Here is a 56,751-nt window from a genome sequence, read left to right as displayed (position 1 = left end):
GCGCACGCGGTTGATCAGCTCGCGCACGTTGCCAGGCCAGCTGTAGTTATGCAGCGCCGCGATCGCATCCGGCGAAAACCCGCGCAGACGGCGGCTCGCATCCTTCCTGAAGCGCTCGAGCATGTGACGCGCGAGCAGTTCGATGTCCTTGCCGCGCGCGCGCAGCGGCGGCTCGTCGATCTGCAGCACGCACAGACGGTGATACAGGTCGGCACGAAACCGCCCTTCGATCATCGCCGTGTGCATGTCGACGTGCGTGGCCGAAATGATCCGGACGTCGACCGACGTCGACGCGTGGCCGCCCAGCCGTTCGACCTTCCCTTCCTGCAGGAAACGCAGCAGGCTCGCCTGGCTTTCCATCGGCAGATCGCCGATTTCATCGAGGAACAGCGTGCCGCCGTTCGCCGCCTCGACGCGGCCGATCTTGCGCTGGTTCGCACCGGTAAAGGCGCCGCGCTCGTAGCCGAACAGTTCGGATTGCAGCAGATGCGGCGGGATCGCGCCGCAGTTGATCGGCACGAACGGCGCCGCGCTACGGCCCGAGCGCTCGTGAATCGCCACGGCCGTCAGTTCCTTGCCCGTGCCGGATTCACCGGAGATGAACACCGGCGCATCGGTCATCGCGACCTTGCGGATCGAGCGGAAGAGCGCGAGCATCGCGTCGCACGAACCGACCATTTCACCTTCGGTACCGGCGGTGGTCGAATCGTTCGACGCGGGTTCGCCGAGCGAGATCATCCCGTAAGCGTGACCGACGGAATCGACAATGCGATCGCCCGCATACGGGACCGTTACGTAGTCGAAACAGTAGTCGCGCACCAGGCGGCGCAGCGCCGCATCCTGCAACTGGCCAGGCGTGGTGGCGGCGACCCAGCCGACATTGGGCATCGTCAGGCACGACTCGAATCCAACGATTTCATGCGGCTGAAAACGGCTCGACAGATCGAGCAGACCGCCGGCTGCCGTACCGGCGCGCACGGCGCGACGAACGTCCCGCGCCGAATTGACCACTTCCACATGCCAGCCGCGTTCGTGAAAGCGCGCATTCAGGTCCGCGCTTGGATCACGAGTCACGTAAATCAACTGCCGTGGTGCGGATTCCATTATTCAGATCCTCTCGTCAACGAACGTTAAGGATGACGGCACGTACCTGAACAGTTGTTTTCAGACACGCCGGCTCACGTCTGGATTTCGCATTGGCAAAAACCGAACGGCCATTCCATTCCGTGCGGACAGCGGATCCCCGAAAAGCGGCGTGTGTGTATTGAGACGTCCCTGGTCCGGACTTTTTTTAAAATGTGCTGCTGTTTTCGAGAGCTTACTATACGCACGCCGCCCGGAAAACATTTATGCAAATTAAATCTCTTTTCCGCCACAGGCAAGGCTGAGCGGGCAATTCTCGTTGTCTGCATCCTGCTAATAAACCGTTTCGTCCGCTCGATTAAACGTTTTCACTCCGTTTCACTTCCCGTCTCCACTTTCCAGAATCTCCGGTATTTTCTGCCGCCCGTTTCAGACCTGAAACATTTTTCGTCGTTTTCTTAATCCATCCGTCACGTCATTTAGAAACTGTCCAGTCTTATCAATGGATTGCGGCAGATGGCACACGTTTCGCTAAATGTCCTGCATCAAGGAGACACGCCATGCGACCCGTTTTCCGCATCGACATGAAGTTGACCACGCTGGGCGCCGCAATCTGCGTCTTGCTGGCCTCGATGACGCTGCCTGTCGACGCCATCGCCCAGGTGGTTGCTCCCGCACCGGACAGCAGCACGCCTTCCATTGCCTCCGTCACGGCCACCAGTCTGGACGACAACGCGGCGGACGCATCGTCTGCCGCCGCACAGACGTTTGCCGATTCCACCGGGACCGCGGACGTCGCCACATCGAACGACATGGTGCTCGACGACCAGATGCTGTCGCGGCAGCGCGGTGGCGCGGCCGGCATGGTGATGGTGGCGGCGACGCCGCAGATGCGGGGCGGGTCGGTGACGCTGTGGGACGAGATTGCACCGCCCACGCCGATGCCGGTTCCGGTGGATGCGGCCCGGGCGGCGCAAAGCAACGTGACGAGCTACACAAGACAGTGACGCGGATGAACAACGGAGACGATCGCCGCTATCCGGCGCCGGCGCTTCGGTTCGCTATCGGGGACCCTGACATGACCGCTTCAACCCAGACCACGCGTACACGCCGCCTGCATGCGCCGCGCCTCGCGGCCCTGCTGCTCGGCGCGCTCGCGGCCGGTGCCGCGACGCTCGCGAGCGCCGAGCAGGTGGTCAATCCCGGCGACATCATCGTCGAGCGCCAGATCACCCCGCGCATCGCCTACGACAACGTGCCGAAGAGCCAGGACCCGGTGCTGGTGCGCGCCACGACGTTCCCGGCCAACAGCTTCAATCCGATGATGGCGACGATGGCGTCCGACGCGGACCTGACGAGCGCGCACGGCTCGACCGGACTCGTCGCCGGCGGCGTCGGCGCAGCCGGCCTGCAGGCCGTCACGCGCATTCTCAGCGGCAACGCCACGGGTAACAACATCGCGCTGGGCAACGGCAACATCGGCTCGCCGGCGGCGGGTATCGGCGGCACGATTTCCTCGTCGGTATCGGGCGCGCTGGCGCCGCTGTCGACCGCCCTCGGCGGTGCGCTGGGAGGCCTGAAATGAGCCACCTTCAGATCAGCAACCCAGGCGTGCGCCGTTCGATCGTCGCGTGCGTGCTGTGCGGCGGCGCGCTGCTCGGCGCACTGCTCGCCCCGGCCGCCCATGCGCAGGCGGTGCCGCGCGTCACCGCCGACGCGACGATCGCGAACGGCGCGGCGACCAGCGTGCATGGTGCGCTCGCGATGAACGAAACCGCCGGCCTCGACAACGCCCAGGCCAACCAGCTGACGATCGCGACGGGCGGCGCGGTGGCGAATGGCAATTTCAGCGCCCAGAGCTCGACGGTCGCCGCGAAGGTCAAGGCCGCGCGCGCTTCGATCGAAGGCAATGCGTTTTCCAGTACGTCCGGAGCGGTGATGTTGAACCAGTCTGCGGGCGCGGGAAATCTCCAGCAAAACAGTGTGCAGCTTGGCACCGCGGCGCTCGGAGTCGAGACCGTCCCGGATGGGGTGCTATCCGCGACGGCCGCGAAAAACGGTGGTTCGGGTCAATCCATCGGGGTTCAGGGCGTCAGGGAGGCCAGCATCTCCAATGAAGCCTTCAAGAACGTCAGCGGGATCGTCCAGATCAACCAGACTGCCGGAGCCGGTAATGCAACGGCGAACAGTTTTGTGCTCCGTCCCCCGGCGGGCACTCTTTTTTAAATAGCCACACTCGTATCGGAGCGAAAAAATGAAACGCACAATTATTGCAGCGGCAGTGTTTGCGGCAGCTACGGGTTCCGCCTTCGCATCGCCGCAGAACCCCTACCTGTTCAACGCCACCATGGTCGGCGAGCAGGTGGGCATCCAGGGCTGGGTCACGCTGTTCGGCTGCGTGGACGTGTCCAGCACTGCCGGCGCCGTCGTGAACAACAACCAGAGCACCAACGTCTACGCTTCGCTCGACCCGCAGGCGCAGAGCTATATCAAGGGCGCCGTCACGACGACCTATAACAACCGTTCGACCAGCGTTGTCGGCACCGGCACGAACAGCACGTACAACAACAGGTCGTTCACCGCGAACGAAGCCGCGTCGCACGGCTACACGACGACGACAACGAACGCCTCGAACTCGACGACCACGAAGAGCTCGTCCAGCAACTACGCGTATGGCAACACGGCGAGCGCCGCGGAAGCCAGCCAGGCACATAGCGCGAACGACAGCGGCTGGGCCAGCAACAGCGCCTCGGCCAGCGACAGATCGACGACGCACACCGACGCCTCGGCGTCGAACCATGCGAACTCCAGCTATTCGAATGGCAGCCATGGCCAGGCGGCGGCAGGCACCGCGACGGCCGGCATCTCGACCTCGAGCGGCGGCAACATCTTCAACGGCCACGCCAGCGTGACGGTTTCGGGTTCGGAAAGCACCGCGTCGAACTACAACAAGAATCACAACGATGGCAGCGCGTCGACGGCCTCGCACGGCTCGAACTCGCATGACACGTCGAACTCGACGGGGAGCGCCGATGCGAACCACGCTTCGTACGCCGATGCATCCCAAAGCTGGGCGGCAACAGCGTCGAACAGCGGCTCGGGCAACAGGTCGCATGGCTCCACGTCGACTTACGCTCATAACGACTCGTCCACGCATACGTCGGGAAGCGCAAGCGCTTCTTCGTACAGCAACTCGTCGCAGGCGTCGCACCAATGGGGCTATAGCGTGAACGACACGCTCGCCACCACGGACGTGACGACGACCGGCCATGTCACGCAGGTCTATGACACGCGCGTCGCCGGCACGCTGAACGCCACGACGGGTGCGGGTGCGGGCTCGGGTGTGTCGGGCAACCTCGGCATCAACATCGCGGAAGGCATCGACAACGCCCAGAGCAACGACACGTCGCTCGCTTCGGTCGACATCGGCAACGTGTTCGGCAATGCGCAGATCTTCAGCAAGCAGTCGTCTTCCGGCCGCGCAAAGATCAACAACTTCAACCTGAACGCTTCGATCGGCGATAACTCGCTGCAAAACGTCTCGGGCAACGTTGGTGTGAACGTCGCGTCCGGCATCGGCAATGCGCAGAACAACAGCCTTGCTGGCGCGGTCACGACAGCGCCGGGTTATGCGGCGACGACGGCCATGGTCGCCACGGACGACAACGCACAAAACGCGACGATGTCGGTGAGAGGCCAGTTCCAGGGTACCGCAATGCTCGGCGCAGGCGCGCTTGCGGGCTCAACCGGCAACATCGGCGTGAACATCGCCGGTGGCGCGGGCAACCTGCAGCACAACGGTCTGGCGATCGCCGCGCTCAACAGCGGTCACTGATCGAATCACAGTGGGGAACGCGCCGGCCGCCACCGAAGCGGCCGGCGTGAATCAGCAGGAGACCAGCATGTCCGGGCTTGTCCCACCTCTCGTGTTGCGGCGTGCCGCCAGGCTCGCCGCCGCTCTGCTGGCAAGTTGCACGATGTGTGCGGCAGGCCACGCACAGGCGGTCATCGATACGTCTACCCTGATGGGCGTCCCGCTTCACAAAACGGTGCGCTCGATGAAGGACATTCGTTACGGCCACATCGTCAGCCAGCAGTTCGATTACAGCTGCGGTGCAGCCGCGCTCGCCACGCTTCTCAAGTACGGCTACGGCATCGACATCCCCGAGACGGAACTCATCCGCCGCATGATGGTGTTCTCAACGCCCGACGTCGTCGTGAAGAACGGTTTTTCGATGCTCGACATGAAGAAGTTCGTCGAGACGATAGGGCTGCGCGGCAGAGGCTATCGGGTCAACATCGACGCGCTGTATCACCTGCAGATCCCCGTCATGGTGCTGATGAACATCGGAGGGTATGAGCATTTCGTGATCGTCAAGCACGCGCAGGACGGCCGCGTTTTCATCGCGGACCCTGCCCTCGGCAATCGCATCGTGCTCGAAGAGGACTTCGCGAAGACCTGGAACGGTCTCGTGTTCGCCGTCCTCGGAAAACCATTTCTGGAGGATTCACCGCTGTTGCAGGACAACGAGTCGCTGGCCCTGAAGCTGCGCACCAACGCGCTGAACAACGGGACGGCGGCGACTCCTTTTGTCGAATTTGGCTTGTCCAAGGCAGACCTGTTCTGACCCGACCATGAAGCTTACATTGACCCGGTTCGGCTTCGCGTTGTGCGCATCGACATGCGTCTTCGCAAGCGGGGCCTTCGCCGCCGACGGACCCGGCACTTCGCCGGTTCCCGGTTTTCTGTCGGCGCATGATGTTGCCCCCCAGCAGCTCAAGTGGCAAATGGTGGACGACGACGTGCTCGAGCATCAGACCGGCAAATTCGCCGGCGCCCCGATGATCTCCGGGTTCGTGCTGAGCGTCCTCTCGCAGTGGCAGTTGCCCAACGGGGCGGCGGCGATCGCCCAGGGCGCCCTCGCCGTCACGAAGGATCTGACTAACCAGATCAACGCGCAGGTGAGCACGATGACGAAAGTCATCGAGCAGAACGCGACCAACGCCGCCAACAGCGGCGCCAGTCCGAACGCAACGACCAGCGGCGGACAGGGCGTCTCGGTCAACGGCGTATCACAGGTCACGCAGGTGGCGGGCGACCGCAACATCGGCGTGAACGCGGCAACCATCGATTTCAGCAACAACGCGGCACAACTCGCGAACGTGCCAGGCGGCACGAATTCGACGACTTCGAACGCATCGAACGCGTCCGGCTCGATCCGGGCTGGCATCGCGTTCGGCACGGGCGGCGTCACCGTCGCGCTGCAGACACCCGCCGGCATCGCGACGCAAACCATCGTGCCGGGCACCGCGCAGCAGGTCAGTTCGATCGCGCAGATGCTGCAGATCGCGGGGAACAACCAGCAGGTCGAGAACCAGTTGATGTTGCATCTGCAGACGCAACAGATGACACCGGCAATGCAGCAACAGATCGGTGTCCTGCAGGCACTGCAGAACTCGAGGAGATAAGGCGGGCCACCACCCGTGACTTGAGACCGCAGTAAAAAGAAACGCACGCAGTACCAGCAGCAACGCGTTGTGACAAGGAGACCCGCGGCGCGCGGCTGTTTTTCCGGGGGAACAAGAATGAAGAACGATTCAGGGACCAGGGCGCCGCGCAGCGCACTGGCGGCCATACCAGTCGCGGTGATGCTGTTCGCGCTTTCACAGGGGGCGGGTGCGCAGGCGCTCGCTGGCCAGTCGGTGGAAGAACGGCTCAACACACTGATGCGCGTCGTCGACGAACAACAACGGCAGATTCACTCGCTGGAGCGGCAGGTCACGAACCTCGAGATGGCGCAGCGCGGCCGCGGCGCTCCGGGTTACGGCGGCCCCGCCGGCTCGGAGGCGGTCGCCGAACAGCCCGGCGCGGACGGCCTGCCCGTGCCGCTTCCGCCGCTCGCCCAGGTGAGCCCGGGGGCGCCGGCGCCGGGCGGCTCGACAGGTACGGCGACCGGCGTGCCGGTCAACCCGCCCTCGCCCGATAACGGCGCGCCCGGCGTTCCAGCGGGGGCGACGCCCGCCACGGCCGGCACGTCGAGACCGGCCGGCTCCGCCGGCACGGACGGCACGGTCGGCCAGACCCAGAAAGCGGCCGAACCCGTCCGCACCCAGGCCGAGGAAGCCGTCGTACAGCGCGAACACGCACCGCTCTTCGACCACAAGCTGACGCTCGACTGGGGTATCAGCGACACCTATTACGACCGCCGCCAGCTGCAGCTGTCCGGGTTCCTCGCGCTCGACGCGATTTTCCTCGGCAACATCAACCTCGGCCAGACGAAGTCGCACCAGGTGATGGCCGACCTCGACACGCGCTACGGTCTCACGGACCGCATGAGCATCGACGTCGACGTGCCGTACATCTATCGCCACAGCGACTTCATCGTGGGCGGCGCGGGCGGCGCGGCCAATTCGCTGTCGGACGCGTCGGTCAATTCCAATGCGATCGGCGACGTCAACTTCGGAATCTATTACCAGTTCCTGAAGGAAACCAACAACCTTCCCGACGTGGTCGGCAGCCTGCGCGTCAAGGCGCCGACCGGCACGTCGCCGTTCGGCATCAAGGTCGTCCAGCTCGCGCCCGACAACACGAATCTCGTCGCGCCGAGCAAGCTGCCCACGGGCACAGGCTTCTGGAACATCACGGCGGGCATGTCGGTATTGAAGACCTATGACCCGGTCGTGCTGTTCGGCAGCGTGTCCTACACGTACAACATCGCCCGTTCGTTTGCGGATATCTCGTCGGTGTCGGGCCAGACACAGCCCGCCACCGTGAAGCTCGGCGACATCGTGCAGTTCGGCGGCGGCGTCGCGCTGGCGTTCTCGGACAAGGATTCCGCAAGCATCTCCTACACGATGGCCATCGAGCCCTCATCGAAGACGAAGTCGCCGGGCGGCAGCTACGTCAACGTGCCGGGCAGCGAAACCACCGCGTCGGTGTTGAATTTTGGCTTGAATCACGTGGTGAACAAGCATCTGACGATCAACGGCGCGGTGTCGGTGGGTTTGACACCCGACGCGCCGAACTTTGTCGTCGGCGTGCGGTTTCCCTACACTTTCTGACGTGCCACCGATACGAGGTCGATCGTGCGCGAATCACCCCATCTGACTACCGTCACTCCGCTCGCGGGCGCGGGCTCGCGGCTTTCGCTCGCCCGCAGCAAGGAAGCCGCCGCGCGACGCGAGCAGGAGACGGGGCAACGCCTGTCGCTCGCCCGCGAGTCGGGTTCAGGGATCGGCGCGCGCGAAGGCGCCGCAGGGCACGTCGACAGCTCCGCCCACCTCGACGCCCACGCCGCGCGCATGCTGCTGTACGTCGCGCGGGTGCCCGACGAAACGCTCACCGCCCACCTGCGAAGCCGCGGCTGGACCGTCGCGGTCGCGCGTTCGGCGCACGAACTCAGCCGGCTCCTGAAGCCGGAGCTGGCGTGTGCCGGCATCGTCGACCTGACGAGCTTCGCGCAGCGCGACCTGGCTGGCTTCGAAGCGAGCCTGCGCCAGCAGCAGGTCGGCTGGATCGCGCTCGCCACGGACGGGCACCTCGCCGATCCGGAAACGCGACGCCTGATCCGCCATTACTGCTTCGACTACGTGAAGACGCCCGTCGCGAGCGCGACGATCGATTACCTCGTGGGCCACGCGTTCGGCATGGTCACGCTGTGCGATCCCGACCTCGCCGCGGGCGCCGCCGTGTCCGGCGACGACGAAATGGTCGGCACGTGCGAAGCGATGCAGCAGCTCTTTCGCACGATCCGCAAGGTCGCCAACACGGACGCGAGCGTGTTCATCTCCGGCGAATCGGGCACCGGCAAGGAACTGACCGCGCTCGCGATTCACGAACGTTCGCCGCGCCGCAAGGCGCCGTTTGTCGCGATCAACTGCGGCTCGATTCCGCACCACCTGCTGCAATCCGAGCTGTTCGGCTATGAGCGCGGCGCCTTCACCGGCGCGAACCAGCGCAAGATCGGCCGCGTCGAGGCGGCGGACGGCGGCACGCTGCTGCTCGACGAAATCGGCGATCTGCCGATGGAAAGCCAGGCGAGCCTGCTGCGTTTCCTGCAGGAAGGCAAGATCGAGCGGCTCGGCGGCCGTGAATCGATCGCGGTCGACGTGCGCATCATTTCCGCGACCCACATCGACCTCGAACTCGCGATGCGCGACGGGCGCTTTCGCTCCGACCTGTTTCACCGCCTGTGCGTGCTGCGCGTCGACGAACCGCCGCTGCGTGCACGCGGCAAGGACATTGAAATCATCGCGCATCACGTGCTGCACAAGTTCAAGACCGACAGCGCGCGCAAGATTCGTGGCTTCACGCCGTCGGCGATCGAGGCGATGTACAACTACAACTGGCCCGGCAACGTGCGCGAGCTGATCAACCGGATCCGGCGCGCGATCGTGATGGCCGAGAACAAGCTGATTTCCGCTGACGACCTCGATCTCGCGCACTTCACCGAGCAGCAGACGATGAGCCTTTCGCAGGCCCGCGAGGCTGCGGAAAAGCGGGCGATCGAATCGGCGCTGCTGCGCCATCGTCATCGTTTGAACGAAGCGGCGGCCGACCTCGGCATTTCGCGCGTCACGCTGTACCGGTTGATGGGCGCGCACGGCCTGCGCGAATGCATCGCGCCGGAGGACAAGGCGGGCCTGCACGGCGACGGCGAGCATCAGGAGTGATGCGCGGCGCGCTCCCGACGCCGCGGACATTGCGCGCAGGCGGCCGGTTCCGCGAAAAGAGGCGATACGCCCGTCAGGTAGAATCAGGACGATTACGTTCACTGACTACTTGATGACGACGCTGACCCTGATCGTCGCTCGCGCCCGCAACGGCGTGATCGGCCGCAACAACCAGCTGCCCTGGCGGCTGCCCGAAGACCTCGCTTTCTTCAAGCGCACGACGATGGGCGCGCCCATCATCATGGGCCGCAAGACCCACGAATCGATCGGTCGCGCGCTGCCGGGACGACGCAATATCGTCGTCACGCGCGATGCCACGCGACGCTTCAACGGCTGCGACACGGTCACGAGTCTCGACGAAGCCCTCGCGCTCGCCCAGCAGGATCAGGCGCCCGAAGCATTCCTGATCGGTGGCGCGCAGCTTTATCACGAAGGGTTTCATCACGCCGACAAGCTCGTGATGACCGAGATTTCCGCCGACTTCGAAGGCGACGCGACGTTTCCCGCGCCGGACCCCGCGCACTGGGACGAAATCGCGCGCGAGACGCATCGTGCGCATGCGCCGAACGAGTTCGACTACGCGTTCGTGACGTACCAGCGCAAGCGCGACTGAGCCTTTGTGACTGGACGTCGCGCCTTTTGACGGGCGCATGAAAAAAACGCCACGGACTCGAGACCTGCCCGTACCACAAAGGTGCTGGTTTTTGAGCTAATTAACGCCGAGACCCGCGTCCCAAATGGGATTGCGGGTCTTTTTCTTGCCGGAGATATTTCCGGGAGATGGCGGGCGCAAGACTTCTCGACGTTGAGTCCGGGCATGGCGGGTAGAAGCCCGGGAGAAAGAGCTTCGAGATCAGCTTCAGAGACCCGCTTCCGAAATACACCGGGACTGAAAGAATTTCGGCGGAAATACAGCGCTACGACCAGGTGCTACATACGCAATGCGTCAATGTTCGGGCGTTCTCTTATCGGACCGGGCGACCGACGTTCGAAGCAAACTGCCTCGCAATCGCTGGCTTGCAGTGCAGCAAATTAGAGGCACTCGCTTCTGCAAAATGCAGCAGTTATGTGAAATCTGATTCCCTATGATGAAGCATCACGGTACTTGGTGCTTTCTTATAATGAAGCGAATGATTCTATTTGCGTCACTATGCTGACGCAAAATAAATTTATTTGCTTCTCGTTAATGAAGCAAAAACTTGATAGTCACTTCCCTACAGGCTATCATTTGTCGTGTTTTTGATAGCCTATAGGCCAGCAAAATGGATTCCAGAATGAGGCAACTCCGGCTTGAGCAGGTCCAGGCGTCGGTCGCAGCGTACTCGGATTTGACCAACCGTCGGCCCCCGACGCGTGGATGGCTGAAGGCCATCCGGGAGTCGTTAGGGCTCACCGAGCGACAGCAAGCCGACAGGTTAGGCATTACCGGTTCGTCCCTGCACAAGTCGGAGTTGGCGGAAGCTGAGGAGCGAATCACGCTCGGACAACTGCGCAAGCTGGCTGAGGCGCTGGACTGCGAGCTGGTCTATGCTCTGGTGCCCCGAAAGCCACTGACTCAAGTGGTCGAAGACCGGGCGCGCTCAATCGCCCTGCAGGAAGTGAGTGACGTTGCGCACACCATGAGTCTGGAAGACCAACGTCCGGCAACTGACCGACTTCGCAAACAGGTTGAACAGAGAGCGGCAGAGCTACTCCGGGGCCGCTGGTCCGACCTGTGGCGATAGATTCAGACGAACAGGACGGCCAGACACCGCTCGACCCTGACGAGCTCGCAGGGCTGATACCGACGCACCTGGCCACCAGGAGCGACCTGAATGACTGGGAGCAGGAGAACATCCTGCAAGCCGTGCAATGGGCTCGCCGTCAACGCAAGGTCGATGTCCTCAGTGAAGCGTTCTGTCGCAACCTTCACAAGAAAATGTTCGACCAGACCTGGTCGTGGGCAGGCACGTTCCGCAAGTCCGACAAGAACATCGGATGCGACTGGGCGCAGGTCAGCGTCAAACTGAGAAACCTGTTCGATAACACGCGGTGGTGGGTCGGCAACGGCACATTCCCGCCCGATGAGATTGCCGCACGATTTCACCGCGAGCTGGTGTGGATTCATCCTTTTCCGAACGGCAATGGTCGACACTCACGAATGATGGCTGATGCGCTCTTGCGCAGCATGAAACAAGCGCCGTTTTCGTGGGGCGGCGGGACATTGGTTAAAGCGGATAACGCCCGGTCGGATTACTTAACCGCCTTGCGTGCGGCGGATAAAGGTGACTACAGTTTGCTCCTGATCTTCATGCGAAGTACTGCCTAGCCGTCGCACGGACAAGAAGGACGTCAAGCCATTTGTGACAGGCCAACGAGCGTTGCGCTGTTGCGCGTGCAGCCCTGCACGACCGGCCTTTCGTCGACACCGCGCAGCTCCGCAATCGCGAGTGCAGCAGCGCTCGACACCGCCTGGTCAAGGCTCGTATGGGCTTTCAATGCCCATAAAAAAGCGAGCCTCCGAAGAGGCTCGCAGTAATCATCAGGCCTGCCCGTCTACCAACACCTTTGTGGTACTGGCAGGCTCGATACCCGTGGCGTTTTTTTGCGCAGGCGGCATGCGCCTCTTTGTGCTGACGAACGCTTACTGCCCGGCGATCGTCATCCGTTCGATCAGCACCGAGCCGGTCTGCTTGGTGCCGCGCACGATCGTATCCGCGCCGATCGCGACGATGTGACGGAACATTTCCTGCAGCGTGCCCGCGACGGTGATTTCCTCGATCGGGTACTGGATCTTGCCGTTTTCCACCCAGAAGCCCGACGCGCCGCGCGAATAGTCGCCCGTCACGTAGTTGACGCCCTGCCCCATCAGCTCCGTCAGCAGGAGACCCGTGCCGAGCTTCTTCAACATCGCCTCGAAGTCGTCCCCTGGCCGCGTGTTCGAGCTGACCAGCGACAGGTTGTGCGAGCCGCCCGCGTTGCCGGTCGTCTTCATGCCGAGCTTGCGCGCCGAATACGTCGACAGGAAGTAGCCTTCGACCACGCCGTCCTTCACCACCGAACGGCGCTGCGTGCGCACGCCTTCCTCGTCGAACGGTGCGCTGCCCATCGCGCGCGGCGTGTGCGGGTCCTCGACCACCTGGACGTGCGGTGCGAACACCGGCTTGCCGAGACTGTCGACGAGAAACGTTGTCTTGCGATACAGCGCGCCGCCGCTCGTGGCCTGCACGAACGCGCCGAGCAGCCCCGCGGCAAGCGGCGCCTCGAACAGCACCGGCACCTTGCGCGTGTCGAGACCGCGGGCGCCCATGCGCGCGAGCGCGCGCTCCGCGGCGTAACGGCCGACGGCTTCCGGATCGGCCAGATCACCGGCACTGCGCTTCGACGTGTACCAGTCGTCGCGCTGCATGTTGCGGCCGCTGCCCGCGATCGGCGCGCACGCCACGTAGTGCCGCGAATACGGGTAGCCGCCGAGAAAACCGCGCGAGGTGGCGAGCACGAACTGCGAATGCTGCGCGGAGACGCTCGCGCCTTCCGAATTGCGGATCTGCGGGCTGACGGCAAACGCGGCGTCTTCCGCGCGACGGGCGATTTCGACCGCTTCGTCGGCCGACAGATTCCACGGGTGATACAGATCGAGATCCTGCGGGCTGGTTTCCAGCAGTTCCTTTTCGGCGAGGCCGGCGCAGTCGTCTTCCGCCGTGAAGCGCGCGATGTTGTACGCGGCCGCGACGGTGTCCTTCAGTGCCTGGGACGAAAAATCCGACGTGCTCGCGTTGCCGCGCTTGTTGCCGATGAAAACCGTCACGCCGACCATCTTGTCGCGGTTGTGCTCGATCGTTTCGACCTCGCCACGCCGCACCGAGACCGACAGGCCGTCGCCCTCGGAGATTTCAGTGGCCGCGTCGCTGCCGCCGATCGCCTTCGCGTGGCGCAGGATGTCTTCGGCGATCTGCTTCAGTTCGTCCTGCGTGTGCGGGAAAAAGCGCTGTTTGACGTCCATGTCGGTGTCTGCTGCCATCGTCGTTACCGTCCGGTTCGGGGCCGGAAACCGGCCCGCGTGTTGTTCGCATCGGTGAAATTCCGCATCCCGCGATCATAGCAAGGTCCGCGCCGCCATACCTGACCTTCAACTGTCTTCAAGCTGGCGCGTTAGCCGTCCGGCCCAGGGGTTGGCGGGGCACGGCACGTTACAATATGGGCATGACACGCAAAACCCGCACTCAACCCATGCAACCCGCTCCGGAAGTCGACGAGAACGGGTACGACCGGCCCAGCAAATCGCAGCTCAAGCGTGACATGCACGCGCTGCAGGAACTGGGCGAGGCGCTGATCGCGCTGCCGAAAGACGCGCTCAAGCGCATGCCCATGCCGGAGGCGCTCAACGACGCGGTCCGCGAGGCACGCCGCATTACCGATCACGAAGGCAAGCGCCGCCAGGTGCAGTACGTCGGCCGCGTGATGCGCGGGCTGCTGGATACGGAAACGGCCGCGCTGCGCACCGCGCTGGACAGCTACAAGGGCATCAACAAGGCCGAAACGGCCCGTCTGCACTGGATCGAGCGCATACGCGAAAAACTGCTCGCCGACGACGCGGCGCTGACCGAATTCATCCGCCAGCACCCCGCCGCCGATCCGCAGGAAGGCCGCACGCTGATCCGCAACGCACGCAAGGAGCAGCAGCAGGCAAAGCCGCCGCGCTACTTCCGCGAACTGTTCCGGTGGATCAAGGACGCGAGCAAAACCGGCGACGATGACGACGAATCCGAAGAAGCCCGCGAAGATGGCGATGACGATGACGAAACCGGCACGTAACCACCCTGACGAGATCCTGATCGGCCTCGTGTCGATCAGCGACCGGGCGAGCAGCGGCGTCTATGAGGACAAGGGCATTCCCGCGCTCGAGGCGTGGCTGGGCACGGCGCTCGCGTCGCCGTGGCGCGTCGAAACCCGGCTGATACAGGACGACGCGGCCACCATTTCAGCCACGCTCGTCGAGCTGGTCGACAACGTGGGCTGCGATCTGGTGCTGACAACCGGCGGCACGGGCCCGTCGCGGCGCGACGTCACGCCGGAAGCGACGCTCGCGGTGGGAACAAAAGAAATGCCGGGCTTCGGCGAACAGATGCGGCAGATCAGCCTGAATTTCGTCCCGACCGCGATTCTCTCGCGGCAGGTGGCGGTCATCCGCGAAACGGCGGAACACGCGGCGCTGATCGTCAATCTGCCGGGTCAGCCGAAGTCGATCAAGGAAACGCTGGAAGGGTTGCGCGACGAAACCGGAGCGGTCGCCGTCGCGGGTATTTTTGCCGCGGTGCCGTATTGCATCGACCTGATCGGCGGCCCGTACGTGGAAACGAACGCGAGCGTGGTCGCGGCGTTTCGCCCGAAGAACGCGCAGCGCGCTCCCCGGTAGCGTTTCAGGCCGCTAACGGGGGCCTGCGATGCCTGCGATGACGGCCCGGAGCACAGCGGCTCAGATGGCGACGGCGGCAGCGCCGGGGGCGCTCGCCTGCGGAATCAGGAAGTGTTCGCGGTAGTACTTGAGCTCGTCGATGGATTCATGGATGTCGGCGAGCGCCGTATGCATCGCGCGCTTCTGGAAGCCCTTGTAGATCGTCGGCTGCCAGCGGCGGCACAGTTCCTTCAGCGTGCTGACATCGAGGTTGCGATAGTGGAAAAAGCGCTCGAGGTCCGGCATCCAGCGCGCCATGAAACGGCGGTCCTGGCAGATCGAGTTGCCGCACATCGGCGACTTGCCCGGCGGTACGTATTCGCCAAGGAACGCGCGGATCTGTTCGGTGGCGTCGGCCTCGCTGACCGTCGATGCGCGCACCCGGTCGATCAGCCCCGAGCGGCCGTGCGTGTTCTGGTTCCACTGATCCATTCTGGCGAGTGTTTCGTCGCTTTGATGAATGGCGAGCACCGGACCTTCGACCAGCCTGTCGAGCGTCGAATTCGTCACGACGACAGCAATCTCGATGATGCGGTCCGTGTCCGGTTCGAGGCCCGTCATTTCCATGTCGAGCCAGATGAGATTCATGTCGCTGCGAACAAGCGGGGTCTGGCCAGCAGCGTCGGGGGTGTCAGTCATGAAGGCAACCTTGGTTGTTATCAGGCAGGGGGCGTTGCATGCGCACGGCGCCGGAACGCCGCTGAAACAGTTCGTATGAGCACAACCCGCCAGCCGGCGGGAAGAAACATATAATTCTCGCATAGATACCACGGACCTCCCGGATGCCTACCCTGTACTTCACCGTTCTGTTCGTGATCGCCGTCGTGGCGATGGTCGGAACCAAACTCTGGCTCGCGTCGCGGCAAACCCGCTTCGTGGCGGCGCACCGCGACCAGGTGCCGCCGCAGTTCTCCACGACCATCCCGTTGCCGGCGCACCAGCGCGCCGCCGATTACACCGTCGAGCGCACGCGCCTCACGATGGTGGAAATCGTCGTCAGCGCCGCGGTGCTGATCGGGCTCACGCTGCTGGGCGGCGTCCAGTCGCTCGATTTCGGCATCACCGGCTGGCTCGGCCGCGGCTACGTCGGCCAGATCGCGCTGGTCGCGGCGGTCATCGCGATCATGAGCGTGATCGATCTGCCGTTCGACTATTACCGCCAGTTCGTGGTCGAAGACCGTTTCGGCTTCAACAGGATGAGCCGGCGTATTTTCTTCGTCGACCGTATCAAGGGTGCGTTGCTCGGCGCCGCGTTCGGTCTGCCGCTGCTCTTCGTCGTGCTGTGGCTGATGAACCAGGCGGGCAGTCTGTGGTGGCTGTGGACGTGGATCGTGTGGGTCGTGTTCCAGATGCTCGTGCTGGTGCTGTATCCGACGTTCATCGCTCCGCTCTTCAACAAGTTCGAACCGCTGAAGGACGAAGCGCTGAAAAGCCGCATCGAGGCGCTGATGAAGCGCTGTGGCTTCGCCGCCAAGGGTCTCTTCGTGATGGACGGCAGCCGTCGCTCGGCGCACGGCAACGCGTATTTCACGGGCTTCGGCGCGGCCAAGCGCATCGTGTTCTTCGACACGCTGCTCGCGCGCCTGTCGGGCAACGAGATCGAAGCGGTGCTGGCGCATGAACTGGGTCACTTCAAGCGCCGTCACGTGATCAAGCGGATGGTGGTCACGTTCGCGATCAGCCTCGCGATGCTGGCGCTGCTCGGCTGGCTGTCGCAGCGCGTGTGGTTCTACGAAGGGCTGGGCGTGCGTGCGTCGCTCACGGGCGGCAACAGCGGGCTTGCGCTCGTGCTGTTCTTCCTCGCCGTGCCCGTGTTCCTGTTCTTCGTGACGCCGCTCGGCAGTCTCAGCTCGCGCAAGCACGAGTTCGAGGCCGACGCCTTCGCCGCCACGCAGACGGATGCCCAGGACCTCGTCAACGCGCTCGTCAAGCTGTACGAGGACAACGCTTCGACGCTCACGCCCGACCCGCTCTACACCGCGTTCTATTACTCGCATCCGCCGGCGTCGCAGCGGATCGACCGCCTGCTGCGGCACGCATGAGCGGCCGCTTGCCCAAGGCGGCCCGCGCCGCGGCCAGCGCGCAAAAGCAGGTACACGGTCTCGTCGTCGCGGCGCATGGCCGCCATTATCTCGTCGTGCCCGACGACGGCGGCGCGCCGCTGCAATGCTTTCCGCGCGGCAAGAAGAGTGAGGTGGCCGTCGGCGATAGCGTGACGTACGAAGCGGCGTCTGCCGACCAGGGCGTGATCGTCGCCATCGACGCGCGGCGCAACCTGCTCTATCGGTCCGACCAGTACAAGTCGAAGCTCTTTGCGGCAAACCTCGACCAGTTGCTGATCGTGCTCGCCACCGAGCCGCATTTCAGCGAGGACCTGCTCGGCCGCGCGCTGGTCGCGGCCGAAGCCAACGAGCTGAAGCCGCTCATCATGCTGAACAAGACCGACGTCGAGGCCGCGCTTCCGGGCGCGCGCACCCGGCTCGCACGCTATCGCGAACTCGGGTATCCGGTCGTGGAAGTGTCGATCAGGACACGTCCCGACGAGGCTCGCGCGGCACTCGGTGAACATCTGACCGGCCATTCGACGCTTCTGCTCGGTCAGTCCGGCATGGGCAAATCGACGCTCGTGAACCTTCTGGTTCCGAACGCCGAAGTCGCGACGCGGGAGATTTCGACCGCGTTGAACAGCGGCCGCCATACGACCACGTACACGCGTCTTTATCCATTGCCAGAAGGCGGCTCGCTCACCGACTCACCCGGTTTCCAGGAATTCGGCCTGCACCATCTCACCGAAGGGCGTCTCGAACGCGCGTTTCCGGAGTTTCGTCCGCTGCTGGCGGATTGCCGCTTCTACAACTGCCATCACCTGCACGAGCCGGGCTGCGCGATCCTCGACGCCGTCGGCAATGGCCGCATCGCGCGCGAACGTCATGCGCTCTATGCGCAACTTGTCCACGAAGCCAGCCAGATCGTGCGCTAGGCGCCGACTGCCGCCCGCCATGATGAAACTGATGCGCGCCCCGAACGTGGTGACCGGACAGCACTGGATCAACGTGCTGTCGGCGGCGGGCGTCGCGTGCGAGTTGCACAACCGTTATCTGAACGGCGCACTGGGCGAGATTCCCGCGGAACAGTGCGCGCCGGAACTGTGGCTCGTCGATGAACGCGACGAAGCGCTTGCGCGCCGGTTGATCGACGCGGCCTCCCGCGGTCCTGCCGAGGGGGCGCCAGCGTGGCGTTGCGCCCAGTGTGGAGAGACGCTGGAAGCGCAGTTCACGGTGTGCTGGCAATGCGGGACCGCGCGGGATCCGCTTGACGGCTGACTGCTGCTGATTCGATTCGCAGGCAAAAAAAGAGGCCGGGGTTCATTCCGGCCTCTTCTGCTTTGCGACTGATGGTTCCGGGCCGCGAGACTCAGGCGAAACTCAGGCAAGCCACACGGCGATCGTCAGCATGAGCAGGATGATCATCCACAGGATAACCGCGCGCCACACCAGCCCGACCGCGGATTGCAGCGTGCGCGGCGTGCAGTCGTCGCCGACCTGCATCGGGCCGCCGTCGCCGGTCGAAAGCGCATCGAGACTCGACGGCTCGGCAAGCGGCCCGCTCAGGCGCGCGCCGAGCGCACCACTGCCCGCGGCGAGCAGGACGCCATCGTTCGCATCGGGCCACTGCCGCGCGTGATTGCGCCACGCATAGATCGCATCCTCGAAATTGCCGACGATCGCGAAACCCAGCGACGTCAAACGCGCCGGAATCCAGTCGATCACGAAAAATGCCCGCTGCGCGAACGTTGAGAACGCCGGCGTGCGATCATCGGCCGGCTTGGACCACGTCCGCGCGAGATATTCGGCGATGCGATACAGCACCGCGCCGGCCGGCCCGACCGGCACGAGAAACCAGAAAAACACGCCGAACACGTGACGATGCGACGCGATCACCGCATAAATCAACGTGTGACGCACGATCTCGCTGACCGGCATATCGACGGTTTCGAGGCCAGTCCACTCGTTGAGAATTTCACGCGCGCGCGGCACGTCGTCGTTGTTGAGCGCGAGATGGATGTCGGTGAAATAGTGACTGAATTGCCGGAAGCCGAGCGTGAAGTACACGATCACGACGTTCCAGAGGAACGCGAGCACGAAGTTGATCTCGTACAACACGTAGTAAACGGCGCCGACGAAGAGCGTCCACGGCAGCACCACAACCAGCCAGGCGAGGATTCCGTGCTTCGGCTTGCCGGCGTCAAAGCCGTGCGCGGCAGACTCCGCATGGTACTGAAGCAGCGCTGACACCGGATTGCTGGGCGACAGCGCGCGCAACTGTTCGATGATGAGAGCCAGTAATACCGAGAAAAATGTCATGCGGTGCGCCGTGCTATTCGGGTTTATGCGATCGTTTTATAACGATAGCACAGGGTCGGATGAGCCTGAGCGTACATGGGGCGCAAACGCTTGAGGCACAAGACGGTCTTTCGGGTCAGGCCGCGAGGAAGCGATAGAAATTGCGCAACATGCCCGCCGTTGCACCCCAAATGAAGTGATGACCGTCCGATTCGCTACGCGGATAAGGCATCGCAAAAAAACGACGCTCCCCGCCTTCCCAGCGAAACACGCGGACTTCGTGACGCGCCGGGTCCATCAGAAAGGCGAGCGGCACTTCGAAGATTTCGGCGACTTCGAGCGTATCGGCTTCGACCGTGAACGGCGGATGCACGAGACCGATCACCGGCGTGATGCGAAAGCCGGTGCCCGTGAGGTAATCGGGCAACGAACCCAGTACTTCGACGCGCGTCGGATCCAGCGCGACCTCTTCTTGCGCTTCGCGCAGCGCGGTCGCGATGGCGCTCGCGTCCCAGGATTCCCGGCGGCCGCCCGGGAAACTGATCTGGCCAGCATGGTCGTTGAGATGGTCGGCGCGCTGCGTCAACAGCACGGTGAGCCCTTCGTCGCGCACGACCAGCGGTACCAGCACAGCGGCGAGCCGCGGATCGCCGTCACGCAGACGCGTTTCCACGAGCGGCTCCGGCGCCCACGCGAGCGTTTTCTCAAACCGCGCGCGCAGGCCGTCGGGCGTCAGGCGTTCGGGCGCAACGACGGGCAGATCGATACCCGTCGATTCGACAGGCAGGGCTTCGGGTTCAAAAACGGGACGGGTCAACGGGTTTCCCGGAATGGGGCGAATGAACTGGACAGGACGCTATTCTGACGTATCAAAGAAAAAAGCACCCGCGAGGGGTGCTTTTCCTTACAGCGCTTACAGGTTTTATGCCTGGGAAGCAGCGCGGTCTTTCGAGACCAGCTTTTCCTTGATCCGGGCCGACTTGCCCGAACGATCGCGCAGGTAGTACAGCTTTGCGCGACGCACGTCACCACGACGCTTCACGACGATGCTTGCCAGCAGCGGCGAGTACGTCTGGAACGTACGCTCGACGCCTTCGCCCGACGAAATCTTGCGGACGATAAACGACGAGTTGAGGCCACGATTGCGCTTTGCAATCACGACGCCTTCATAAGCCTGCACACGCTTGCGCGTGCCTTCAACCACGTTCACGCTGACGATCACCGTATCGCCGGGAGCGAATTCGGGGATGGTCTTCTCGCCGAGGGCGCGCGCGATTTCTTCCTGCTCGAGTTTTGCAATCAGATTCATCACTGACTCCTATGTCCATCTTGTCGGCGTTCGTACCTGCCTTGCGCTGGCGTTGCCTGTTGCGCGCGGCTACGGCCCCGATAGAGGATGGGTTCACATCTGGCGCCGCACACGCATGTGCGACACCGCCTGGTGCTCACTCGGAATCGTGAAGGCCTACGCCTTCGACGCTTCTTTCGCGAGACTTGCAAGCCATGCCTCATCGGCACGGCTCAGCATCTTGTTCTTTCTGGCGCGCTCGATCAGATCGGGGCGCTTGACTACCGTGTTGCGCAGTGCTTCGCGCCGACGCCACAACTCGATTTCCGCATGATGGCCGCCGAGCAGCACATCGGGCACGCGCACGCCGTCATATTCTTCGGGCCGCGTGTAATGCGGACAATCCAGCAACACGTCGACGAAACTGTCCTGCACCGCCGACTGCGAATCGTTCAGCACGCCTGGCAACTGACGTACGACGGCATCCATTAACGCCATCGCCGGCAACTCTCCGCCGGACAGCACGAAATCACCCAGACTGACTTCTTCGTCGACGACCCGGTCGATCAGGCGCTGGTCGATCGCTTCATAGCGACCGCACAGCAGGATCAAACCCGGTTGCTGCGCGAACTGCATCACGCGATCGTGATTGAGCGTTGCGCCCTGCGGCGACATCATGACGACGCGCGCACCGGTCACACCCTGCTCTGCCTGCGCGGCTTTCGCAGCGCCGATCGCATCTTCAAGCGGCTTTGCAAGCATGACCATGCCGGGACCGCCGCCATAAGGGCGATCGTCGATGGTACGGTAGTTGTCGGTCGTAAAATCGCGCGGATTCCACGTACGCAAACCGTATCGCTGCTGCTTCGCTGCCCGGCTGGTGATACCCCAATCGGTCAATGCGCGAAACATGTCAGGAAAGAGCGTGACGACATCGAACTGCATCGCTCTCCCCATTCAGCGAATCGTGCCCGGTACCGTGCTGCCGGCACCGCGATTAATAATCAGCTTCCCAGTCGACGACGATCTGCTTCGCCGCCTGATCCACCGTTTTGACATAGACGCCGACAAACGGAATCAGACGCTCGCCGGTAACCGGCTTGCCGTCTTTCCCCGTGGCCGGGTACTCGATGCGCAGCACCGAATGCGCACCGTTGTCGATCATGTCGGCAACCGTGCCCAGCGCAACGCCAGATTCGTTGACGACATTCAGGCCGAGCAGGTCGACCCAGTAAAATTCGTCGGCCTCGAGTGCCGGGAAGTCACTGCGACACACGTACACGCTGTGACCACGCAGCGACAATGCCACGTCGCGGTCAGCCGTGCCGCCCAGTTGGGCAACGATGCTGTCGCTGTGTATCTTCGACTGCAGAACGGGGGCAGAGCGGCGCTCGCGGCCTTTCAGCAGCCACCAGCGTTTTGCGCTCAGCAAGGCGTCGCCGCCTCGCCCGGCGTCCGCATGCGCGGCCACCTTCACCCAGCCCTTCAGGCCGTACGCGTCGACAATTGCGCCGACTTCGACGGCATCGTCCGGCCAGCTTTCCGCCGATTCAGCGCGCATTTCTGCTGCGACTGGAGCGGCGGCTGCCGGTACAACCCGCGCTGCCGGCTTGCGGACAAAGGCGCCAAATGAAGCTTCGCCACGATTCGCGGTTTTGCTACGGCCTGAGCCGTCGGAATCACGCGTGGACATGGGCCAACCTCACAGCCAGCTTCGGGCCAACTTCAGACAATACCTGCGCATCCGGCACGCCGCACAGTTCGCGCGACACGCCCGCGATGCGCATGCTGACTACCATCAGGCAGCCGGCTGCGCCTTTTGCGCTTCCTTCACGAGACGCTGGACGGTCGGCGACAGCTGTGCGCCAACGCCTTGCCAGTACGTCAGGCGATCTTGAGCGATACGCAGCGACTCACCCTTCGTAGCAACCGGGTTGTAGAAGCCAACGCGTTCGATAAAGCGGCCGTCACGACGGTTACGCGAATCGGTTGCGACGATGTTGTAGAACGGGCGCTTCTTGGAGCCGCCACGAGCCAAGCGGATGATGACCATACTGGAATCCTTGAAATCCGGGGTTCGGAACCACTGAAACGCGAGATTATAGCCCGAAAGCAACGCCATAACAAACACTTACGGGGATAAACTGCAAGGCCAGGTCGCCGCGGCGAGACATCGCGTTCCGCACAGCGGCAGCGGGCTCGCCCGGTTATCCATGCGGGAGGCACATGAAAGCCGCTTTTCTGACGATGTTCAGGCCCCGGCCCGCGCGTCCACGCAGCCGGCATGGCCGACTGCTCGCCATCGCATTTTTCCTGCTGAATCTGACTGCAACCGCTACTACCGCAGCGTCGCTGCCAATCGGACGAATCAAGCTGCCGCCCGGATTTCACATCGAGGTGCTCGCGGACAACGTGCCTTCGGCACGCGAAATGGCCCTGTCGCCGAAGGGCATTCTGTATGTGGGCAGCATCGACGGCCACGTTTATGCCCTGGAACTGCGCGACGGGCAGGTCACCGCCCGCCATGTAATCGCGTCAGGACTCGACATGCCGGCCGGCGTCGCGTGGCACGACGGGGCGTTGTATGTGTCGGCGGTATCGAAGATTCTGCGTTTCGATGCGATCGACGACCATCTGACCGATCCCCCAAAGCCGGCGGTCGTCACGGACAGATTGCCCACCGCGTATCACCACGGCCTGAAATTCATCGCATTCGGGCCAGACGGCAAGCTGTACGTGCCGCAAGGCGCGCCCTGCAACATCTGCCTGCCCGATCGTGACCATTACGCGATGCTCGGCCGCATGGACGCCGATGGCAGCCACTACGAAACGATCGCGCGCGGCATCCGCAACACGGTCGGCTTCGCGTGGCATCCGGTGACGCACGAACTGTGGTTCACCGACAACGGCCGCGACATGCTCGGCGACGATCGCCCCGACGACGAGCTCAATCGCGCTCCGCGCAGCGGCATGGATTTCGGCTATCCGTTCTGCCATGCGGGCGACATCGCCGACCCGGAATTCGGCAAGGACCACCCGTGCAACGAATTCACGCCGCCGGTCGCGAAACTCGGCGCGCATGTCGCGTCGCTCGGGATGCGTTTTTACACCGGCCCGATGTTCCCGGCCGATTACCGGAACAACATCTTCATCGCCGAACACGGCTCGTGGAATCGCAGCCGGAAAGTCGGATACCGCGTCATGCGCGTGATCGTGGACGCCGACGGCAGCCATCCACGTCAGGAAGTCTTCGCCCAGGGCTGGCTGATGCCGGACGAAAGCGAGTGGGGCCGCCCTGCCGACGTGCTTCCCTTACCCGACGGCTCGCTTCTGATCAGCGACGACTATGCGGGCGCGATCTATCGCATCACCTGGACGGCGCCTTGATCGGCTCACCCAGCCATGCGCACGTGCCAGAAACGACACCCGCACCGGGACCACCGATGTGACCCGCGGCGCGCGCGAAGCGTAGAATGCGCGTCGGCCCGCGCAACTTCTGCGGCATGCGCGCCTGACGCGTCCATCCCGTTGTTTGTGAAATTCAGCCTTAGCCCATGTCCACCGCTGCCTCGCTTTCCCCACGCTTCAAATCCAAGACGATAACCGCCGCGCTCGCGTTCTTCTTCGGCACGCTGGGCGCGCATCGCTTCTATCTGTACGGACTGCGCGATGTATACGGCTGGGCGCATCTGCTCGGCGCGGTGATCGGCGTTCCCGGCTATTTGCTGCTCGTCGCGACCGAACGCGCGTCGACGCTCGGCTGGGTGCTGGTTTTTCCGGGTGCGATCTCGCTGCTCGCGGCGTTCCTGGCGGCGATCGTCTACGGGCTGCGCCCCGACGAAAAATGGGACGCGCAGTTCAACGCGCAGACCGGTAAAGAGAGTCACTCGGGCTGGACCGTGGTCTTCATCGTTATCTTCTCGCTGCTGATCGGCGCGTTCCTGCTGATGACGGGGCTCGCGTTCTCGTTTCAGACGTACTTCGAATCGCAGGTTCAGGCGGCGAAAGCGCTTTCCCAATAAGACGCCAGCGTATCCCGCAACCACGCTAGAAAAGGTTGAGTTGCGGGTTATCCGGTAATGGCGGTTTCGCCATGTCGACCCGGCGAAACTGCGACATATCCAGAATGCCGCGTTGACGCTCGTTCAGGCCAAGCCGTCGGGCTGCATTGTGAAAGCGCTGTTTGAGCAGATCCGCCCAAAGCCCTTCGCCTTTCATCCGCGTCGCGAACGACGCGTCGTAGTCCTTTCCGCCCCGCATGTCTCGCACGCGACTCATCACGCGATCGGCGCGATCCGGAAAATGCGCGGTAAGCCAGTCTTTGAACAACGGCGCGACTTCCCAGGGCAAGCGCAGCACGATAAAACTGGCCGACGACGCCCCCGCCTCCGCGCACGCTTCCAGCACGCGCTCCATGTCCGGTTCCGTGACGAACGGAATCACCGGCGCAATGCTGACGCCCACCGGCACGCCCGCCTCGCTCAACGTTTTGATCGTGCGCAATCGCCGCGCCGGTGTCGCGGCGCGCGGTTCCAGCGTACGGGCGATGTCGGCGTCGAGCGTGGTAATCGTGATTGCCGCCATGACCTGCCCGCGCGCCGCCATGGGCGCGAGCAGGTCGAGATCGCGCTCGATCAGTGACGACTTCGTAATGGCCGCGAACGGATGCCCGCGGTCGTGCAGCACCTGGATGACGCCGCGGGTCAGGCCGAGATTGCGTTCCACCGGCTGCCAGGCGTCCGTATTCACGCCCAGCGCAATGGGCTCGGGAACATAGGATTTCCTCGACAATTCGCGCTCGAGCAAGGCTGCCGCGTTGATCTTGGCGTAGATACGGCTCTCGAAATCCAGCCCCGGAGAAAGCCCCAGATAGCTGTGTGTCGGGCGCGCGAAGCAATAGATGCAGCCGTGCTCACACCCCAGATACGGATTGAGCGACACGTTAAACGGAATGTCCGGCGAGGCGTTGCGCGTCAGGATCGATTTCGCGTGCTCTTCGAAAACCTGGGTGCGCAGTGCAGGCGTTCCGGTTTCTTCATCCGCGGGCGACAGCACCCAGCCGTCGTCGAACGCTTCGCGCTGATTGATCTCGTAGCGCCCCTGCAGGTTCGTGACCGCGCCGCGCCCCTTGAGGGGCGCCGGCGGGGCAATCGGATATTCGTTGGCTGAATCGGTCACGGCATGGAAAGTAAAACGTCGAAGATACTGTATAAATATACAGTATCTTCGACGTTTGTCGAGACCTGCCAGATGGCCAGGCGAATCTCACTCGCCGACGGCGATCGTCAGCGTTTCCTTGATCTCTTCCATGACGACATAGCTCTTCGACTGCACCGCGCCGGGCAGCTGCAGCAGGATGTCGCCGAGCAGTTTCCGGTAGTCGGCCATTTCGCCGATGCGCGCCTTGATCAGATAGTCGAAGTCACCTGATACGAGATGGCATTCCAGCACCTCGGGAATCTTCTGCACTTCGCGCCGGAACTGATCGAACATGTTGCCGCTCTTGTGATCGAGCGTGATCTCGACGAACACCAGCAGCGCCGCCCCCAGCTCAGCCGGGTTCACCCGGGCGTGATAGCCCATGATCACGCCGTCGCGTTCCATGCGTTTGACGCGCTCGATGCAGGGCGTGACCGAGAGCCCCACCTGTTCGGCGAGATCCTTCATGGCCATGCGCCCGTCCTGCTGGAGCAGTTTCAGGATGCGGCGATCCAGCTTGTCCAGGGCGCGGATCGGTTGACGTTGGATTCGCATGGTTTTTCCACTGAAAACGCAAAAAATACGATAACAAAAACTGGTTGATCGTCAATATGATAGCCGTTAACACTGGGTTGACAGCGTAATCCATCATTAATCGAACATTTCGATACCGTCAGCCTTCCGACCTTTCTGGAGAAGTCATGCGAGTCGTCGTTCTGGGCAGCGGTGTCGTTGGCGTTACGAGCGCGTATTACCTGGCGCGCGCGGGTCACGAAGTGACCGTGATCGACCGCGAGGCCGGTCCGGCGCTCGAAACCAGCTTCGCGAACGCAGGGCAGATTTCGCCCGGGTATGCCGCGCCGTGGGCGGCGCCTGGCGTGCCGCTGAAGGCCGTCAAATGGATGTTCCAGAAGCACGCGCCGCTTGCCATCCGGCTCGACGGCACGCAGTTCCAGCTGAAGTGGATGTGGCAGATGCTGCAGAACTGCACGACGGAGCGCTACGCCGTCAACAAGGGGCGCATGGTTCGCCTCGCCGAATACAGCCGCGACTGCCTGCAGGCGCTTCGCGCCGATACCGGCATCCAGTACGAAGGGCGCACGGGCGGCACGCTGCAACTGTTCCGCACGCAACAGCAGCTCGACGGCGCCGCGAAAGACATCGCCGTGCTGAAGGACGCGAACGTCGCGTATGAACTGCTGACGCCTGGTGAACTGGCGCGCGTCGAACCGGCGCTTGCCGCGACGTCGCACAAATTGACGGGCGGCCTGCGCCTGCCCGGCGACGAAACCGGCGACTGCCAGCTCTTCACCACGCGCCTCGCCGCGATGGCCGAAGCGCTCGGCGTCAAGTTCCGCTACAACACGCCGATCGACGCGCTCGCGATGGCCAACGGCCGCATCGCCGGTGTGAAATGTGGCGACGAGATCGTGGTGGCCGACAGCTACGTCGTCGCACTCGGCTCATATTCCACACGCTTTCTCGCGGATGTCGTCAAGATTCCGGTCTATCCGCTGAAGGGTTACTCGATCACCGCGCCGATCGTCGACGCCGCCGCGGCACCCGTTTCAACGGTGCTCGACGAAACGTACAAGATCGCGATTACACGTTTTGACGACCGGATCCGCGTCGGTGGCATGGCCGAGATCGCGGGCTTCGACAAGTCGCTGCGCCAGGCGCGCCGCGAGACGCTCGAAACGTGCGTCAACGACCTGTTCCCAGGCGGCGGCGACACGTCGAAGGCGACCTTCTGGACGGGTCTGCGTCCGATGACGCCGGACGGCACGCCGATCGTCGGGCGCACGCCGGTGCCGAACCTGTTCCTGAACACGGGACACGGCACGCTCGGCTGGACGATGTCGTGCGGCTCCGGCCAGTTGCTCGCCGACCTGATCTCCGGCAAGCAGCCGGCGATCCAGTCGGGCGACCTGTCCGTGCATCGCTATCTCGGCGACACGGGCGCCGCGCACCGGCCGGCGTACGCCTGACGGATTCACCCGATCGCGGTATCGCCGTATCGCTCTACCGCGCAATGAGACATGCTCAAAACAGAACGGCGCCTCTTGTGAGGCGCCGTTCTGTTTTTGTTGGACGCGCGGTCGCAATGCACGCCCGCGCATCAGCCTGGTCCATTCGCGATCAGAACTGGTCTGCATCAAGCGCCAGCACACCCTCATCGCCCTTTGCCGTAACGATCGAAGCTTCCAGCGCCGACGCCTGCGACAGCACGTGTTCCGCGAAGAACCGGGCGGTCGCGATCTTCGCGCCGTAGAACGACGGATCGTCCTCGCGCTTTTCCATCGCGACGAGCAGCGCGCGCGCCATCTGCCAGCCGCCCAGCACGATACCCGCGAGCTTCAGATACGGCACGCTGCCCGCGAATACCGCTTTCGGATCGCGCTTCACATTGGCCACCACGAAGTCGATCGCCGCCGCGAGCGAGCCGTGTCCCAGTTCCAGATAGCGCTTCATCGAGCGGCATGCCGGCGTGTCGTGCCGGCCGAGCGCCCCGATCGTCTGCGCGACGTCCGCGAGCAGCGATTTCGCCACCGCGCCGCCGTCGCGCACCGTCTTGCGGCCAATCAGGTCGTTCGCCTGGATCGCGGTCGTGCCTTCGTAGATCGGCAGGATGCGCGCGTCGCGGTAGTACTGCGCGGCGCCCGTCTCCTCGATGAAGCCCATCCCGCCGTGTACCTGCACGCCGAGACTCGTGACCTCCAGCGAAAGCTCCGTGCTCCAGCCCTTCACGACCGGCACGAGAAATTCATAGATCGCCTGATGTTCGGCCCGCGTCGCCGCGTCCGGATGACGGTGCGCGACGTCGCAGTGCGCGGCCGCGACGTAAGCAAGCGCGCGCGACGCTTCAGTCAGACTGCGCATCGTCGAAAGCATGCGGCGCACGTCCGGATGCTGGATGATCGCCACCGGCTGCTTCGCGCTACCGTCCACCGGACGGCTCTGCACGCGTTCCTTCGCATAGCCGACGGCCTTCTGGTACGCGCGCTCCGACACGCCGACGCCCTGCATGCCGACCGCGAAGCGCGCCGCGTTCATCATGATGAACATGTACTCGAGGCCGCGGTTCTCCTCGCCGATCAGGTACCCGATCGCGCCGCCGTGGTCGCCGAACTGCAGCACCGCCGTCGGGCTCGCCTTGATGCCGAGCTTGTGCTCGATCGACACGCAATGCACGTCGTTGCGCTCACCCAGCGAGCCATCGGCGTTCACGAGGAACTTCGGCACGATGAAGAGCGAAATGCCCTTGACGCCCTCGGGCGCGTTGGGCGTGCGCGCGAGCACGAGATGCGCGATGTTCTTCGCCATATCGTGTTCGCCCCACGTGATGAAGATCTTCGTGCCGAACACCTTGAACGAGCCGTCGCCCTGCGGCTCGGCGCGCGTGCGCACGAGCGCGAGGTCCGAACCGGCCTGCGGCTCGGTCAGGTTCATCGTGCCGGTCCAAACGCCAGCAATCAGCTTCGGCACGTAGGTCTGCTTCTGCGCTTCGGTGCCGGCGGTAAGGAGCGCCTCGATGGCGCCGTCGGTCAGCAGCGGACACAGCGCGAACGACAGGTTCGATGCGTTGAGCATCTCCATGCACGGCGTCGCGATCAACTTCGGCAGACCCTGGCCTTCGTATTCGACCGGATGCTGCACGCCCTGCCATCCGCCTTCGGCAAACTGGCGGAACGCCTCCCTGAAACCGGGCGTCGCGGTGACCACACCGTCTTTCCATGCGCTCGGGTTGCGGTCGCCCTCGACGTTCAGCGGCGCAAGCACCTCGCCGCACAGCTTCGCGGATTCGTCGAGGACGGCCTGCGCGGTTTCCAGACCGGCGTCCTCGAAGCCCGGCAACGTGGCGATGTCTTCGAGACCGGCCAGCTCTTTCATCACGAAGAGCATGTCCTTGAGGGGGGCGTTATACATGTCTGTCTCCTCCTGCCTGCAGTTTAAAAAAGGGGCGCCGGACTACAGGTCCTCGCCCCTTTTGAGTGCTACCAGACGTCCTGTCAAAAGACGCCGTTCATTCGTGCATCATTCAGCACCGCTCAGCCCAGTTCGCTCACCAGTTCCGGCACGACAGTGAACAGGTCGCCCACCAGACCATAGTCGGCGACGCTGAAGATCGGCGCTTCCGGATCCTTGTTGATCGCGACGATCACCTTCGAGTCCTTCATGCCCGCCAGATGCTGGATCGCACCCGAGATGCCCACCGCCACGTACAGTTGCGGCGCCACGATCTTGCCCGTCTGGCCCACCTGGTAGTCGTTCGGCACGAACCCCGCGTCGACCGCCGCGCGCGATGCGCCTAGTGCCGCGTTCAGCTTGTCCGCGAGCGGCTCGAGAACCTTGGTGTAGTTCTCGCCGCTGCCAAGCCCCCGCCCACCCGACACGATGATCTTCGCCGAGGTCAATTCCGGGCGGTCCAGCTTCGTCACCTCGCGGCTCACGAACTGCGACAGGCCCGTGTCGGCGGCGGCTTCGATCTTCTCCACCGTTGCGCTGCCGCCAACGGCTGCAACCGGGTCGAAGCCGGTCGTGCGCACCGTGATCACCTTGATCGCGTCCTGCGACTGGACCGTGGCAATCGCGTTGCCCGCGTAGATCGGGCGCTCGAACGTGTCGGCGCTGTCCACCGCGGTGATGTCGCTGATCTGCGCGACATCCAGCTTCGCCGCGATGCGCGGCGCGATGTTCTTGCCGTACGCGGTGGCCGGCGCGAGGATGTGTGAATAGTGCTTCGCGATGTTGAGCACCGTCGCCTCGACGTTTTCCGCCAGACCCGCCTCGAGTTGCGGCGCGTCGGCCAGCAGCACCTTGCTCACGCCTGCGATCTTCGCTGCCGCGTCCGCCGCGCCCTGCGCGTTGTGGCCCGCCACCAGCACGTGAATGTCGCCACCGATCTTCTGTGCCGCCGCGATCGTGTTCAGCGTCGCCGCCTTGATCGACGCGTTATCGTGTTCTGCTATTACAAGATTCACCAGATTCGTCATTTCGTCCGTCTCCTTACAGCACCCTGGCTTCGGTCTTCAGCTTCTCGACCAGCGTCTTCACATCCGCCACCTTCACGCCGGCGCTGCGCTTCGGCGGCTCGACCACCTTCAGCGTCTTCAGGCGCGGTGTGACGTCCACCCCGAGATCCTCGGGCTTGAGCGTCTCCAGCGGCTTCTTCTTCGCCTTCATGATGTTGGGCAGTGTCACGTAGCGCGGCTCGTTCAGGCGCAGATCGGTGGTGACCACCGCCGGCAGCTTCAGCGACAGCGTTTCGGCACCGCCGTCGACTTCGCGCGACACCGTCGCCTTGCCGTCCGCCACCACCACCTTCGACGCGAACGTCGCCTGCGGCAGGCTGGCCAGCGCAGCCAGCATCTGGCCGGTCTGGTTCGAATCGTCGTCGATCGCCTGTTTGCCCAGAATAACCAGCTGTGGCTGTTCCCTGTCGACCAGTGCCTTCAACAGCTTCGCGACCGCCAGCGGCTGCAGATCCTCGTTCGACTCGATCAGGATCGCGCGGTCCGCGCCGATCGCGAGCGCCGTGCGCAGCGTTTCCTGCGACTGCGTCACGCCACACGACACCGCGATCACTTCAGTCGCCACGCCCGCCTCGCGCAGCCGCACCGCTTCCTCCACCGCGATCTCGTCGAACGGATTCATCGACATCTTCACGTTCGCGATGTCCACACCCGTGCCGTCCGACTTCACCCGGACCTTCACGTTGTAATCGACCACTCTCTTGACTGGCACCAGGATTTTCATGCACACGCTCCAAAGTTACGAATACGTCAACCTGACGGTCATTATAACGACTGCCCTCGCGGCAGCCGCCCGCCGGCTGTCTGCATCGGAAATATCGCTCCTTCACAACGCGACAGGGTTAGCGAACGATCGTTCTATTTTAATATCGAAAAAACCCGGGCGACAAGCCCGGGTTATGACCTATGCCTCTAATTTCGAGATTGCATGCGGTCGGCACTTGCCGTAACTGCCGGACGAGGCGGATAGTCCGGTCTCGCGCCCGTCACGCTCACCGGGCCGGTCAGGCCCGGTGAGCCCTTACCAGGCCGTGATGACAGCGCCGCCGAACTTGCCGTCGATGAACTGCTTCACCTCCGGCGAGTGGTAGGCAGCCACCAGCTTCGCGACCCACGGCTTGTTCCTGTCGGCTTCGCGGATCGCGATGATGTTCACGTACGGACCGTTCGCATCTTCGATCGCGATCGCGTCCTGCTTCGGCTTCAGGCCCGCTTCCATTGCGAAATTCGTGTTGATCGCGGCGGCGTCGACGTCGTTCAGCGAACGCGGGATCTGCGCGGCGTCGAGTTCGACGATCTTCAGCTTCTTCGGGTTCTCGACGATGTCGAGCGGCGTCGCCTTCAGGCCGGCGTCGGCGCGCAGCTTCAGCAGCCCCTGCTTCTGCAGCAACAGCAACGCGCGGCCTCCGTTGGTCGGGTCGTTCGGCACCGCGATCTTCGCGCCGGGCTTCAGCTCGGCGAGCGTCCTGATCTTCTTCGAATAGATGCCCATCGGGTACGTGACGGTATCGGCCACGCGGATCAGCTTGTAGCCACGGTCCTTCACCTGCGCCTGCAGATACGGGTCGTGCTGGTAGCTGTTGGCATCGAGATCGCCGCCGGCCAGCGCCGCGTTCGGCTGCACGTAGTCCGAGAACTCGACGATGTTGATGTTCAGCCCTTTCTTCGCGGCGACCGTTTTGACGACTTCCATGATCTGCGCGTGCGGGCCACCCGTGACGCCGACCTTGATGGTTTCGTCCGCCAGGGCGAGCGTCGCGGCCGATGCGAACAGCGATGCGGCGCCGAACACGGCGGCGAGCTTGAGAACAAAACGACGTTGCATGACTGACCTTTCCAATCTGGATGAGCGGCTTGCCGCGATGGGCGACGCCTTTGTTATTTATGGCTCAAACGACGCACGAGCCAGTCCCCGAACGACTGCACCAGTTGCACGAACACGATCAGGATGACGACGACCGTCAGCATGACCTGCGGCAGGAACCGTTGATATCCATAGCGGATGCCGAGGTCGCCGAGACCGCCACCGCCGATCGCACCGGCCATCGCCGAATAGCCAACCAGTGAAACGAACGTGATCGTGAGGCCGGCGATCACGCCGGGCAGCGATTCCGGCAACAGCACCTTGAAGACGATCTGGCTGGTCGTCGCGCCCATTGCCTGGGCAGCTTCGATGAGACCGCGGTCGACTTCGCGCAGCGCCGTCTCGACCAGACGCGCGATGAACGGCGCGGCGGCGATCGTCAGCGGCACGACCGCGGCGGCCGTGCCGATCGAGGAGCCGACAACCAGGCGCGTGAAGGGAATCACCGCGACCAGCAGAATGATGAACGGCGTTGAACGCACGGCATTGACGACCACACCCATCACGCGGTTCACGCCGACGTTCTGCAGCACGCCGTCGCGGTCCGTCAGATACAGCAGCACGCCGAGCGGCAAACCCGCCAGCGCGCCGACGAGTCCGGAAATGCCCACCATCACGAGCGTTTCCCAGAACGACTGCACGAACATATCGAACATTTCACTCAACATACGACAGCTCCTCGACCACCACACCCTGTTCGCGCAGATACACGATCGCTTCGGCCACCCTGGCTGGCTGGCCACCCGCGAGCACCGCGAGCGAGCCGAACGCCTGACCCTGGATCTCGTCGATCTGGCCGTGCAGGATGTTGAAATCCAGTTCGTAGCGGCGAATCGTCTCCGACAGGATCGGCTGGTCGACACCCGAACCCGTGAACGCGAGACGCAACAGATGACCGCTGCCCGTCTTCAGACGTTCGGCGACGCGCGCCTTCATCGCCGGCGGCAGTTCCTGGGCGATCACATCGCCGATCAGCGCGCGCGTGACTTCGTGATGCGGCTGCAGGAACACATCGATGACCTTGCCCTCTTCGACGACACGCCCGGCGTCCAGCACCGCGACGCGGTCGCAGACCTGCTTGATCACATCCATCTGGTGCGTGATCAGGACCACCGTCAAGCCGAGTTCACGGTTGATGCGCCTCAGCAGATCGAGAATGGAGCGCGTGGTTTCGGGATCGAGCGCGGACGTGGCTTCGTCGGAGAGCAGCACTTTCGGCTTGCTCGCGAGCGCGCGCGCAATGCCGACGCGCTGCTTCTGGCCGCCGCTGATCTGCGCCGGATAACGATCCTTCTGCGCCGACAGCCCGACGAGTTCGAGCAGCGGCAACACCGTCAGCTCGATCTCGGCGCGCTTCATGCCGGCGAGCTCGAGCGGCAGCGCGACGTTCTCGTAGACCGTCCGCGAGGACAGCAGGTTGAAATGCTGGAAGATCATGCCGATCTCGCGGCGCGCCTCGCGCAGTTGCGCGGCGGGCAGCGTCGTCAGATCCCGGCCGTTGACGACGATGTTGCCTTCGGTCGGACGGGTCAGCAGATTGATCGTGCGCACCAGCGTGCTCTTGCCCGCGCCGCTGCGGCCGATGATGCCGAACACCTCGCCAGGCGGAATGGCCAGGTTGACGTTATGCAGTGCTTCGATCCAGCCTTTGGGCCCCGCGAAGCGCTGCGAGATATTGCGAAGTTCGATCATGTAGAAAAACGAAACGGCGGTGCTGTCCGACGAGCGTTTTGCGCTCCGACACCCAGCCGCCGCTACTTTTATTGGGATTTGAGCCGCGATTTTACCGCATCGGCGACATTCCCTTTAATAATCAATTACGATCTTTTCATTACGTTCAGGCATTAGAGAACCGCACCAGGGGGATCCTGGCGCGCGCCGCGCGCCAATGCACCGGCACGCCGCCGACGACGCCCCGCCCGCCGGTGCGCCTCAGATGCCAGCGAGCGCGCGTACGTGCGCGACGACGCTGCGACCGAGCGCCGAGAGGTTGTAGCCGCCTTCCAGCGTGCTGACGATGCGTCCTTTCGCGTAACGGTCCGCGATATCGCGGATCTGCATGGTCAACCACGCGTAGTCGTCTTCGACGAGGCCCATGTTGCCGAGGTCGTCTTCGCGATGCGCGTCGAATCCCGCCGACACGAAAATCATTTCCGGCTTGAACTCATGAAGCCGTGGCAGCCACATCAGGTCGACGGCTTCGCGCATGACCATGCCCTTCGTGCGCGCGGGGAGCGGCACGTTGACCATGTTCGACGCCTGGTTGTCGGCGCCCGTGAACGGATAGAACGGATGCTGGAAGAAGCTGCACATCAGCACACGTGAGTCGCCGGCAAACGCGGCTTCGGTGCCGTTGCCGTGATGCACGTCGAAATCGACGATCGCGACACGCTCGAGGCCATGCACCTCGAGCGCGTGACGCGCGGCAATCGCGACGTTGTTGAAGAAGCAGAACCCCATGGCGCGCGCCGGCTCCGCGTGGTGACCGGGCGGGCGCACGCTGCAGAACGCGTTGTCGTAGCGGCCTTCGATGACGGCATCGGTGGCCGCGACCGCGGCGCCCGCCGCGCGCAACGCGGCCTGCAACGTGTGCGGGTTCATCGACGTGTCCGGGTCGATCGCGGCGTAACCTTCGTCCGGCGAGCACCCTCGAATGTAGTCGACATGCGCCTGCGTATGCACGCGCAGCAGCGCCTCATCGTCGGCGAGCGGCGGCGATTCGCGTTCGATCAGCGAATCGATGCGGCTTGCGATCAGTTGATCTTCGATTGCCTGCAGGCGCGCCGGACACTCGGGATGCCATTGCCCCATTTCATGCAGCAGACAGTCGTTGTGGGAATAGAAGCCGGTTGCCATGAGCGTGTTCTTCTGCCGCCTGGCGATCAACGCCAGCCCGACATGTCTCCGTTCGTTTTCGCGCGCCGCACATGGCACGCGTATCAGGCATCAAGTTACCACAACGGGTCGCCGCGACGCGCTCTGGCCGTGGTTTTGCGAATGCCGTCGGGTATACTGCGCCGAACCCTTCGCACCGAACCGACCCCTGCCCTATGATCGTCAAGCTTGCCCTGTCCGCACGCAACCGGCTTCGCGTAACGCACGTCGTCGCCGCGCTGTCCGTCGCCGCATGTACGTTCATTGCATCGCCCGCGGCGCTGGCGCAGACCACGCGGGCAAAAGCACCCGTGCTCGTCGCGCAGGGCTCACCAGAGCAGCCCGTGCCACAGGGGCAAACGTTCGAAGAAGAGATCGTTCCGCAACGCTACGCGAACAACCCGAACGTCGACGCATTCATCAACGACATGGTTGCGCGCTACGATTTCGATTCCACCACGCTGCACACGCTGTTCGCGCATGCGAGCTATTCGGCAACCGCGGTGAAACTCGTGACGCCTTCGCCGTCGCCTTCGGTGAAGAACTGGCGGGTGTACCAGTCGCGCTTCCTGGATACGGTGCGCATCAACGCGGGGGTGCGCTTCTGGCGCACGAACCAGGCGACGTTGCAGCGCGCGTATGAACAGTTCGGCGTGCCGCCGGAAGTGATCGTGGGCATCATCGGCGTCGAGACCATTTATGGGCGCTACATGGGCAACTTCCGTGTGCTCGACGCGCTCACCACGCTGACCTTCGACTACCCCAACACGCGCAATCGCGCCGACCGTCAGGCGACGTTCCGCAAGAATCTCGAAGACTATCTGGTCTGGACGCGCGACGCGCAGATCGACCCGAACTCGGTGCTCGGCTCGTACACGGGCGCCATCGGCATTCCGCAGTTCCTGCCAAGCAGCATCGTGCAATACGCGGTCGACTTCGACGGCAACAAGCAGATCGACCTGCGCACGAGCCAGGCGGATGCGATTGGCAGCGTCGCGAATTATCTGAAGCAGAACGGCTGGGAAACGGGTCGTCCGGTGGTGTGGAAAATCGCGTCGGACTCGGGTAGCCTGGGCATCGCGCAGGCCGCCGCCGATGGTCAGCCTGAACCGCACTGGCCGCTTCAACAACTGCTGCGCGCGGGGATGCTGATGAACGAGCCGGGGCTCGATGTCGCATCGGAAGCCGGCACGCCGGTCGCGATGATCGACCTGCCGACGCCGGGCCGGGCAACCGAATACATGCTGGGCCTGAAAAACTTCTACGTGCTCACGCGCTACAACCGCAGCTTCTTCTACGCGCTGGCCGTGTATCAACTGGGGCAGCGCATCAAGGCGCAGGTCGCGAGCGAAGCGGCCGCCGGAGCGAATTCGACCGGCGTGCCAGGCGCAGCCGCATCGGGCACGAACTCGCAGTAGCCCGACCGGGCATGAAGAAGGTCACGTCGTAGAATGGAAAAAGCGCCGACCCCGGCGCTTTTTTATTGGCGATACCAGACAGGAACGCTGGCAGCGATCAGGCGGGAAACACCCCGGTCGACAGATAGCGGTCACCGCGATCGCACACGACGAACACGATCGTCGCGTTTTCGACCTGACGCGCGATGCGCAAGGCGACTTCGCACGCGCCTGCCGCGGAGATGCCGCAGAAGATGCCTTCGACGGCGGCCATGCGCCGCGCCATCGCCTCGGCCGCTGCCTGGCTCACGTTCTCGACGCGATCCACGCGGCTGCGATCGAAAATCTTCGGCAGATACGCTTCCTGCCATTTGCGGATGCCAGGAATACGCGAGCCTTCTTCCGGCTGCGCACCGACAATCTCGATCGAATGGTTCTTTTCCTTCAGGTACTGCGATACGCCCATGATCGTGCCCGTGGTGCCCATCGCCGAGACGAAATGCGTGACGCGGCCTTCCGTGTCCTTCCAGATTTCCGGGCCGGTCGTCTCGTAGTGAGCGAGCGGATTATCGGGATTGGCGAACTGGTCGAGGATCGTGCCCTTGCCTTCGCGCTGCATCTGCTCGGCGAGGTCACGTGCGTATTCCATGCCGCCCGTGACGGGCGTGAGAACGATCTCCGCGCCGTACGCCGCCATGCTCTGGCGCCGCTCGACCGACAGGTCTTCGGGCATGACCAGCATCATCTTGTACCCGCGGATCGCCGCAGCCATGGCGAGCGCGATGCCCGTGTTTCCGCTTGTCGATTCGATCAGCGTGTCGCCTGGCTTGATACGACCGCGCTCTTCCGCTTTCCTGATCATCGAAAGCGCCGGACGGTCCTTCACGGAACCCGCCGGATTGTTGCCTTCGAGCTTGCCGAGAATCACGTTGTTGCGGCTACGGATTTCGTCGTCCGGAAGGCGGACGAGTTGAACGAGCGGCGTATTGCCAATCGTGTCTTCAATTGTTTTGTAAGCCATATCGAATATCTGGAAAGCGATGCGCGGAATCTGTCGATTCTAAACCACCATGACCACACCTGCCGGGCGGCCCTCCTGACCGTGTGGACGCACGCGCGTGTCGACGACGCACGGGCCCGCGCACCTGCGCATGAACGCGCGCCTGAAAAACTTGCGGGCGCCAGTCATCGGGTTGACGGCTGAAGGCGCGTTACGCCGTGCTTCACACCAGAAGTGGATGCTCCGCTTTCAGGCAGGCGGCCGCGCGCCTTTCACACGCACGCGGCCACCTGTCTCAGGTTACTTCTTCACCGCGACGGTGGTCGTGCCGTCCTTCTTCGTGTTCGCGGCGGTCGCTGTACCCGCTGCGGCTGGCGCCGGCTTGCCCGACGCGGAAGCCGTGTTCTGCGCACCAGCGGGGCCGACCGCGAGGCCTTCAGACTGGAGCCGCTCGACCGTGTGACCGCCCATGCCCTTTACGCGCTTGCCGAGATCGGCGGCGTCCTTGAACGGGCCGTGCGCGGTGCGCTCGTCGAGAATCGCCTTCGCGCGTGCGGGGCCGATGCCCTTGATGCCGCGCAACGCGTCCTCATTGGCGGTGTTGACGTCCACCGATGCGAATGCGTGACCGAACGAAGCGAGCAGTGCCGCCAGAACCAGAAATTTTTTGAACATGTGGAATCTCCCTTGAACAACCGGCCGGCGACTGCCGCCGACCAGGAGACTCCAGTGTATTAACGCGCAGGAGGGCTTTAAAGCTGGCCGAACAGCCAACGCACGTAGCGATCGACACCTTCCTGCACGCTCAGGAACGGCGCGTCGTAGCCGGCCGCGCGCAGCTTCGTGAGATCGGCCTGCGTGAAGCACTGATACTTGCCGCGCAGCGCATCGGGGAACGGAATGTACTCGATCAGCCCGCGTTGCACCTGCTCCGCGAGCGAGAGCGCCGGCTCGCTGTTCAGCGCGCGCAGCGTGTTGACCACCGTCGAGGCGATGTCGTTGAACGGCTGCGCACGGCCGCTACCGAGATTGAAGATGCCCGACTTCTCCGGATGATCGAGGAAGAACAGGTTGACCTTCACGACGTCTTCGACCGAAACGAAATCGCGCGTCTGCTCGCCCGGGTTATAGCCGTTGTACTCGCCGAACAGCTTGACCTTGCCTTCCGAGCGGAACTGGTTGAAGTTGTGAAACGCCACCGAAGCCATGCGCGCCTTATGCGTCTCGCGCTGGCCGTACACGTTGAAGTAGCGAAAGCCGGCGATCTGGCTCTTCGCCGTCGGCAACACGCGGCGGATCACCTGGTCGAACAGGAATTTCGAGTAGCCGTATACGTTCAGCGGCTTCTCCACTTCTCGCTCTTCGACGAAGCGGCTCGAGCCGCCATAGGTCGCCGCCGACGATGCGTACAGGAACTGCGCGCCCTGCGCCTGGCAGGCGTCGAGCACCGCGCGGCTGTAGCGGAAGTTGTTGTCCATCATGTAGCGGCCGTCGGTTTCCATCGTGTCCGAACAGGCGCCCTCGTGAAACACCGCGCGCACCTTGCCGAAGTCGCCGCGCGTAAAGCGCTCGGTGAATTCGGTCTTGTCGAGGTAGTCGTCGATTTCGCAATCGACGAGGTTCTTGAACTTGTCCGCGCGCGTGAGGTTATCCACGGCGATGATCCGTTGCTCGCCGCGTTCGTTGAGCGCCTTGACGAGATTGCTGCCGATAAAACCGGCCGCGCCGGTGACGATGAGGGTCATGGTCGTCCTGCGGAAATGAGGTTCAGCCTTCGCAACCCGCCGCCGGCCTCGCGACGGGACGCGAGGGGCGGGCGATGCGCGACATCATTGAAAGAGTTCGTCGTAGTCGACGGTAGCAGTGCCGAGTTTGCCGACCACGATGCCGGCCGCGCGATTCGCGAGCCCGACGGCTTCGACGAGCGACAGGCCCGCGCCGAGCATGACGGCGAGCGTGGCGATCACGGTGTCGCCCGCACCCGAGACATCATACACTTCGCGTGCATCGGCCAAAGCGTGCAGCACGCCTTCGTCGGTGAAGAGCGTCATGCCCTCCTCCGAGCGCGTCAGCAGCAGCGCCTTGAAGTCGAGCGACGCGCGCAGCGCCGCCACGCGCGCATGCAGGTCATCCTCCGACTTCCACTGCCCGACCACCTCGCGCAGCTCCGCGCGGTTCGGCGTGATCAGCGTGGCGCCGCGATAGCGTTCCCAGTCGTCGCCCTTCGGGTCGACCAGCACCGGTTTGCCGGCCGTGCGGGCGTGCGCGATCATCTGCGTCACGTGCGTGAGACCGCCCTTCGCGTAATCCGACATCAGGATCACGTCGTGAGCGGGCAGCAGTTCGTCGAAGCGCGCGAGACCCGCAAGCAGGATTTCATGCGCCGGCGTGTTCTCGAAATCGACGCGCAGCAGTTGCTGCTGACGCGAAAGCACGCGCAGCTTGATCGTGGTCAGGAGCGCCGGATCGCGCTCGAGGTGAGCCGCGACGCCGCTATCCTGAAGCAACTGCACGACGCGCTCGCCCGGCTCGTCGTGACCGACGACGCACAAGAGGCCCGTCTGCGCACCGAGCGCGACCGCATTGCGCGCGACGTTCGCCGCGCCGCCCAGCCGGTCTTCCTGCTTCTGCACATGAACGACGGGCACCGGCGCTTCAGGCGAAATGCGGTTGACGTCGCCAAACCAGTAGCGATCCAGCATCACGTCGCCGACCACCAGAACACGGGCACCCGCGAGCCGGGCGCGCGGGACGACACCCACATCGGGAATGGGCATGGCGTGCTCAGGCATTGGATGAGGCGTTGACCGTAGATTCGGAAAGTTCGACATGCGGACGTCCAATCGAGTGATAGTCGATGCCGAGTTCGGTCATCGCTTCGGGTTCGTACAGGTTGCGGCCATCGAAAATCAGCGGCGACTTGAGCACCGCCTTCAGATGGACGAAATCCGGGCTCTTGAACTCCTTCCATTCCGTGACGATCACGAGGGCATCCGCGCCGGAGAGCGTCTCGTCCTGCGTCGCGGTGAAATGCAGCCGCGCGAGTTGCGCGGGCTCATGACCGAGATCGAGGTTGAAGACGCGCCGCGCTTCGTCCACCGCGACCGGATCGTACGCGCGCACCGACGCGCCGCGCGCGAGCAGATCGGCGATCACGCGACGGCTCGGTGCTTCGCGCATGTCGTCGGTATTCGGCTTGAACGCGAGACCCCAGACGGCGAACGTACGGCCCGTCAGGTCGCTGCCGAGCATCTTGGTGATCTTGCGCACGAGCACTTCCTTCTGCTCGTGGTTCACTTCCTCGACCGCTTCGAGAATGCGCAGGCCCGGGCCCGTCTCGGCCGCCGTGCGGATCAGCGCCTGCACGTCCTTCGGAAAACACGAGCCGCCGTAGCCACAACCGGCGTACAGAAAGTGATAGCCGATACGCGGGTCCGAACCGATACCTCGACGCACCGCTTCGATATCCGCGCCGACGCGATCCGCCAGGTTCGCCATTTCGTTCATGAACGAAATGCGCGTGGCCAGCATCGCATTTGCCGCGTACTTCGTGAATTCGGCCGAACGGACATCCATGTAAAGCGTGCGTTCGTGGTTACGGTTGAACGGCGCGTACAGGCGCTTCATCTTTTCGCGCGCGCGCATTCCGGCTTCGTCGTCGTCGCTGCCGAGCACGATGCGATCGGGGCGCATGAAGTCGTCGACGGCGGCACCTTCCTTCAGAAACTCAGGATTCGACACCACCGAGAATTGATGCTGCGCGCTGCCCGCAAGGCCCCGTTTCGCGAGTTCCTCGTTGATCACGCCCTGCACGCGCTGGGCCGTGCCGACCGGCACCGTCGATTTATCGACGATCACCTTGTAGGCCGTCATGTGGCGGCCGATATTGCGGGCCGCTTCGAGCACGTATTGCAGATCGGCCGAGCCGTCTTCATCGGGCGGCGTGCCGACCGCGATGAACTGCACTTCGCCGTGCGCGACGCTCGCTTCGACGTCCGTCGAAAACTGGATGCGCCCGGCCGCGCGCGTACGCGCGATGATTTCCTGGAGGCCCGGCTCGTGGATCGGCACGCCGCCGCTATTGAGAATGTCGATCTTGCGCTGGTCGACGTCGAGGCAGAACACGTCGTTGCCGATTTCGGCGAGGCACGCGCCCGTGACGAGGCCAACATAGCCCGTGCCGATAATAGTGATTTTCATACGCGCTCCGGTCATGGTTTCCGGTGATGGATTCGCCTCGCGAACCCGGTTGTTACGGTGGGCAGCGGTCGCCGTTCAAGCCATCGCGCCACGGCGAAGCGGCTGCGCGTCATGCGCGCGCGACGCCTCTAACGGCGGACGCCGCGCCGCTGGCGGTCGCCCAGGTCGAAGACCCGCGCCCGATATTCAGTTCGGCGCGGTGATCGGCTCGACCCGGCGCGGCGCATAGGTTTCCCAACCGCTACAGCCCGGGCATTGCCAGTAGAAAAGGCGCGCCCGGAATCCGCAATTCTGGCACGTGTAGCGCGGCAGGTTCTTCGTGCGCTGCCGGATCAACGTGCGCATCAGTTCCAGCTCGCTGCGGCGCGGCTCTTCGGCCGTGGACTGCTGCGCTTCGAGCAGACGCGTCATGCCCGCCAGATTCGGCGACTTCTGCATCTGCGCCCGCGCCAGCGCGTGCGCCGCCTCCGGGCCACGCAACGCGGCGACATGCTGGTACGCGGCGTCGAGCAGATCGTTCGACGGATAGCGGTCGATCCACGTGGCCATCAGATCCGCGCCCTCTTCACCCCGGCCGAGCGCCTGATAGGCCTTCAGCAGTTTTTCCGCGACGAGCGGCAGATACGCGGGATTCTGCGCCTCGACATGCAGCCACTGCGCGATCGCCGCTTCCTGTGCGCCGCCCGCGGCATCGACGTCGCCAGACAGGATCGTCGCGCGCACGCTCTGCGGATTCGCCTTCAGCGCGAGACCGAGTTGCCGGCGCGCCTCTTCCGCATCCTGCTGCTGCAGCGCTTCCTGCGCGAGCTCGCAATGAAACTGCGCGACTTCCTTTTCAAGCGGCTCCGAGCCCATCGTTTCAAGCTGGCGCGCGGTATCGATGGATTTGTTCCAGTCCTTCTCGATTCCATAGATCGTGAGAAGCGCGCGCTGTGCGCCCATCGCGTAATCACCCGACTTGAGCGAACGGAACGTCTCCTCCGCGCGATCGAGCAGGCCCGCCTTCAGGAAATCCTGTCCCAGCTCGAACAGCGCGTGGTCGCGCTCCGTGACAGGCAGATCCGCCCGGCTCAACAGGTTCTGATGCACGCGGATCGCGCGTTCGGTCTCGCCGCGACGCCGGAACAGGTTGCCCAGCGCGAAATGCAGCTCGATGGTTTCAGGATCGAGCTTCACGACTTCGATGAACGCATCGATGGCCTGGTCCGGCTGTTCGTTCAGCAGGAAGTTCAGGCCGCGAAAATACGAACGCGGAAGGTTGGCGCTTTCGGACAGCAGCGTTTTGAGGTCATACCGCGCCGCCATCCAGCCCAACGCGAACGCGACGGGTATGGCGAGTAGCCACCAGAAATCCAGATCCATGCGAATTGTTCGGAAGTGGGAATTGAACGCCAGCGTGCGCAAACCGCGCACGCGGCAGGAAGAAAACTAGATCAGCGGCGGCAGCGGCGGTTCTTCGACAACCACGGGCGTCTCGCGCACGGCGCGCAATTCGCGTTTCAGACGGCCGTTTTCAAGCCGCAGGCGAACCATGGCCGGCATCGACGACAACAGACCCGCCAGCAACCCGACGACGAAGAACGCGAGACCGACCAGGATCAGCGGCGCCTGCCACGCATAACCGGCGAGGAAATTCAGCGTGGCGGGTTGCGTATTGGCGAACGCGAGCACCAGCAGCAACACGAACACCAGAACGCGGATCAACCAGACGATAAATTTCATGAATATGTCTCTTGACGGCAGTTGCGGGATGACGCCGGCCTGATGACGCGTCGCGCCACGGAATTGCCCGCGCCGAAGTGACCCGTATTGTAAATGAAGCATTCCCCGTGAGGCGCGAACCACAGGGGAATGACGAACGGGACAGACGAAAAAAAAGCGCCCGAAGGCGCTTTTTCTGGTCTTTGCCGTCTGCACTGGACACCGACGACGCTGCTCAATCTCACAGATCGTCGTCCGGCGACTCGGCTTTCAACGGCTCGCCCGCGCGACCATCGACGCGTTCGCGCAATTCCTTGCCAGGCTTGAAGTGCGGTACGTACTTCTCAGGTACCAGCACCTTTTCGCCCGATTTCGGATTGCGTCCGACGCGGGAAGGACGACGGTTCAAGCCGAAGCTGCCGAAGCCACGAATTTCAATGCGATGACCGTTGGCAAGCGCCTCCGACATCGCATCAAGCATCGTCTTCACCGCGAAATCCGCATCTTTGAGTACAAGCTGCGGAAATCGCGTAGCCAGCTGGGCGACCAATTCCGATTTGGTCATACTGCAGCAGACCTCTTAAGGCTTACTGGTTCTGGCCGTCGAGCTTGGCCTTCAGCAGCGCGCCGAGGTTCGTCGTGCCGGTTGCAGCCGAGCTCGAATCCGACGAAGCCAGGCCGCGGATCGCTTCCTGTTGCTCTGCCGAATCCTTGGCCTTGATCGACAGGTTGATGCCACGCGACTTGCGGTCGATGTTGATGATCATCGCATTGACCTTGTCGCCGTCCTTCAGGACGTTGCGTGCATCTTCCACGCGGTCTTGCGACAGTTCCGAAGCGCGCAGATAGCCTTCGACTTCCGCCGACAACTGAACCACTGCGCCCTTCGCATCCACCGTCTTGACCACGCCGTCGACGATCGAACCCTTGTCGTTCATCGCAACGAAGTTGCTGAACGGGTCGCCTTCGAGTTGCTTGATACCCAGCGAAATGCGTTCCTTCTCGACGTCGATGCCGAGAACGATGGCTTCGACTTCGTCGCCCTTCTTGTACTTGCGAACGGCTTCTTCGCCGGTTTCGCTCCACGACAGGTCCGACAGGTGAACCAGACCGTCGATGCCGCCCGGCAGACCGATGAAGACGCCGAAGTCGGTGATCGACTTGATTGCGCCTTGCAGCTTGTCGCCCTTCTTGAAGTTGCGGCTGAAGTCGTCCCACGGGTTCGGCTTGCATTGCTTCATGCCGAGGCTGATACGGCGACGGTCTTCGTCGATTTCGAGAACCATGACTTCGACTTCGTCGCCCAGTTGCACAACCTTCGACGGTGCAACGTTCTTGTTCGTCCAGTCCATTTCCGACACGTGAACCAGGCCTTCGATGCCCGATTCGACTTCGACGAATGCGCCGTAGTCGGTGATGTTCGTGACCTTGCCGAACAGGCGCGTGCCCGACGGGTAACGGCGGGAAATGCCTTCCCACGGATCGTCGCCGAGTTGCTTGATGCCCAGCGAAACGCGGTTCTTTTCCTGATCGAACTTGAGGATCTTCGCGGTGACTTCCTGGCCAACCGACAGCACTTCGCTCGGGTGACGCACACGACGCCATGCGATGTCGGTGATGTGCAGCAGGCCGTCGATACCGCCGAGGTCCACGAACGCGCCGTAATCGGTGATGTTCTTCACCACGCCTTCCACGATCGCGCCTTCCTTCAGCGTCTCGAGCAGCTTTGCGCGCTCTTCGCCTTGCGTGGCTTCGATCACGGCACGGCGCGACAGCACGACGTTGTTACGCTTGCGGTCGAGCTTGATGACGCGGAATTCGAGGGTCTTGCCTTCGTACGGGGTCGTGTCCTTGACCGGACGCGTGTCAACCAGCGAACCCGGCAGGAACGCGCGGATGCCATTGACCATGACGGTCATGCCGCCCTTGACCTTGCCCGTGATCGTGCCGGTCACGAGTTCGTTGTTGTCGAGAGCCTTTTCCAGCGACAGCCACGAAGCCAGACGCTTCGCCTTGTCGCGCGACAGGATCGTGTCGCCATAGCCGTTTTCCAGCGCGTCGATCGCGACGGAAACGAAGTCGCCCGCCTGCACTTCTACCTCGCCCGCGTCGTTCAGGAACTCTTCGAGCGGGATGTAGGCTTCGGACTTGAGACCAGCATTCACGACCACGAAGTTGTGGTCGACACGCACGACTTCGGCGGAGATCACTTCGCCAGCGCGCATGTCCTGCTTGGTCAGCGACTCTTCGAACAGAGCCGCAAAAGATTCGGTATTCGGGGTAGAGGTTTGCAGGTCGGACATAAAAATCAGAAGTTGCGGGTTTTCGCGCTGCCTGCCGGCCGGAATGGCCAGCGAATTCGCTGGGCGAACAGGGCAAAAATACGAATGCCACGCGGGGTTAAGGGGTTAAAACACGCTTCGCGCCTATCGCGAAGCACCTACTGCACTACACAATCAACGGCAAACTGCTTTGACTAACTTTTCACCACTACGCTCTGGTACCACTGCACCACCTGTTCGACCGTCTGGTCGACCGAAAGCGACGAGGTATCCAGAAGCCTTGCGTCCGCCGCGGGCTTGAGCGGCGCAGCCGCGCGCTGACTATCGCGTTCGTCGCGCTCGCGCAAATCCCGGAGCAAGTCATCTATATTAGCAGAAATTCCTTTTTGGATCAATTGCTTATACCGTCGCGCGGCGCGGGCCTCCGCGCTGGCGGTCAGGAACACCTTCAGCGTTGCGTCCTGGAAGATTACCGTGCCCATGTCGCGGCCGTCGGCGACCAGCCCCGGTTCCTTGCGAAACGCCCGCTGGCGTGCCACCAGCGCGGCCCGCACGGGCGCGTGAACCGCGATCGCCGAAGCCCGGTTGCCGATCTCTTCCTTGCGGATTTCGGCGGAAACGTCCACGCCGTCGAGCTGCGCAAGCCCTTCGCGGAACGTGATGTGCAGGTCGTTGATCAACGCGGCCAGCGCATCGGCGTCGTCGGTCTGGATGGCGTAGCGCAGGCTCGCCAGCGCGGCCAGCCGGTACAGCGCGCCGCTGTCCAGCAGGTGAAAGCCAAGGTGCGCGGCAACCAGCGCGGCGACGGTGCCCTTGCCGGAGGCGGTCGGGCCGTCGATCGTGATGACAGGCGTCTGGTGAAAGGGACGGATCGGTTTCATCTAGGGTCGCGCGTCAGGTCGAAGGGGATCAATTCGGTATTCGTCGTCAGGGTTGGGCGAGCGCCATGAAGCGCGCGAAATAGTCGGGGAACGTCTTGCCGACGCACTTCGGATCGTTGATGCGCACCGGCACGCCGCCGAGGCTCACCAGCGAGAAGCACATGGCCATCCGGTGGTCGTCGTACGTATCGATGGCGGCGTTCGGCGTCAGCTTCGCGGGCGGCGTGACGACGAGGTAGTCTTCGCCCTCCTCCACCTTCGCGCCGACCTTGCGCAGTTCGGTCGCCATCGCGGCGATCCGGTCGGTTTCCTTCACGCGCCAGCTGGCGATGTTGCGCAGCGTGCTCGTGCCGTCGGCGAAAAGCGCGGCCACGGCAATCGTCATGGCCGCGTCCGGGATCAGGTTGAAGTCCATGTCGATCGGGTCGAGCTTGCCGTGATCGTTGCCGATGCCGCGCACCTCGATCCAGTCGTCGCCCATCGACACGTTCGCGCCCATGCGCATCAGCGCGTTCGCAAAGCCGACGTCGCCCTGGATGCTCGCCCGTCCGACGCCTTCCACCCGCAGCGGGCCGCCGCCGAGCGCACCGGCCGCGAGAAAATACGACGCCGACGACGCGTCGCCTTCCACCATGATCCGCCCCGGCGACTGGTAGCGCCTGCCGGACGGCACCGTGAAGCGCTGCCATCCGAGCCGCTCGACCTCGATGCCAAAGCGCGCCATCAGCTTGATCGTGATGTCGATGTAGGGCTTCGAAATCAGCTCACCCTCGACGTCGACGATCGTCACGCCGCTCTCCGTTTTCAGAAGCGGCAGCGTCATCAGCAAGGCGGTCAGGAACTGGCTCGAGACATCGCCGCGCACGCGGATCGGCGTTTCCGCGGCGATGTCGCCGGCACGGATGCGCAGCGGCGGATAGCCTTCGTTTTCCTCGTAGTCGATCCTCGCGCCGATCTGTCGCAGGCCGTCGACCAGATCGCCGATCGGCCTCTCGTGCATGCGCGGCACGCCATGCACGCGGTAATCGCCGCCCTGCACGGCCAGCGCCGCCGTCAGCGGACGCACCGCCGTGCCGGCGTTGCCAAGGAACAGGTCGGCCGTCTTCGCCGTGAACGCGCCGCGCGTGCCGGTGACCACGCAGGTGTCGCCGTCGCGCTTGAGCTTCACGCCGAGTTGCTCGAGCGCGGCCAGCATCACGCGCGTGTCGTCGGAGTCGAGCAGGTTCGTGATCGTCGTTTCGCCTTCGGCGAGCGAAGCCAGCAGCAGCACGCGGTTCGAAATGCTCTTCGAGCCCGGCAGGCGGATCGTGCCGGACGCATGGGAAAAAGGTCCGAGATCGAGATGTTCCATGAAGTGTGTCCTGTTATTTCGAGGCGTCGCCGGCGGAGATTTTCGCGCCGCCGCGTTCCTGCCATTCGGTTCGCGCCACGCGCGAGCGGGCGAAGACGGCTTCGAGCGCGGCGCCATCACCGGCTTCGATTGCGGCGCGCAGGCGCGTCAGCACGGCCATGTAGTCGTCGAGTTCTTCCAGCAGCGCGGCGCGGTTCGCCACGCAGATGTCGCGCCACATTTCCGGACTCGACGCCGCGATCCGCGTGAAATCGCGAAAGCCGCCGGCGGCGAGCGAAAACTTCAGCGCGGCGTCCGGCGAATTCAGAATCTGCTCGACGAGCGCGAACGACAGCACATGCGGCAGATGGCTCACCGAAGCGAGCACGCGGTCGTGCTGCTCCGGCGACATGTTCGACACGCTCGTGCCGGTTGCACGCCACATCGCCGCGACGCGCTCCACCGCCTGCGGATCGTTTTCCGGCAACGGGCACAGCACGACATTGCGGCCGACGTACAGATCCGGCAGGGCGGCGTCCACGCCGCTCGATTCGCGGCCGGCAACCGGATGCCCCGGCACGAACTGGCCGATGCGCGCACCGAGTGCCGCACGCGCGGCCGCCACCACGTCGGACTTCGTGCTGCCGGCGTCCGTGATGACAGTGGCGTCGTCGAGGAACGGCGCGATGCGCTCCAGCAGCGACTGGGTCTGAGCAACCGGTGCTGCCAGCAGCACGAAGTCGGCGCCGGCAAGCGCCGCGCGCAACGCCGCATCGTCGGCGAGCGCGGCGGTTGCATCGATCACGCCGAGCTCCAGCGCGCGCGCCGTCGATGCCGCCGAACGGCCCACGCCGGTCACGCTTCGCGCGCCCGACACGCCGCCGCGTTCGCGCAACGCGCGCGCAAGCGATCCGCCGATCAGGCCGACCCCAAAAATCACCAGTTTGTTAAAGGAAAACGCGGCCACGGCGGTCACAGAAAAAGCGCGCCTGGAACGGCGCGCGGTAACGGGTCGAACCGCTCAGCTAGCGGCGGCGAGAGTTTTTTCGAGCGCCGCGATGAACGCCTCGTTTTCAGCCTGCAGGCCGATCGTGACGCGCAGCCACTGCGGCAAACCGTAGTTGCCGACCGGACGCACGATCACGCCCTGCTTCAGCAAGCCAAGGTTCACGCGGTTGCCGGCGTTGTCGTCGCTGCCGACACGCACCAGCACGAAGTTGCCGTCCGACGGCACATACTCGAGACCGAGCCGCCCGAACGCTTCGGTCAGCACGCGATAGCCCTTTGCATTCAGCGCGGCGCTTTCTTCGAGAAACGCCTTGTCGTTCAGCGCGGCGATCGCGGCCGCCTGGGCGAGCGTGTTCACGTTGAACGGCTGGCGCAGACGGTTCAGCAGATCGGTCAGTTCCGGCTGCGCAATGGCAAAACCGACGCGCAGACCAGCGAGGCCATACGCCTTCGAGAACGTGCGCGACACGAGCAGGTTCGGATAGCGGCGCACCCACGCGATCGAGTCGTAGCGTTTTTGCGGCGCGAGGTACTCCGTGTACGCCTCGTCGAGCACCACGACGACGTCGCGCGGCACCTTGTCGAGAAACGCTTCGAGCGCCGGGCCTTCGATATACGTGCCCGTCGGATTGTTCGGGTTCGCGACGAAAATCAGCCGCGTATCGGCGGTGATCGCGGCGAGCATCGCGTCGAGATCGTGACCGTACTTCACGGCCGGCACGACGATCGCGCGCGCGCCGAGGCCTTGCGTAGCCAGCGCGTAGACGGCGAACGAATACTGCGCGTAGACGACCGACTGGCCCTTCTCGACGATCGCATGCGCCGCGATTTCGAGGATGTCGTTGCTGCCGTTACCCAGCGTGATCCAGTCGGCGGGTACGTCATGGCGCGCGGCCAGTGCGGCCTTCAGTTCAAACGCGTTCGAATCCGGGTAGCGGCCCAGCTCGTTCGCGGCTTTCACCATCGCCTGCTTCGCCGATTCGGGCATGCCGAGCGGGTTTTCGTTCGACGCGAGCTTCACGATGCGCGCTTCATCGAGGCCGAACTCGCGGGCGACTTCCGAAATCGGTTTGCCAGCGACGTAAGGCGCGATGTCGCGCACATAGGAAGGACCGAATTGCGATGTCATGAGTGACTCCAGATCGACTTTGCCAGCTGGCTGAACGGGTAAAAGGGTGGCGCCGCGATATCAGCGCGAGCGCGGATACGAGCCGAGAATCTTCACGAAAGCGGCCTTCTTTTCGAGGTCCACCAGCGCCTCCGCGACAGTTGCGTCGTCGCGATGGCCTTCGAAGTCGATGTAGAAGTAGTACTCCCACGTGCCGACGCGGGCCGGTCGCGATTCGAAGCGCGTCATCGAAACACCGTGCCGCGCGAGCGGCTCCAGCAGCTTCACGAGCGCGCCCGGCTCGTTCTTGACCGACAGGATCAGCGAGGTCTGGTCGTTGCCGCTGACGCCCGCCGGTTCCTTGCCGATCATCACGAAGCGCGTGCGGTTGTGCGGATCGTCCTGAATCAGCGCGTACGCGACCTGCAGGCCGTAATGTGTCGCCGCGCGATCGCCGGCGATCGCCGCGACCGTGGGGTCTTCCGCGGCCATGCGCGCGGCCTCGGCGTTGCTCGCCACCGCCTGACGTTCGAGATGCGGCGCGTTGGCCGTGAGCCAGCGCTGGCATTGGGCGAGCGCCTGTGCATGCGCGCAGACGCGCGTCACGCCGGTCAGGCCGCCATTGAGCGACAGCAGGTTGTGATGGATCGGCAACGCAAGCTCGCCGCCGATCACAAGCTGCGTCTGCAGCAGCAGGTCGAGCGTGCGCGACACGGCGCCTTCCGTCGAATTCTCGACCGGCACGACGCCGAACTCGGCCGCGCCGGCTTCGACCGAACGGAACACTTCATCGATCGACGGGCACGGCAGCCCTTCGATCGACTGACCGAAGTACTCGTGCATCGCCTGTTCGCTATACGTGCCGACCGGCCCGAGATACGCGGCACGGATGGTTTTTTCGAGCGCGCGGCTCGCGGCCATGATTTCGCGCCAGATCGCGCTGATGTGATCGTCGGCGAGCGGGCCGTCGCTCATGCCCTGCAGGCGCGCGATGACCTGCTGCTCGCGCTCCGGCCGAAACACGGGCGCGTTGAAATGCTTCTTCACCTCGCCCACTTCGAGGGCGACCGCGGCCCGTTGATTGAGGAGCGAAATCAGTTGCGCGTCGATCGAGTCGATGCGGTCGCGCAACGGTTTGAGTCTTGAATTAAGTTCGTCGTCCATGCGTGAAAACGGCCCTGCCGGAGAATACGGAAAAGGATGCGCGCCGGTGATCAGGCGCCGCGTTGTTCGAATTCCTTCATGTACTCGACGAGCGCCTTGACGCCTTCGAGCGGCACCGCGTTGTAAATCGACGCCCGCATGCCGCCGACGGACTTGTGGCCCTTCAGCTGCACCAGCCCGCGCGCTTTCGCGCCGGCCAGGAAATCTTCGTTACGCGACTCGTCGGCGAGGAAAAACGGTACGTTCATCCGCGACCGCGCGTTGCGCTCGACCTTGTTCAGATAGAAACGGCTCGCATCGATCGTGTCGTAAAGCAGCTTCGACTTTTCGAGATTGCGCGCTTCCATGGCTGCAAGGCCGCCCTGCTTCTTCAACCACTTGAACACGAGTCCGGCGATGTAGATCGCGTACGTGGGCGGCGTGTTGTACATCGAATTGTTTTCGGCGACCGTCTTCCATTCGAACGCCGACGGGCAGATCGCGAGCGCGCGGTCGAGCATGTCCTCGCGCACGATCACCACCGTGACGCCCGCCATGCCGATGTTCTTCTGCGCGCCGCCGAACAGCACGCTGTACTTGGCGATGTCCATCGGGCGCGACAGGATGTGCGACGACGCGTCCGCGACGAGCGGAATATCGCCGAGATCGGGAATCTCGAAGGTCTCGACGCCGTGGATCGTCTCGTTCGTGCACAGATGCACGTAAGCCGGATCGTCCGACAGCTTCCATTCGGCAAACGACGGCGCGCGCGTGAAACCGTCCGCCGTCTGACCTGACGCGGCAATGTGCGCGGCGCCGTACTTCTGCGCTTCCTTCAGCGATTTCTGCGACCACGAACCCGTGATGACGAAATCGATATTCCTGCGTGTACCGAGCATGTTCATCGGCACGATCGCGTTTTCGCCGAGACCGCCGCCCTGCAGGAACAGGATGCGATGGCTTGCCGGCACCGCGAGCAGCTCGCGCAGATCCGTGAGCGCCTCTTCATGGATCGACATGAATTCTTTCCCGCGATGGCTCATTTCCATCACGCTCATGCCGCTGCCATTCCAGTCGAGCATTTCAGCCGCCGCCTGGCGCAGCACTTCTTCGGGCATGGCCGCCGGTCCGGCGGAGAAATTAAAGACGCGCATCTTGAAAACCCCGGAAGCAGGCGCGCCGCGGAAACTGCGGGATTGCGCGCCTGAAAAGAAAATGGTCGTCTGCGCGTGCGCGCAAACGACCATTATCGCACTGACACTGGCAACCCGCCAAACCCGGACGGCCGTAAGGCGCCCTTGTATGGCCGGTCGCGGCAGCGCCGGCTGAGCCTGTCGACCCGCTTACTTCGCGGCGGCGGCCGGCTTGACCGAAGCGACTTCCTTGTCAGCCTGGTCGCGCGTTGCCTTGATCGATTGCGGCATGTACTTCTGCATCAGACCGTTCACCACGTCGCGGCCCACCTGGTCTTGCACCTGGATGAACTTGCGGCCCGTCGGGCTCTTGTAGAACGTCGTCAGGTCCTTGATTTCCTGCGTGCTGTAGTACTTCGCGTACGCGTCGTACTGAGCCTGCATCGCGTCCTGGCGGAACGAGTCCGTTGCGAACACCTGACCTGCCGAGTCAACCAGCTTCGGCACCGTGTTCTTTTGCAGCGTCGGGACGGAAGCCTGCTTCTGCTTGTCCGTCAACGACTTGTTTTCCGACAGGGCGTCCGACAGGATGGCCGGAACCAGTTGCTTGGCCTGCATTTGCGCGCTGTTACCGATTGCGCCGACGAGCTTCTGCGCGTCGATCGCGTCCAGCAGATCCTTGATCGCAGCCTGCTTGGCCGGATCAACAGGTGCTGCTGCAGTTGCTGCCGCAGCCGGCGCTGCCTGCTGGGTTTGAAGTGCTTGCGCCATCGCGAGGGTCGGGACGAAAGCGGCCAGCAACATCAACTGTTTGAATCGTTTTTGCATCATTACTCCCTAAGAGAAATAGATCGAACTACCCGCCGCCCGAACCGCGCCGCAACCTCACAGGTGGGCGCAGATTCATGCGGCTTGTTCATCCGTTATATACACATCCCACGAGGTCAGCGCGGATCAGGCTGCGCCGCCCTCTTCACCGTTCGTATCGACGTCGGCGGGACCATCGGCCTCGCCTTCGATTTCGACATCTGCTTCCGCTTCGGCGACCTGCTGGAGACCTGAAAGCTTCGTGCCCTCATCAAGGCTGATGAGTGTAACACCTTGCGTTGCGCGTCCCATCTCACGGATTTCCGACACGCGCGTACGAATCAGCACGCCCGTGTTGGTGATCAGCATGATCTGCGCCTCAGGATCGACCAGCGTCGCGGCGACCACCTTGCCGTTCCGCTCCGAGGTCTGGATCGCGATCATGCCCTTTGTGCCGCGGCCATGACGCGTGTACTCGGTAATCGGCGTGCGCTTGCCGAAGCCGTTCTCCGTTGCGGTCAGCACCGACTGCTGCTCGTCGCCGGCAACGAGGAGCGCGATGACCTGCTGCCCGTCGTCCAGCTGCATGCCGCGCACGCCGCGCGCCTCGCGGCCCATCGGACGCACGTCGTTCTCGTCGAAGCGCACCGCCTTGCCCGAATCCGAGAACAGCATCACGTCGTGCTGGCCGTCGGTGATCGCGGCGCCGATCAGGTAATCACCGTCGTCGAGACCGACCGCGATAATACCCTTGCGCAGCGGGCGGCTGAACGCTTCCAGCGGCGTTTTCTTGACCGTGCCGAGCGCCGTCGCCATGAAGATGAAGCGGTCGGCCGAGAATTCCTTGACCGGCAGCACCACCGTGATCTTCTCGCCGTCCTGCAGCGGGAACATATTGACGATCGGACGGCCGCGCGAGTTCCGCGAGCCCTGCGGCACCTCATACACCTTCACCCAGTACACGCGGCCGCGGTTCGAGAAGCACAGGATGTGATCGTGCGTGTTCGCGATGAAGAGCGTGTCGATCCAGTCGTCTTCCTTCATCGAGGTCGCCTGTTTGCCGCGACCTCCGCGCTTCTGGGCGCGATATTCGGACAACGGCTGCGATTTCACATACCCCGCGTGCGACATGGTGACGACCATGTCCTGCGGCGTGATCAGGTCCTCGGTGTTCAGCTCGGTCGCGTTCAGCTCGATGCGCGAGCGGCGCGCGTCGCCGAATTCGGCGTGGATCGACGTCAGTTCGTCGACGATGATCGCAGTAATGCGCTCCGGACGCGCGAGGATGTCCAGCAGATCGGCGATCTGGGCCATCACTTCGCGGTATTCGCCGATGATCTTGTCCTGCTCGAGACCCGTCAGGCGTTGCAGACGCATTTGCAGGATTTCCTGCGCCTGCACGTCCGACAGACGATAGAGGCCATCGGTCTGCATGCCGAACAGCGGATTCAGGCCGTCCGGACGATAGGCCTCACGGCCACCCGCCCCTGCGTTCTCCGTTTCGGCGCGCGCCAGCATCTCGCGCACGAGCGACGAATCCCACGGACGCGCCATCAACTCCTGCTTCGCGATCGGCGGCGTCGGCGCGGCCTTGATGATCGCGATGAAGTCGTCGATGTTCGCGAGCGCGACCGCCAGGCCTTCGAGCACGTGGCCGCGTTCGCGGGCCTTGCGCAGTTCGTATACCGTGCGCCGCGTCAGCACTTCCCGTCGATGCGACAGGAAGCAGGTCAGCATTTCCTTCAGGTTCAGGAGCTTCGGCTGGCCGTCGACGAGCGCGACCATGTTCATGCCGAACGTGTCCTGCAGCTGCGTCGCCTTGTACAGATTGTTGAGGATCACCTCGGGCACTTCGCCACGCTTCAGCTCGATCACGACGCGCATGCCGCTCTTGTCGGATTCGTCGCGGATATCGGAAATGCCTTCCAGCTTTTTCTCGTTGACGAGTTCGGCGATGCGCTCCAGCAGCGAGCGCTTGTTCACCTGATACGGCAACTCGTCGACGATGATCGCCATGCGCTGGCCGCGATCGATTTCCTCGAAATGGGTCGTGGCGCGCATCACGACGCGGCCGCGGCCGGTGCGATAGCCGTCGCGCACGCCCGCGACGCCGTAGATGATGCCGGCGGTCGGGAAATCCGGTGCCGGCACGATCTCGATCAGCTCGTCGATCGTGGCTTCCGGGTTTTTCAGCAGGTGATGGCAGGCGTCGACAACTTCGTTCAGGTTGTGCGGCGGGATGTTCGTCGCCATCCCGACCGCGATGCCGGACGAGCCATTGATCAGAAGATTGGGAATGCGCGCCGGCAGGATAGCCGGTTCGTTTTCGCTGCCGTCGTAGTTCGGCTGGAAGTCGACGGTTTCCTTGTCGATGTCGGCGAGCAGTTCATGGCCGATCTTCGCCATGCGGATTTCGGTGTACCGCATCGCCGCGGCGTTGTCGCCGTCGACGGAGCCGAAGTTACCCTGGCCGTCCACGAGCATGTATCGTAGCGAAAAGTCCTGCGCCATCCGGACGATGGTGTCGTAGACAGCCGTGTCGCCGTGCGGGTGATACTTACCGATCACGTCGCCGACGATACGCGCGGACTTCTTGTAGGCGCGGTTCCAGTCGTTGTTGAGTTCGTGCATCGCGTACAGCACGCGCCGGTGGACCGGTTTCAGGCCGTCGCGAACGTCAGGGAGCGCACGCCCCACGATCACGCTCATCGCGTAATCGAGATACGAACGGCGCATTTCCTCCTCTAGGGAGATTGGCAGAGTCTCTTTAGCGAATTGATCCATTATCCGTGTCTTTTACATGCAAGGACGGCCACCTGAAACGCACGATGAGCCGGCTTCGCGTAGACGCTGCAGGCGCAACGCATCACGCGATTCTAACATGCCCGGCACCCGCGCCCGACGGGGTACGTATACCTATTAGGGAGATGACCGGGAACGGCTCCTGCGTGCTGGATCAGCGGCCTGCCC

General features: G+C 63.5%; 55 protein-coding genes (1 of these 55 running past the window's edge). 20 read left to right on the top strand and 35 right to left on the bottom strand.

Annotated features, from left to right (window positions below):
* Positions 1-1,104, bottom strand: partial view of a sigma-54 dependent transcriptional regulator gene (locus tag BLV45_RS03670; protein ID WP_090529095.1) — the 5' portion only. Its footprint begins 291 nt before the window's first position; 1,104 of the gene's 1,395 nt are visible here — the first part of the coding sequence; the start codon lies at positions 1,102-1,104; its stop codon lies off the left edge, out of view.
* Positions 1,105-1,643: 539 nt separating this feature from the next.
* Here BLV45_RS03670 and BLV45_RS03665 point away from each other — a divergent pair.
* The 11 genes from BLV45_RS03665 to BLV45_RS03615 all read left to right on the top strand — a co-directional run bounded on the left by BLV45_RS03665 (position 1,644) and on the right by BLV45_RS03615 (position 12,064).
* A complete protein-coding gene (locus BLV45_RS03665; RefSeq protein WP_090529092.1) occupies positions 1,644-2,090 on the top strand; it encodes a hypothetical protein in 447 nt (148 codons plus the stop codon).
* A 71-nt stretch (positions 2,091-2,161) separates the two neighbouring features.
* Positions 2,162-2,668 carry a hypothetical protein gene (locus BLV45_RS03660; protein ID WP_090531045.1) on the top strand — a complete coding sequence of 169 codons (507 nt, stop codon included), beginning with the start codon at positions 2,162-2,164 and terminating at the stop codon, positions 2,666-2,668.
* Between the two features lie 26 nt (positions 2,669-2,694).
* On the top strand, positions 2,695-3,309 hold the full coding sequence (locus BLV45_RS03655) for a hypothetical protein (RefSeq protein ID WP_245753108.1): 615 nt from the start codon (positions 2,695-2,697) through the stop codon (positions 3,307-3,309).
* A gap of 28 nt (positions 3,310-3,337) precedes the next feature.
* Positions 3,338-4,918, top strand: a complete 1,581-nt coding sequence (locus BLV45_RS03650) for a hypothetical protein (RefSeq protein ID WP_090529087.1) — start codon at positions 3,338-3,340, stop codon at positions 4,916-4,918.
* 67 nt (positions 4,919-4,985) lie between these two features.
* Positions 4,986-5,711, top strand: a complete 726-nt coding sequence (locus tag BLV45_RS03645; protein WP_176954092.1) for a C39 family peptidase — start codon at positions 4,986-4,988, stop codon at positions 5,709-5,711.
* Positions 5,712-5,718: 7 nt separating this feature from the next.
* Entirely contained in the window at positions 5,719-6,552 is an 834-nt protein-coding gene (locus tag BLV45_RS03640) for a peptidase C39 (protein ID WP_090529084.1), read from the top strand.
* 117 nt (positions 6,553-6,669) lie between these two features.
* Positions 6,670-8,145: a RodZ family helix-turn-helix domain-containing protein gene (locus tag BLV45_RS03635; protein WP_090529083.1), complete on the top strand. Its 1,476-nt coding sequence runs from the start codon at positions 6,670-6,672 to the stop codon at positions 8,143-8,145.
* A gap of 240 nt (positions 8,146-8,385) precedes the next feature.
* Positions 8,386-9,756: a sigma-54 dependent transcriptional regulator gene (locus BLV45_RS03630; RefSeq protein ID WP_407670972.1), complete on the top strand. Its 1,371-nt coding sequence runs from the start codon at positions 8,386-8,388 to the stop codon at positions 9,754-9,756.
* A gap of 112 nt (positions 9,757-9,868) precedes the next feature.
* Positions 9,869-10,369 carry a dihydrofolate reductase gene (locus BLV45_RS03625; RefSeq protein WP_090529078.1) on the top strand — a complete coding sequence of 167 codons (501 nt, stop codon included), beginning with the start codon at positions 9,869-9,871 and terminating at the stop codon, positions 10,367-10,369.
* A 649-nt stretch (positions 10,370-11,018) separates the two neighbouring features.
* Complete coding sequence (locus tag BLV45_RS03620; protein ID WP_090529073.1) at positions 11,019-11,480, top strand: mobile mystery protein A; 462 nt, start codon at positions 11,019-11,021, stop codon at positions 11,478-11,480.
* Positions 11,471-12,064, top strand: a complete 594-nt coding sequence (locus BLV45_RS03615; RefSeq protein WP_090529070.1) for a mobile mystery protein B — start codon at positions 11,471-11,473, stop codon at positions 12,062-12,064. Before BLV45_RS03620 ends, BLV45_RS03615 begins: the two co-directional genes overlap by 10 nt.
* A gap of 315 nt (positions 12,065-12,379) precedes the next feature.
* Here BLV45_RS03615 and pmbA read toward each other — a convergent pair whose 3' ends face one another.
* Complete coding sequence (pmbA, locus tag BLV45_RS03610) at positions 12,380-13,756, bottom strand: metalloprotease PmbA (RefSeq protein WP_090529066.1); 1,377 nt, start codon at positions 13,754-13,756, stop codon at positions 12,380-12,382.
* A gap of 182 nt (positions 13,757-13,938) precedes the next feature.
* Here pmbA and yjgA point away from each other — a divergent pair, with 182 nt between their 5' ends.
* Complete coding sequence (gene yjgA / locus BLV45_RS03605; protein WP_090531039.1) at positions 13,939-14,550, top strand: ribosome biogenesis factor YjgA; 612 nt, start codon at positions 13,939-13,941, stop codon at positions 14,548-14,550.
* On the top strand, positions 14,531-15,151 hold the full coding sequence (gene mog / locus BLV45_RS03600) for a molybdopterin adenylyltransferase (protein ID WP_090531037.1): 621 nt from the start codon (positions 14,531-14,533) through the stop codon (positions 15,149-15,151). The genes yjgA and mog overlap by 20 nt, the downstream gene beginning before the upstream one ends.
* Before the next feature lie 60 nt (positions 15,152-15,211).
* Here mog and orn read toward each other — a convergent pair whose 3' ends face one another.
* Positions 15,212-15,829, bottom strand: coding sequence for an oligoribonuclease (gene orn, locus BLV45_RS03595; RefSeq protein WP_090529063.1), 618 nt, complete (start codon positions 15,827-15,829; stop codon positions 15,212-15,214).
* A 143-nt stretch (positions 15,830-15,972) separates the two neighbouring features.
* Between orn and BLV45_RS03590 the strand changes: the two genes are divergently transcribed.
* The 3 genes from BLV45_RS03590 to BLV45_RS03580 are packed head-to-tail and all read left to right on the top strand — an operon-like array spanning position 15,973 to position 18,513.
* A complete protein-coding gene (locus BLV45_RS03590; protein ID WP_090529060.1) occupies positions 15,973-17,232 on the top strand; it encodes a M48 family metallopeptidase in 1,260 nt (419 codons plus the stop codon).
* Positions 17,229-18,170 carry a ribosome small subunit-dependent GTPase A gene (gene rsgA / locus BLV45_RS03585; protein WP_090529057.1) on the top strand — a complete coding sequence of 314 codons (942 nt, stop codon included), beginning with the start codon at positions 17,229-17,231 and terminating at the stop codon, positions 18,168-18,170. Before BLV45_RS03590 ends, rsgA begins: the two co-directional genes overlap by 4 nt.
* 22 nt (positions 18,171-18,192) lie before the next feature.
* Positions 18,193-18,513: a putative signal transducing protein gene (locus tag BLV45_RS03580; RefSeq protein WP_090531035.1), complete on the top strand. Its 321-nt coding sequence runs from the start codon at positions 18,193-18,195 to the stop codon at positions 18,511-18,513.
* Positions 18,514-18,615: 102 nt separating this feature from the next.
* Here the strand turns inward: BLV45_RS03580 and BLV45_RS03575 are convergent, their stop codons facing one another.
* From BLV45_RS03575 to rpsP, 6 genes are all read right to left on the bottom strand, one after another.
* Entirely contained in the window at positions 18,616-19,554 is a 939-nt protein-coding gene (locus BLV45_RS03575) for a CobD/CbiB family protein (protein WP_090529054.1), read from the bottom strand.
* A 115-nt stretch (positions 19,555-19,669) separates the two neighbouring features.
* The gene (locus BLV45_RS03570) at positions 19,670-20,350 is read right to left on the bottom strand and encodes a CoA pyrophosphatase (RefSeq protein ID WP_090529051.1); all 681 of its coding nucleotides are present in this window, start codon (positions 20,348-20,350) and stop codon (positions 19,670-19,672) included.
* Between the two features lie 105 nt (positions 20,351-20,455).
* A complete protein-coding gene (rplS, locus tag BLV45_RS03565) occupies positions 20,456-20,842 on the bottom strand; it encodes a 50S ribosomal protein L19 (protein WP_020069334.1) in 387 nt (128 codons plus the stop codon).
* Positions 20,843-20,998: 156 nt separating this feature from the next.
* Positions 20,999-21,766 (bottom strand): tRNA (guanosine(37)-N1)-methyltransferase TrmD, encoded by a 768-nt coding sequence (trmD, locus tag BLV45_RS03560; protein ID WP_090529048.1) that lies wholly within the window; start codon positions 21,764-21,766, stop codon positions 20,999-21,001.
* A gap of 52 nt (positions 21,767-21,818) precedes the next feature.
* Positions 21,819-22,514: a ribosome maturation factor RimM gene (gene rimM, locus BLV45_RS03555; protein WP_090529045.1), complete on the bottom strand. Its 696-nt coding sequence runs from the start codon at positions 22,512-22,514 to the stop codon at positions 21,819-21,821.
* A gap of 105 nt (positions 22,515-22,619) precedes the next feature.
* The gene (gene rpsP, locus BLV45_RS03550; protein WP_006476550.1) at positions 22,620-22,874 is read right to left on the bottom strand and encodes a 30S ribosomal protein S16; all 255 of its coding nucleotides are present in this window, start codon (positions 22,872-22,874) and stop codon (positions 22,620-22,622) included.
* Between the two features lie 173 nt (positions 22,875-23,047).
* On the opposite strand from rpsP, the gene BLV45_RS03545 reads away from it, so the two are divergent.
* Together BLV45_RS03545 and BLV45_RS03540 are read left to right on the top strand one after the other, a co-directional pair.
* Positions 23,048-24,208: a PQQ-dependent sugar dehydrogenase gene (locus BLV45_RS03545; RefSeq protein WP_245753107.1), complete on the top strand. Its 1,161-nt coding sequence runs from the start codon at positions 23,048-23,050 to the stop codon at positions 24,206-24,208.
* A gap of 167 nt (positions 24,209-24,375) precedes the next feature.
* On the top strand, positions 24,376-24,843 hold the full coding sequence (locus tag BLV45_RS03540) for an NINE protein (protein ID WP_090529042.1): 468 nt from the start codon (positions 24,376-24,378) through the stop codon (positions 24,841-24,843).
* A 25-nt stretch (positions 24,844-24,868) separates the two neighbouring features.
* Here the strand turns inward: BLV45_RS03540 and BLV45_RS03535 are convergent, their stop codons facing one another.
* Entirely contained in the window at positions 24,869-25,999 is a 1,131-nt protein-coding gene (locus BLV45_RS03535) for a PA0069 family radical SAM protein (protein WP_090529039.1), read from the bottom strand.
* 87 nt (positions 26,000-26,086) lie between these two features.
* Positions 26,087-26,575, bottom strand: coding sequence for an Lrp/AsnC ligand binding domain-containing protein (locus tag BLV45_RS03530; protein WP_090529036.1), 489 nt, complete (start codon positions 26,573-26,575; stop codon positions 26,087-26,089).
* Positions 26,576-26,721: 146 nt separating this feature from the next.
* Here BLV45_RS03530 and BLV45_RS03525 point away from each other — a divergent pair, with 146 nt between their 5' ends.
* Positions 26,722-28,008 carry a D-amino acid dehydrogenase gene (locus BLV45_RS03525; RefSeq protein WP_090529034.1) on the top strand — a complete coding sequence of 429 codons (1,287 nt, stop codon included), beginning with the start codon at positions 26,722-26,724 and terminating at the stop codon, positions 28,006-28,008.
* 151 nt (positions 28,009-28,159) lie between these two features.
* On the opposite strand, the gene BLV45_RS03520 is transcribed toward BLV45_RS03525, so the two are convergent.
* The 7 genes from BLV45_RS03520 to BLV45_RS03490 all read right to left on the bottom strand — a co-directional run bounded on the left by BLV45_RS03520 (position 28,160) and on the right by BLV45_RS03490 (position 35,773).
* Positions 28,160-29,947: an acyl-CoA dehydrogenase gene (locus BLV45_RS03520; RefSeq protein WP_090529032.1), complete on the bottom strand. Its 1,788-nt coding sequence runs from the start codon at positions 29,945-29,947 to the stop codon at positions 28,160-28,162.
* Between the two features lie 122 nt (positions 29,948-30,069).
* Positions 30,070-31,005 carry an electron transfer flavoprotein subunit alpha/FixB family protein gene (locus BLV45_RS03515; RefSeq protein WP_090531030.1) on the bottom strand — a complete coding sequence of 312 codons (936 nt, stop codon included), beginning with the start codon at positions 31,003-31,005 and terminating at the stop codon, positions 30,070-30,072.
* Between the two features lie 22 nt (positions 31,006-31,027).
* Positions 31,028-31,777, bottom strand: a complete 750-nt coding sequence (locus BLV45_RS03510) for an electron transfer flavoprotein subunit beta/FixA family protein (protein WP_090529030.1) — start codon at positions 31,775-31,777, stop codon at positions 31,028-31,030.
* 297 nt (positions 31,778-32,074) lie between these two features.
* The gene (locus BLV45_RS03505) at positions 32,075-32,878 is read right to left on the bottom strand and encodes a MetQ/NlpA family ABC transporter substrate-binding protein (RefSeq protein WP_090529027.1); all 804 of its coding nucleotides are present in this window, start codon (positions 32,876-32,878) and stop codon (positions 32,075-32,077) included.
* A 53-nt stretch (positions 32,879-32,931) separates the two neighbouring features.
* Positions 32,932-33,585, bottom strand: a complete 654-nt coding sequence (locus BLV45_RS03500; protein WP_090529024.1) for a methionine ABC transporter permease — start codon at positions 33,583-33,585, stop codon at positions 32,932-32,934.
* Positions 33,575-34,609, bottom strand: a complete 1,035-nt coding sequence (locus tag BLV45_RS03495) for a methionine ABC transporter ATP-binding protein (protein ID WP_090529021.1) — start codon at positions 34,607-34,609, stop codon at positions 33,575-33,577. The genes BLV45_RS03500 and BLV45_RS03495 overlap by 11 nt, the downstream gene beginning before the upstream one ends.
* A gap of 240 nt (positions 34,610-34,849) precedes the next feature.
* A complete protein-coding gene (locus tag BLV45_RS03490; protein ID WP_090531027.1) occupies positions 34,850-35,773 on the bottom strand; it encodes a histone deacetylase family protein in 924 nt (307 codons plus the stop codon).
* Between the two features lie 194 nt (positions 35,774-35,967).
* On the opposite strand from BLV45_RS03490, the gene mltB reads away from it, so the two are divergent.
* Positions 35,968-37,209, top strand: a complete 1,242-nt coding sequence (gene mltB, locus BLV45_RS03485; RefSeq protein ID WP_090529018.1) for a lytic murein transglycosylase B — start codon at positions 35,968-35,970, stop codon at positions 37,207-37,209.
* Positions 37,210-37,306: 97 nt separating this feature from the next.
* On the opposite strand, the gene cysM is transcribed toward mltB, so the two are convergent.
* The 17 genes from cysM to gyrA all read right to left on the bottom strand — a co-directional run bounded on the left by cysM (position 37,307) and on the right by gyrA (position 56,565).
* Complete coding sequence (cysM, locus tag BLV45_RS03480) at positions 37,307-38,209, bottom strand: cysteine synthase CysM (protein ID WP_090529014.1); 903 nt, start codon at positions 38,207-38,209, stop codon at positions 37,307-37,309.
* Between the two features lie 279 nt (positions 38,210-38,488).
* A complete protein-coding gene (locus tag BLV45_RS03475) occupies positions 38,489-38,863 on the bottom strand; it encodes a ComEA family DNA-binding protein (protein ID WP_090529011.1) in 375 nt (124 codons plus the stop codon).
* A gap of 77 nt (positions 38,864-38,940) precedes the next feature.
* The gene (rfaD, locus tag BLV45_RS03470) at positions 38,941-39,933 is read right to left on the bottom strand and encodes an ADP-glyceromanno-heptose 6-epimerase (protein ID WP_090529008.1); all 993 of its coding nucleotides are present in this window, start codon (positions 39,931-39,933) and stop codon (positions 38,941-38,943) included.
* Positions 39,934-40,017: 84 nt separating this feature from the next.
* The gene (gene rfaE1, locus BLV45_RS03465) at positions 40,018-40,965 is read right to left on the bottom strand and encodes a D-glycero-beta-D-manno-heptose-7-phosphate kinase (protein WP_176954056.1); all 948 of its coding nucleotides are present in this window, start codon (positions 40,963-40,965) and stop codon (positions 40,018-40,020) included.
* A 7-nt stretch (positions 40,966-40,972) separates the two neighbouring features.
* Positions 40,973-42,388: a UDP-glucose dehydrogenase family protein gene (locus tag BLV45_RS03460; RefSeq protein WP_090529001.1), complete on the bottom strand. Its 1,416-nt coding sequence runs from the start codon at positions 42,386-42,388 to the stop codon at positions 40,973-40,975.
* Between the two features lie 186 nt (positions 42,389-42,574).
* Complete coding sequence (gene lapB / locus BLV45_RS03455) at positions 42,575-43,750, bottom strand: lipopolysaccharide assembly protein LapB (protein WP_090528998.1); 1,176 nt, start codon at positions 43,748-43,750, stop codon at positions 42,575-42,577.
* Between the two features lie 66 nt (positions 43,751-43,816).
* The gene (locus BLV45_RS03450) at positions 43,817-44,110 is read right to left on the bottom strand and encodes a LapA family protein (protein WP_090528995.1); all 294 of its coding nucleotides are present in this window, start codon (positions 44,108-44,110) and stop codon (positions 43,817-43,819) included.
* Between the two features lie 220 nt (positions 44,111-44,330).
* On the bottom strand, positions 44,331-44,654 hold the full coding sequence (locus BLV45_RS03445; protein ID WP_090528992.1) for an integration host factor subunit beta: 324 nt from the start codon (positions 44,652-44,654) through the stop codon (positions 44,331-44,333).
* 22 nt (positions 44,655-44,676) lie between these two features.
* A complete protein-coding gene (gene rpsA, locus BLV45_RS03440) occupies positions 44,677-46,392 on the bottom strand; it encodes a 30S ribosomal protein S1 (RefSeq protein WP_090528989.1) in 1,716 nt (571 codons plus the stop codon).
* A gap of 173 nt (positions 46,393-46,565) precedes the next feature.
* Positions 46,566-47,252 (bottom strand): (d)CMP kinase, encoded by a 687-nt coding sequence (cmk, locus tag BLV45_RS03435; RefSeq protein ID WP_090528986.1) that lies wholly within the window; start codon positions 47,250-47,252, stop codon positions 46,566-46,568.
* A 46-nt stretch (positions 47,253-47,298) separates the two neighbouring features.
* The gene (aroA, locus tag BLV45_RS03430; protein ID WP_090528983.1) at positions 47,299-48,603 is read right to left on the bottom strand and encodes a 3-phosphoshikimate 1-carboxyvinyltransferase; all 1,305 of its coding nucleotides are present in this window, start codon (positions 48,601-48,603) and stop codon (positions 47,299-47,301) included.
* Positions 48,604-48,616: 13 nt separating this feature from the next.
* On the bottom strand, positions 48,617-49,558 hold the full coding sequence (locus BLV45_RS03425) for a prephenate dehydrogenase (protein WP_090528980.1): 942 nt from the start codon (positions 49,556-49,558) through the stop codon (positions 48,617-48,619).
* A 45-nt stretch (positions 49,559-49,603) separates the two neighbouring features.
* On the bottom strand, positions 49,604-50,719 hold the full coding sequence (gene hisC, locus BLV45_RS03420; RefSeq protein ID WP_090528977.1) for a histidinol-phosphate transaminase: 1,116 nt from the start codon (positions 50,717-50,719) through the stop codon (positions 49,604-49,606).
* A 60-nt stretch (positions 50,720-50,779) separates the two neighbouring features.
* Positions 50,780-51,862: a prephenate dehydratase gene (gene pheA, locus BLV45_RS03415; RefSeq protein ID WP_090528974.1), complete on the bottom strand. Its 1,083-nt coding sequence runs from the start codon at positions 51,860-51,862 to the stop codon at positions 50,780-50,782.
* A gap of 50 nt (positions 51,863-51,912) precedes the next feature.
* A complete protein-coding gene (gene serC, locus BLV45_RS03410) occupies positions 51,913-52,995 on the bottom strand; it encodes a 3-phosphoserine/phosphohydroxythreonine transaminase (RefSeq protein ID WP_090531023.1) in 1,083 nt (360 codons plus the stop codon).
* 189 nt (positions 52,996-53,184) lie between these two features.
* On the bottom strand, positions 53,185-53,802 hold the full coding sequence (locus tag BLV45_RS03405) for a DUF2059 domain-containing protein (RefSeq protein ID WP_090531020.1): 618 nt from the start codon (positions 53,800-53,802) through the stop codon (positions 53,185-53,187).
* Between the two features lie 126 nt (positions 53,803-53,928).
* Positions 53,929-56,565 carry a DNA gyrase subunit A gene (gyrA, locus tag BLV45_RS03400; protein WP_090528971.1) on the bottom strand — a complete coding sequence of 879 codons (2,637 nt, stop codon included), beginning with the start codon at positions 56,563-56,565 and terminating at the stop codon, positions 53,929-53,931.
* Between the last annotated feature and the right edge of the window lie 186 nt (positions 56,566-56,751).

It is taken from the genome of Paraburkholderia sartisoli (genome assembly GCF_900107685.1).
Lineage (GTDB): Bacteria > Pseudomonadota > Gammaproteobacteria > Burkholderiales > Burkholderiaceae > Paraburkholderia > Paraburkholderia sartisoli.
This window is presented reverse-complemented; position numbering and strand designations above follow the sequence as displayed.

Bases quoted from the DNA above. Each gene is read 5' to 3' on its own strand.
- trmD (WP_090529048.1), bottom strand. From the start codon at position 21,766: ATGCAGTTCGATGTCGTCACGCTCTTTCCTGACATGTTTCGCGCATTG.
- BLV45_RS03635 (WP_090529083.1), top strand. From the start codon at position 6,670: ATGAAGAACGATTCAGGGACCAGGGCGCCGCGCAGCGCACTGGCGGCC.
- BLV45_RS03640 (WP_090529084.1), top strand. From the start codon at position 5,719: ATGAAGCTTACATTGACCCGGTTCGGCTTCGCGTTGTGCGCATCGACA.
- BLV45_RS03520 (WP_090529032.1), bottom strand. From the start codon at position 29,947: ATGTATAACGCCCCCCTCAAGGACATGCTCTTCGTGATGAAAGAGCTG.
- yjgA (WP_090531039.1), top strand. From the start codon at position 13,939: ATGACACGCAAAACCCGCACTCAACCCATGCAACCCGCTCCGGAAGTC.
- BLV45_RS03450 (WP_090528995.1), bottom strand. From the start codon at position 44,110: ATGAAATTTATCGTCTGGTTGATCCGCGTTCTGGTGTTCGTGTTGCTG.
- gyrA (WP_090528971.1), bottom strand. From the start codon at position 56,565: ATGGATCAATTCGCTAAAGAGACTCTGCCAATCTCCCTAGAGGAGGAA.
- BLV45_RS03650 (WP_090529087.1), top strand. From the start codon at position 3,338: ATGAAACGCACAATTATTGCAGCGGCAGTGTTTGCGGCAGCTACGGGT.
- BLV45_RS03620 (WP_090529073.1), top strand. From the start codon at position 11,019: ATGGATTCCAGAATGAGGCAACTCCGGCTTGAGCAGGTCCAGGCGTCG.
- BLV45_RS03475 (WP_090529011.1), bottom strand. From the start codon at position 38,863: ATGTTCAAAAAATTTCTGGTTCTGGCGGCACTGCTCGCTTCGTTCGGT.
- serC (WP_090531023.1), bottom strand. From the start codon at position 52,995: ATGCGCGTCTTTAATTTCTCCGCCGGACCGGCGGCCATGCCCGAAGAA.
- rplS (WP_020069334.1), bottom strand. From the start codon at position 20,842: ATGAATCTGATTGCAAAACTCGAGCAGGAAGAAATCGCGCGCGCCCTC.
- aroA (WP_090528983.1), bottom strand. From the start codon at position 48,603: ATGGAACATCTCGATCTCGGACCTTTTTCCCATGCGTCCGGCACGATC.
- BLV45_RS03630 (WP_407670972.1), top strand. From the start codon at position 8,386: ATGCTGCTGTACGTCGCGCGGGTGCCCGACGAAACGCTCACCGCCCAC.
- mltB (WP_090529018.1), top strand. From the start codon at position 35,968: ATGATCGTCAAGCTTGCCCTGTCCGCACGCAACCGGCTTCGCGTAACG.
- lapB (WP_090528998.1), bottom strand. From the start codon at position 43,750: ATGGATCTGGATTTCTGGTGGCTACTCGCCATACCCGTCGCGTTCGCG.
- cmk (WP_090528986.1), bottom strand. From the start codon at position 47,252: ATGAAACCGATCCGTCCCTTTCACCAGACGCCTGTCATCACGATCGAC.
- BLV45_RS03575 (WP_090529054.1), bottom strand. From the start codon at position 19,554: ATGACATTTTTCTCGGTATTACTGGCTCTCATCATCGAACAGTTGCGC.
- rfaD (WP_090529008.1), bottom strand. From the start codon at position 39,933: ATGACCCTCATCGTCACCGGCGCGGCCGGTTTTATCGGCAGCAATCTC.
- BLV45_RS03665 (WP_090529092.1), top strand. From the start codon at position 1,644: ATGCGACCCGTTTTCCGCATCGACATGAAGTTGACCACGCTGGGCGCC.
- orn (WP_090529063.1), bottom strand. From the start codon at position 15,829: ATGACTGACACCCCCGACGCTGCTGGCCAGACCCCGCTTGTTCGCAGC.
- BLV45_RS03445 (WP_090528992.1), bottom strand. From the start codon at position 44,654: ATGACCAAATCGGAATTGGTCGCCCAGCTGGCTACGCGATTTCCGCAG.
- BLV45_RS03545 (WP_245753107.1), top strand. From the start codon at position 23,048: ATGAAAGCCGCTTTTCTGACGATGTTCAGGCCCCGGCCCGCGCGTCCA.
- BLV45_RS03500 (WP_090529024.1), bottom strand. From the start codon at position 33,585: ATGTTGAGTGAAATGTTCGATATGTTCGTGCAGTCGTTCTGGGAAACG.
- BLV45_RS03540 (WP_090529042.1), top strand. From the start codon at position 24,376: ATGTCCACCGCTGCCTCGCTTTCCCCACGCTTCAAATCCAAGACGATA.
- rimM (WP_090529045.1), bottom strand. From the start codon at position 22,514: ATGTCCACGCGTGATTCCGACGGCTCAGGCCGTAGCAAAACCGCGAAT.
- BLV45_RS03645 (WP_176954092.1), top strand. From the start codon at position 4,986: ATGTCCGGGCTTGTCCCACCTCTCGTGTTGCGGCGTGCCGCCAGGCTC.
- pheA (WP_090528974.1), bottom strand. From the start codon at position 51,862: ATGGACGACGAACTTAATTCAAGACTCAAACCGTTGCGCGACCGCATC.
- BLV45_RS03505 (WP_090529027.1), bottom strand. From the start codon at position 32,878: ATGCAACGTCGTTTTGTTCTCAAGCTCGCCGCCGTGTTCGGCGCCGCA.
- BLV45_RS03405 (WP_090531020.1), bottom strand. From the start codon at position 53,802: ATGCAAAAACGATTCAAACAGTTGATGTTGCTGGCCGCTTTCGTCCCG.
- pmbA (WP_090529066.1), bottom strand. From the start codon at position 13,756: ATGGCAGCAGACACCGACATGGACGTCAAACAGCGCTTTTTCCCGCAC.
- BLV45_RS03495 (WP_090529021.1), bottom strand. From the start codon at position 34,609: ATGATCGAACTTCGCAATATCTCGCAGCGCTTCGCGGGGCCCAAAGGC.
- mog (WP_090531037.1), top strand. From the start codon at position 14,531: ATGACGAAACCGGCACGTAACCACCCTGACGAGATCCTGATCGGCCTC.
- cysM (WP_090529014.1), bottom strand. From the start codon at position 38,209: ATGGCTTACAAAACAATTGAAGACACGATTGGCAATACGCCGCTCGTT.
- BLV45_RS03580 (WP_090531035.1), top strand. From the start codon at position 18,193: ATGAAACTGATGCGCGCCCCGAACGTGGTGACCGGACAGCACTGGATC.
- hisC (WP_090528977.1), bottom strand. From the start codon at position 50,719: ATGACATCGCAATTCGGTCCTTCCTATGTGCGCGACATCGCGCCTTAC.
- BLV45_RS03530 (WP_090529036.1), bottom strand. From the start codon at position 26,575: ATGCGAATCCAACGTCAACCGATCCGCGCCCTGGACAAGCTGGATCGC.
- BLV45_RS03660 (WP_090531045.1), top strand. From the start codon at position 2,162: ATGACCGCTTCAACCCAGACCACGCGTACACGCCGCCTGCATGCGCCG.
- BLV45_RS03525 (WP_090529034.1), top strand. From the start codon at position 26,722: ATGCGAGTCGTCGTTCTGGGCAGCGGTGTCGTTGGCGTTACGAGCGCG.
- rpsP (WP_006476550.1), bottom strand. From the start codon at position 22,874: ATGGTCATCATCCGCTTGGCTCGTGGCGGCTCCAAGAAGCGCCCGTTC.
- rpsA (WP_090528989.1), bottom strand. From the start codon at position 46,392: ATGTCCGACCTGCAAACCTCTACCCCGAATACCGAATCTTTTGCGGCT.
- rfaE1 (WP_176954056.1), bottom strand. From the start codon at position 40,965: ATGCCCATTCCCGATGTGGGTGTCGTCCCGCGCGCCCGGCTCGCGGGT.
- BLV45_RS03490 (WP_090531027.1), bottom strand. From the start codon at position 35,773: ATGGCAACCGGCTTCTATTCCCACAACGACTGTCTGCTGCATGAAATG.
- BLV45_RS03460 (WP_090529001.1), bottom strand. From the start codon at position 42,388: ATGAAAATCACTATTATCGGCACGGGCTATGTTGGCCTCGTCACGGGC.
- rsgA (WP_090529057.1), top strand. From the start codon at position 17,229: ATGAGCGGCCGCTTGCCCAAGGCGGCCCGCGCCGCGGCCAGCGCGCAA.
- BLV45_RS03625 (WP_090529078.1), top strand. From the start codon at position 9,869: ATGACGACGCTGACCCTGATCGTCGCTCGCGCCCGCAACGGCGTGATC.
- BLV45_RS03590 (WP_090529060.1), top strand. From the start codon at position 15,973: ATGCCTACCCTGTACTTCACCGTTCTGTTCGTGATCGCCGTCGTGGCG.
- BLV45_RS03510 (WP_090529030.1), bottom strand. From the start codon at position 31,777: ATGAAAATCCTGGTGCCAGTCAAGAGAGTGGTCGATTACAACGTGAAG.